This is a genomic window from Vibrio jasicida 090810c (assembly GCF_002887615.1).
GTDB lineage: Bacteria > Pseudomonadota > Gammaproteobacteria > Enterobacterales > Vibrionaceae > Vibrio > Vibrio jasicida.
Map to the genome: position 1 here is coordinate 1,153,430 of NZ_CP025793.1, position 57,671 is coordinate 1,211,100.

Genomic DNA, 57,671 nt, shown 5'->3' on the forward strand with positions numbered 1-57,671 from the left:
ATGGCTTGGTGCATACGCGCCCAATCGATGAAAACAACAACCGTTGGCGTTGGTGGTTGGGATTTAATTATCTCGCAGAAGACATTGATGCTCCGGCAAATGGCGTCTACGAAGAGGTCACAAACTATGAGTTTCGCGTTGTGCCTCAATATGCACTGAGCTCTTGGAGTATTTTTACCCCTTATATTGGTGCCGGCCTGTCTTTAGGGTATTCCCAATATTCAAATCGTTGGAAAGTCGATCAGGATGGTTTCCGTTATGAAGCCATCGAAGACATTGACCAATTTGAACTTGGCGCTGTCGTTACGTTAGGTACCGCAATCAAACTTGGTAGCAACCCTGACGCCCACATTCAAATCATTCCGCAAGCTTCCTACATTCTTCCTGTTGTAAATGATGGATTGGGTGGCGTTGAACTCTCTGTTTCACTGCTATTTTAAGGTTTAGCAATGCGCTTACATCAGCTAGTCCTATTCATTTCGAAATGCCCAGAGGAATACACGGGTGCGAAGCATATTGAAATGCCGGAAGGTGGCGGCTCAGTAGGGCGAGCATCCAGTTGTACCTTGCCTTTGGCGGATCACAATCGCTTTATTTCAGGAACGCACTGTCTGATCAGTGTTTACGGTGATACGTATTACATCAGCGATGTCAGTACAAATGGAACCATGGTCAATGGCAACAAGATACTGAAAAACCAGCCAGTCTCGATTGTCGACGGTGACATTGTTTCTCTGGGTCAATACGAAATTGGCGTGTCGCTAGAGCACGTTACTGCTTCACAAGACATTGCTGCCGATATTGCTCCTGAGCGTGTTTCTAACGACCCGCTTGTTAACTTAGGGGAGGCGGTAGTCGAAGAGGAAGAAAAAGTAGGCGCATTAGAAGACTTGTTCATGGAAACAAAACAAGACGATGTTGATAGCCACGACCCTATTGCGCACCTCAAGTTTTCCATGCAACGCGATGATGACCACTTAATCAGAAACGAAGAAAAAGATCAGGAACCTCAACCTAGTTCTATCGAAAATACGCGTCAAATCGTAGACGACAGTTTCAGTATTCATTCCGAATTGGATTTACCTAACCTGATCCCCGAAGATTGGTTAGGTGCAGGCACCAAAAGTAACGAATCAACGCCTGTTCAAACCAAGAGCGATTCACAGCCCCAAGCAAACACGCAGCGAGCTCCAGACGATTTTTACCGTAAAGAGACTTCGTCTAATGCTGAAGAGTCATTGATGAGTGACCGTTCGCCAAGTCATCAGGCGAACGGTGATGCTTCCTATCAACAGAGTGCGCCTAAAAGCGAACCGGTTGGACAAAAATGGGAAGAGGTCACGCAAGCATTTATCCCTTCTTCACAAATAACGGATAAAAGTCAGCAGCCAGCGTCAGAAACAAAAGTTGGCTTTGTATCGAATTCGTCTTTCGATGGGGCTGGAAGTGAAACCCATAATGATATTAGCCAAGCATTCTACGAAGGGTTAGGTATCACCAACCCCGACTTGATAAGTAATGAAGCCTTGTTGTTTAAGCAAATGGGTACGTGCTTACGCTTGTGTATCGATAACTTGCAAAAAGACCTTCACGAAGTGGAATCTTTGAAAGAAGAGGAAGGGCTGAGCCAAGCAGAGTCGAATCTTGCCGAGCTCATGTTGACGTTAAATAGCCAGAATTTACTCGCGCCAAACGAACTAGTCGAACAGATGCTTGATGAACTTAATGATCATCAAATTATTTTTAATAAAGCGCTCAATGAGTTGCTGATTGAGCAATCAGAAACGAATGACCCTGTCACGTTTGCAAATGATGTAGCAAGCAAATCGATGTTTGCAACTAAATCTAAGCTCTGGGGCGAGTATTTGGAGTTTTACGCGAAGAACCGTCGTCAGTTCAACGAAACATCGTTGAAAGGTCTTATTAAAAAGAACTACAACAAAGCGATTAAGGGAAGCCATGCGTAGTATCGCTGTATTACTCGGATTTGCATTGCTATCCGGATGTTCCATGTGGGATCAGTTAAAAGAATCAACAGGCATCACGCCAGAAACTTCTTCTATTGAGTTAGTGATAGAGGCGTCGTCGGTTTTAAACGTACGTGAGGGAGGCCAATCATCGCCAGTTATCCTTCGCGTTCATGAGCTAAGTTCACCAGTACTTTTCCGTAGCCTAGACTTTTTTGCATTGTTTGAGAACGATAAAGCGTCATTGGGTGACGAATACATCAAGCGTTACGAATACCAAATCCAGCCAGGCGACAAAATCCATGAGATGTTAACGCTTGATCCAGCTACACGCGCTGTCGGCTTCTCGGTCGCTTTCCGTGATATTGATGGCTCGTCATGGCGAAAAGTGGAAGTCATTGAAGAGAAGAGCGAGTACTACCTGAAGCTCAAGTTAGAAGGCAGTGAGTTGATTTCTGATAATACTCGCGGCATTGAACAAGTTTACTTTTAAGGAATAAAAGCATGTCTTTATACAATCCAGTTGTTTGGCAAGATGGAATGTTCATGAAGCCGCAGCACTTTCAACAGCTTGATCGTTCACAAAGTAAACTTTCTAGTATGTTGAGTTCAAACGCCTCGCCCCTGCATTGGGGCATTAAGCGTTTAGAAATTAACTCGCAGTTACTTGCGCTTGGTAAGATTGGCATCACTCGGGCAGAAGGTATTTTGCAAGACAGAACGCCTTTTGATTTGCCACTGTTGGCAGAATTGCCAGAAGTGAAAGACGTTGACCCTTCGATTGCCGACAAAGTGGTTTATCTCTGTTGTCCATTACCGTCAGAACGTTCTGAACTGTTCGGAACGAAGAAAGACGGCGCACGTTACACGATGGAATCTCAAGAAGCGGTTGACGCTTGTTATGATTCAGAAGATATGGCAAACATCGTAGTTGGTAAGCTTAACTTCTGTTTGATGTATGACCATGAAGACAAGAGCGCATACACATCGATTCCGATCCTAAAAATTTCAGAAGTAAAGCCAGATGGCAGTGTTATCTTAGATGAGAGCTTTATTCCGACTTGTATTGATATTCATGCTTCAACCGTACTGAACAAGTTCGCGACTGAATTTGCTTCTATGTTGAAACACCGCGCAGAGTCTATCGTTCAGCGTTTAGGTGTTGTCGACCAGCAAGGCGTATCCTCAGTTTCTGATTTTATGCTGCTCCAAGCGCTTAACCGATACGAGCCGTTATTTTGGCACTTTGCGAGTGCAGAAGGAGTACATCCAGAATCGCTGTATCGAATTCTCCTTCAAGCGGAAGGTGAGCTTTCAACGCTTTGTTCAGCAACGCGTCGACCAATTGAGTTTACTAAGTACAATCACGGTGACTTAACCAGTTGTCTATCACGTGCACTTGATAGTGCGAAGATGACGTTAAGTGTGATGTCTGAGCAACGAGCAATGCCACTGACACTAAAAGATCAGAATTACGGCATTCGAACAGCAGCAATCCCAGACAGCAAGATCATCGATACTACGACCTTTATTCTTGCCGTTAAAGCCGATGTTACGCTGGATATCTTACATACCCAGTTTGTTAGCCAAACGAAGATCGGTTCTATCGATAATATTCGTGATCTGATTAACCTGCAGTTACCAGGTATCGAGATCAAACCAATGCCAGTTGTACCTCGTGCGCTGCCTTACCATGCGGGTTACACCTATTTCGAACTCGATAAGACGGGCGAAGAGTGGTCAGCACTGAAAAACACAGCGGCGATTGCGATTCATGTCGCGGGTGATTTCGCTAACTTGTCATTGCAACTTTGGGCAGTACGTCTATGAGTTATGCAGAAACCGATGTAACCGTCGTTCTATTTCAACCAGAGCCTGGCAAACCGATGGAGGTGATGCCAGCGCCTGATTTGTCGCGCAATATCGCCGTTCAAGACCTCAACATCGAGAGTATGGGTATCAACCCGTTAGTCGACCAATTCTCTTGGTTGATCGCGAGTCTGTCTTGTATGTCGTCGATTCCATGGCTAGATGACCCAATGCCGTTTCGTGAACAGGTGGCTCGTGAGATCAGAAAGGGCGAACGTAAGCTCAACGAAATGGAATTGGATCGCGCATCCATTTTGGTTATCCGCTACTGCTTGTGCGCAGCAATAGATGAGTCTGTCTGTCGTCAGGAGTGGGGAGCAAACAGTCATTGGAGCCAGAACAGTTTGTTGTCAGAGTTTCATAATGAGACCTCTGGTGGTGACAAGTTCTTCGTGATTTTGGAGCGCTTAAAAGCAGACCCTCGCAAGTACCGACACGTCATCGAGTTCCTCTATTTACTGCTTCAACTTGGCTTCCAAGGTAAGTACGGACGCGAAGAGCGAGGCAACGAAAAACTCGCGGAAATCGGCAGCACTATCTATCGACTCGTGCGTGATGAACGTTTAGCCGAGCAAGAGAAAGTATCTTTAGTCAACCTTAAAGCCAAATACCTTAAGAAGCCGTTAAAAAGGGTGATTTCACCCAAGCTGATTTTAGGGGTGAGCGCGATCACCTTTGCGGTCATGTATGTCGCGACCTACATGGTGATCGACCTTAAGTTTCAAAAGTTGTTGGAAATGTATCAATAACCAGAAGATCTCAAATTGAGATCTTCTGCCAGCTTTAAACTTTATCGTGAATATCACTGGCGATTTAGTGGAATTCACTAGTCATTTAGAGAGATTGCATTGTGCGATCTCTTTTATTATTCAATCAACAAAATTCAAATGGATTGGTTATGGGCGTAACAGTTGGTGCAAATGGACTTTCGATAGTTCATAAAGGCTCAGGTGGTGAAGCGAATGCAACGCTCCCAGATGTTTGTTTAACGAAGGTCGGTAAGCCGATCGTTCCTATCCCTTATGGCAACAATGCTAAATCGGCAGACCTTGCAGGTGGTACAACGACTATCTCTATGGATGGCGGCAACAGTGTCGCAATCAAAGGCAGTACATTCTCAAAAAGTACCGGTGATGCGGGTGGCGATAAAAAAGGCGTCGCATCCGGCACGATAGAAGCCGAAGCAAAATTCATCTCAGCCTCACCAACGGTTAAGTTTGAAGGCAAGGGCGTATGTCGCTTGTCCGATCAAATGACCATGAACAAAGCCAACACCATGTGTATTAGTGGCGCACAAAACCCATCGGTTTCTGTGACGGAAGTGCAGGAAGGGACGTATACGCTGGATATAGAGTGCCGCTATCCTGATGGAGAACCTCTTGCTAATGCGAAGTTTAAGGTTTTTGACGGGAATAATGCTGAAATAGGAAGTGGAATACTTGATTCTAATGGGCGCAGTAGTGTGTCCTCTTTACCCCCAGGTGAGTGCTATGTCGTCTACGAGGAAGATTCAAGAAAATATGAAGCTAAAACATCTCGTGGCTTAAATGGACATAAATATGAGTGGAGCGATGACGAACTTTTTGCCCATTGTGCAAAAGAAAAACTCCCGTTTTGGGAGCCTAGAAGTGTCGACAGCGTCCGTAGTACTTGGGGTGTTTTTGACGAAAACTTAGGTTCAGATAAAGACTTTATCTCACTGTTAGCAACGGAAGTCAGAGCGCACTTTGAGTATGAGTTAACAGAGAAAGAAGCGAATGATATCTCGCAAAATATCGCGCTACTATTTGGCACAAACGATGATTATTCTGTAGTAGCAAACGAATTGATAGCTCAAGTCGCGCCAATCATTGATAAAAACGGTGTAACGCTTAACTTATTACATTCCATACATGAAGATGAATCGCACAACAATATACTGGCTCTTTTGAGGCAGCAAGGTTACGGTGATTCAGAGAAGTATTTAAAAGAATTAAACTGGGATGACTGGACAAAGTTAGTCTCTGGGCAGCTTGACACCATACTGAGCAAAGTCGTTCAACGATTTGATACTCTGTCAAAATACGCTTCGATGAAAGGGTATCAAGTTGCTTACGATACGTTGCAGGTTCAAGCAAAAAGTGCCAACGAAGTAAAAGCAAAACTACCAGATATCACCGCTTCAGGTATGGAGAAGCTGCAAGAGAAAAGTTCAAAACTGATTTCTAACGGTGCAAAGCCAAAAGTCGTGAATAACTTTTCTAATGGACAAACGACTCAATCCGAAAAAGTATCAGATGTCGTACACGCAGAAAGAACATTACCAGTACCTTTTGCATTGGAGTTGTGTTACGACGACAAAGAAAAAACACCAGTATCGAATGTACCTTATAAACTCACTTATAGTAGTGGTGAGGTCTTCGAAGGCCTACTTAATGGTAAAGGGGTCGCAAGTGTTTATGGGGTTCCTCAGCACGAAGTGCCGAAAATTGAGTTCGGTGACCGAGATAAAGCAGCCAAAGCCGAAGCGGATCGTCCGGCACAGTTAGACGTACTAAAAGAGGAAATCAAAAAGTATGCCGATTATCTTGTAAAAGAAACCATTGCTTACAATGCTACCCAACCAAGTCCTCAGAAAGAATTACTTGAAGAGCTGAAGGCGCAAACTGAAGAAGAATTAAACGAACTTCGAGCGAGAAAAGCCGAGTTAGACAGTGCGTCGACGACAGAATACGTTTGGGAAATGGCTAAGTCATCAATCGAAGGGGTGGGAGATGGTGTAACAAACTATGTGCCTGACTTTGGCGAGATTGGCGATTACCTAGATGCGCTCGATATTGACCTCAGCGTATTAATTTATGCCATTACGACCGGTGATATTGATGAGCTAGAAGAAGCGTTAAAGCGAGTTGATCGAGGGGCTCTGTACTTACAAGAAGCAACTGAAGCGATGGAGCGACTACTTCTTATCATTTCTGATCAGGAAATTAGAGAATATCTGCTAACTATTCCTCAGCTATATCTGGACGCATTACCTGCAGATGAAGCGGTGAAATATAGCCTATCCCTAGCGACCCAAAAGGGTATTGATGGAGCAATAGTAGTTGGCGGGACTGCTGCCGGTACTGCCGCTGGCGGTGTCGGTGGCCCCGCAATGGCTGTCTTATTGACAGGTGCAACGACAGCGAGATCGGCTGGTAAAGTAGCAGAGCCTTTATTAAAAGCTTTGAATAATGTGGTTGCAGGCAAAAAGCATTCGAAAAATAACCATAAAGAGAAGCCTGAAGACGATGAGACTAAACTGGAGCGTGGGAAATGTTCACTGTGTGGAAAGCCTATTCGCCCTAAAGACAAAAAGCGTGGTAAGAAGAAAAGCAAGAAGACGGCCGATGAGGGCGACGAGTACTGTAGTGCAGAGAAAGGCTATCAGGGAGAGCTCTATGAAAAAGGCCACCCAAACTATGGGTATACAAAAAGAGGTGGAAATTTTAAAAATGCCACAACTGAAGAACAAAAGCATAATCCGTGGAAATTCTTAGGGTATGGCAGTCAATATAACCACCCTTGGTACAGGTTGGTCTATGACAAACAGAATGGTTCCTACACTCGACCACGTCATATTAAAGGGACTAAGGCATATGGAAAGAGCGCACCAAGCGGTATTCTTGCTGCGCATCACATTATTACAGTTAATGAAATGAAGGGAAACCACTTCCTTTTTGAGTTCTTACCTCAAGTTGGATATGATCTTAATGAAAAGCATAATATTACTGTACTGCCTATGCTTCCAGAACTTGGCTGTGATTTAGGTGTCCAGATTCACAATAGTAACCACCCTGATCCATATACACAATCTGTGAAAACCCGTCTCAAGAAGCTTGAAACCAAAATTAAAGCAGGCAAAGCGTGTAAGGGGGATCGGAATACGCTGCATAAATTAGTTGAAGAAATATCTAAAAAAGTTCTTGAGAGGATGAACAAGAATGTTGGTGGTAAACGGCCTGAAGAAGGGGTTATTTCTAGACCGGAAAAATGGGGAGATGACTATCTTTCTGGTAACAAAGGATGCCGTAACCAACTTAAAGAATCAGAAAAGTTGATTACGCATGGGGCATGTATTCATAGGTTAAGTGAAACAAGCCATGATTTACGTGATATAAGCGGTAATGTAGCGCCTTTGCCAAGAGTGAATAAAACGAAGATAGGTAAATAGATGAACTATTATCGAATGATGTGGAAGTTTATAGAAGATGAGGCGTCATTTTCTACAGAAGAGGTTTGGTATCGTGTCCATGATATCTACAACCCTAATATTAAGGCTTACACTACTCCTATAAAGGTAAGTGTTGATGAAGTTTACGAGCAGCGTCAAATGTCTGATATGTTGAAAGCAATTGACTTTTTGCCTCATAAAAAAGTAGTTCAACAACTGTTATCGCAACAAATTACTGGCATTCAGTTACTTCCGGCAGAGGTGGACGTAGATGGTACTATTTACAATGATTACTGGTTTATGAATGTCTTTGCTCGTTATCCAGTTTTAAATATCAGCGAGTCCGAGGCGGAGGACTTCAATGAAGATTATGAAGCTTATGAAGACCTGATGTTTACAGTTTTGGATAAAGACAAGCTGAGTAAAGTTAATGTTATGCATGACATCTTTCGTTGTTCTGAGTGCCCTGACCATATCATTGCTAATGAAAGAGTAAAGCAATTGTTTGAATCCAATGGCTTTACCGGCGTTGCTTTTAATGAAGTGAAGGTGGTGTAAATGAACTGGATAAAACAAACATACTTAGGGTCAGAGCTTTTCTCACATAATGTAAAAGTAGATAGCTTACTTAAAACTCCAGACCTTCTTTTCGACTTTACAATATACCCAGGGCTATATGTAAGTGATGATTTGGACCTAGATGAAGTATTTGAGTCACACCACGCAATGGTGAGTGTCTCATCAAAAGAAAATTATGGGTATGAATTCATTCATGCTGTTCCGAAAGGGCAGTCATCAGATAGCATTTCTCACATAACATATGATGAAAGTGGGTTGTATTTATCTGAAGCTTTAGTTGATGCTTTAATTAGCTGTAAACCAGTAACGGTGATGCATAGACAGTTAAGCTTGTGAGCTATTTCCCAGCTTAGTCAAATACAATAAGCGCCGAAAGGCGCTTTTTCATTGGCATAAGATTTAATCGAAAAATTATGTAGATGCACATTTCTCAAAAAGTATTGGTGAAGCGGGCGGCGATAAAAAAGGCGTCGCATCCGGCACCATAGAAGCCGAAGCAAAATTCATCTCAGCCTCACCAACCGTTAAGTTTGAAGGCGAGGGCGTATGTTGCCTGTCCGATCAAATGACATGAACAAAGCCAACACTTTCTAAAGATGCTTAGAATAGGAAAATACATGAAATACGATAACCAGTATTATTTACTGTGTGAGTCTGGCCATGCCGGTTTTCATATGCTTGGGCAGACTGAAGAATCTGATAAAGGATTAAGACATTTAATGGCTACACGTTCGCTAAGACGTGAAGTAACAGGCGTAGGGAAGGTTAGAGTATTTGAAGGAAACAAGAAGAATTTCTCCCCTTGTGATTACCATGAAATTTCAGAACAAATGGTATCAGAAAAATTTAGACAGGCTTTATTACCATTTGACCTTCAGGGGGTCGATTTTTATCCAACAGAAGTGACTAACGGTGACAAAGTCTGGCCTAATTATTTTATGATGCATATTTGGAATAACTATAGAGCTATACATCAAGGCCGTTCAGTCATTGATGGGATATATGTAAAAAATGACTTTTTTTTAAAAGCATTGTCGTTAGATGAAACGGTTTTAGACAAAATCCCCGTTGAAGAGCGTTTGGTATTTACCTTAGATGAAGATCCTAAGTTTTTGTTCCATGAAACAGTTGTCGATGCTCTTAAAGCGGCAAATCTTACCGGTGTTGGTTTTATAAGGGTTGACCAGTGGGGACCCGCTGCAATGTTTAGTGATGATGACTTCGGTGATTTATAGGTTTGTTGCTTCTCTGAATCTTCGCTTATATGACAAAGTAGGTGTACTTCTGTAGCAAAAAGCAATACTGGTTCTTCTCATCTTCGAGAGAAACAAAACGCAGATAGGTAATTAACATGAAATATTATCGAATGATGAAAGTGGGTTGTATTTATCTGAATCTCTAGTCAAAACGTTAATTGACTGTAAACCAGTAACGGTAATGCATAGACAGTTAAGCTTGTGATCTATTTCCAGCTAAGTCAAATACAATAAGCGCCGAAAGGCGCTTGTTCATTTAATACTAGATTTAATCTATAAATCATGTAAACACACCTTCTTAAGTGTTTTTTCCGAAGGACGGCAAGCCGATCGTTCCTATCCCTTCCAGCAACATAGATAAATAAAAAGATCTTGCCGGTGGCACAACCTTTACTTCTATGTACTAAAGCCTTTGCATCATAATCCATTGGCAGTGAGGGGGAATAAAAAAACAATCAAATTCAGAGGTACAAGATGGATTCCAGAGGTAGGAAAATGAACCATTACAACGAAAAGTACTATATTGTTTTCGAGAAGTATGATGAAAACACCTTATATCTAAAGCCTCAAAAGCACTCTTCAATGAGGGACTATGAATTTACTAAATTAAGTGGTAGCGAACCGATGTTTTTTGAAAACGGTTATCGTGAAGAAGATACAGCTCGTGGCGTATCAAGACCGTTAAAAAAAGTTCATTTAGATTCTACTTACCCGGTCATAACGGACGAAATTAAAAAGTCACTAGGCAAAGTTGAAAACGAATATTTCCAGTTGTTCCCAGCAGTTATTGTTGATGATTCGGGGAAATATCACGAAGAGTACTGGGTGTTTAACGTGTTTGAGAAAATGGATGTGTTGAACTTAGAAGAATGCGATATTGATGATTTTGATCCTGAAGAGACAAGACACACTATTGACAAGTACAGTTTAGATACTGATAAGCTGGATGCTTTAGCCGAGAAAGAGCGATTGGTTTTTATGCCTAAGTATAGCGATTACTCTCATATAATGGTCAACGAAAGTGTGGTTAAGGCATTTAAAAAACACAATGTAGATACGCTTAATTTTGTTAAAGTCTCTGATTGGGAGATGGGACTACAGTTTGTTAGTTAGTCCTGCCGTGAATAGAATGTCTAGCATTAGATTGTGAACTTAAAGCGCCATTCGGCGCTTTTTACTCTCTACATCCAACACCCATTATACTCACTATCTGGCACATCAATTAATCGTCTCGACAAAAATAACTCAGCGTAATTGGCGTTGGTTTAAAATGAACCACACTAGGGCAAATGGTACACTGTACTCATATAGATATACTGTAAATTAGCGTTTGAACCTCTTCCCCATAACATTGATATTTAGCGTTCAAACGTTGAGAAAACCCATATGCGTTTGTCGTTAAACCTCGTGATTGCATCCACTTTTGTAGCTGTTGCTCCAGCTGATGCTAACTATGATCTTGATTCCCTGCTAGAGATGCCACTGTGCTCGTTAGCAGACACAAAAGTTGTTTCGGCAACTCGTACCTCTCAATCCCTTGCGGACACGCCAGCTTCGGTTTATGTGATTACAGCCAAAGAGATCCAACGCTCTGGTGCTCGTTCTGTGGCTGACGCATTATCTTTGGCACCTGGTCTTCATGTCGCCAAGTTCTCCAATTACGATTGGGGGGTCAGTGTGCGTGGCAATAATGAAACACTTAACAACAAGATGTTGGTCATGGTAGATGGCCGCAGTGTGTTCAATCCAATGTCATCCGGTGTTAATTGGGATTTAATTCCCGTTAGCATGGACAACATTGCCCAAATAGAAATCGTTCTGGGCCCGGTTGGGACAGTGTGGGGTGGTAATGCCGTGACAGGAGTCATCAACGTCATCACTAAAGAAGCAGAAGGCTCGGCAAAAGGGAAGGTGTCAGCAAGCTTTGGTAATTATGGCTACAGTGAATATCAATTGCATCATGCAGGATCAATTGGTGAGTACACCAACTACAGTGTTTATGGTGAGTTTGTTGATCACAAGCCTTGGACAAGTGATGAGGCTCGCGTGGCTCCGCTGCAACATTTTAACGTATACACTGAACGCTTTGGTGGCCGATTAGATTATCAAAAGCATGAACACACGTTGAGTGTACAAGCTGGTGGTATTCGCTCTCGCGAAGACTACAACTGGGGTAATTATCAGCCTCACTTTGTCATGCCCGGAGCAGAACCGGTCAACTTTTATGAAACCGAAATGACCATGCAAGAGTACTTTGTTGGGGGCCATCATATTTTTGATCGTCCTAGCGGAGACCGATGGGAAAATGAAGTTTGGTTAACCTATAGCTCTAACGACATTTCACACGATAATGCGCGATTTTTCCGAACAGATCTAGACTCCCATTATACCTTTTCAAATCTATGGGGAACCGAGTTTACTGTTGGTGCCAATATTCGGCTTATTGATGAACAGTTTGGAACTTTCGATAAACACGATGAAATGACGATGCCTTATTTGCGCTTATCGGACAGTCCAGATTTTCTCAACCAATCGTATGGTCTGTATGCCAACTGGAGTATTCCGTTGGACGAGAGAACCAAACTGACATTAGGTAATCGCTGGCAATACAACAACCTTACTCATCATGTCGATCCACAACCACAGGTGCGTTTGAGTTATGAGCTCGCGAATAACCAACGATTGTGGGCGGGTTGGGGTAAAGCAATAGTGACGCCGTCACGATTGGAACTGAACACGTATATGCGTGAAAACCATTATATGGAAAACGTACAGTTCAGCGACGGTAATTACTATGACTACTATTACAGTTACCTATTAAAAGGGAATGAAGACCTAGATGTAGAATCAGTCTCGACCTACGAGCTTGGATACCGTTTGTGGGATGAGAACAAACTGCAATTCAATATTGGTGGCTTTTATACTCGTCATGAAAATATTCGTGTTTATAAAACGGATTCTGCGACACAAGCGATTGTTACTGGTGGCTCATCACCGGGCACGGTTGGTACTGTTGTAGAGCAATACACATCCAGCTTAGTTGATCCGATCTGGAGTGAAAGTTTTGGTGGAGAGGTTTCTGTGAAGTGGCAACCTCGTCAAGACATTCAAATAAACGCCAATTACAGTTACAAGCGTATTGTTGGCCATTGTGAGGGCGCTATTTGCTCTAACAACAAGGCCGTGAAACGTATGATTGAAAATGAACCGAATCATTTTGTTAACGCACAGGTAATGTGGGACATCACGCCACAATGGTGGGTCAGTGTGACTGGTCAGTATGTTTCTGAATCTAAGTTACACGATGATTACGAGTCGGCTTTGAATCCGGTTAACGTAGCGAATAAAGACTACAATTGGCCGGAAGTGGTTTCCTTTGATGCATCGGTAAGTTGGCAATACAACGATTGTTTGCCACAAATTACAGCGTCGGTAGAAAATCTAGGTGCAGACCAAAGCAAAGAGTTTCCCAACAACTACAACCCTTTCGCTAATGGAACGCAATACTGGCTAACGCTCGATTGGAACTACGCTCAATGGTAAAACGGTTTGAGCGAAGCTCAGCAGTGAAATGGGTAATAGCGATTTGGGCACTGCTCAGCGCGACGTTTGCCTTTGCTCAATACGATGATGCGGATCTGAAAGCCGTTTATTTATATCGTTTTGCTTTGCTCGCCGATTGGATAGCGACGGGAGAATCCATCGCCCCAGTTGAGTATTGTGTGTCTGAAAGTGACTCTGTTGGCGAGCACCTTAAAAACATCGTTGCTCGTAAGCCGCAGTTATCTCGTTACTATGATTTATCAAATCCGGTGACGCCGAACACCTGCCATATCTTGTACATACCGCAAGCAAAGAAGTCCCAAATCTTACTGTTGCGCGATCAATACCCTCATTCGTTGTTGATCAGTAATGGCGAAGAGTTCGTGAAAATAGGGGGCATGGTCGCCTTTGTTAAGGTAAACAATCGTATTCGTCCTATGGTATCTCGTAGTCACGTCGCGCCAACACAGATACAACTGCGTGCCCAACTATTGAGTATCTCCTTATTGGTTGAAGATGAGGTCGCGCCATGATCCGTTCTCGTCTCGCTCGTTTGCCTTTAAGGCATAAGATGATGTTGCCTACATGGCTAATGATTACTCTTATTGTCATTGGTCTTGGTACGCTCGCGATTCAATACGTGGTACTTGCACAAGAAAAGGCGTTGGAGCGTCGTGTTGATATTCTTGGCCAAGGGGTGGCGAACACGCTACAAGCGGCATTGATGTTTGATGATGCATACACGGCAAAAGAGCAACTGACCAACCTGAGTTTCGACCCTGACATTATTTCCGCGGTCGTGATCAATCAGCATGACAAAACAATTGCGTCGATAGAAGATCTGCCAGCAGGTTGCCACTGGCAAGAGCGTCAGGTGATTTGTTCACATCTCAACGTTGTGATGCGTCATAACGATGTCTTATTAGGTGATGAGAAGTTGGGCGCACTCGAAATATGGGTTTCTTTAGAGAACCTATTAATAAACGAACGGAAAATGTGGTTATCGCTTGGCGTTATCGTTTTCTTACTTTCGTTGTGTGCGTGGGCGCTGGCAAAGTTACTACACTCATTAATTTCATTGCCATTGCTGTCGTTGCATCGTTCTGTTGAGCATATGAGTCGTGTCGGGGTCCTCCGAAAAACATTGCCAGTTTATCATCAAGATGAAGTTGGTAAGCTAACAGAATGCTTTAATGAAATGACCATGAGTCTGGCTGAACGTGAATCACAAGTGGCGCAAGTGTTAAAGCGTGTTGAAGATAAAAACCGTTATATCCATAGTGCACTCGACGCAATGCAACGTTGCGTACTCGTAGTTTCGTCAAATCACCAGGTGACGTACTTCAACCCTATAGCGGCAAAAGAGCTAAAAGGGATGGAATCAAATTCGGATGCGAGAAGCCTCTTGATGAGTCACTTCGAGCCTATGTTGAAAGTAGAGCGTATCCTGTTTGCAATCGATACGCATACTACAGTGAAAGGGTTAGAAGTTCGTAGTGTTGACAAGACTAAGCGCTATTTGATCTCTTGTAACCCGATGGACACAGAAAAGAGTAGCTTGATTCAGCTTCAAGACATTACGGAGCAAACGCTATCGGAGCAAAGACGTAAGTTACTCGATCTAATGTTTGATCAAAACCAAGACGCCATATTGGTATTGAATCGAGCTTTAAGCGTTCAAACTCAAAATCAATCTGCGACACAGTGGTTTGGTGAGGTTAATGCATTAAAAGGTCTAGAATTGTTTTCACCTTTTGAAGTGACGAAAGCGATTAAATTAAGGTTATTGAAAACGGGTCACTACAAAACGCACGTTGATGTAAAAAACCAACAAGGGCGTGTGATGCCGTGTGAGCTGAAGGTTCGCGCTTTGAAGAGTGAAAATGGACGTGCAGAAGCGTTTGTGGTCTCATTTACGGACTTGACGATTGACATCGAGTTAAAACGTTTAAATTATCAAGCAAACCATGACCCATTAACCGGCTTAGCCAACCGCTCAAAAGCGTTACGTCGACTCCAGGAAAAGCATGATGTGGGTGCCTCACAGCATATTTTATTCTTAGACCTAGATGGATTTAAAGCGGTTAATGACCAATACGGTCATGCGGTTGGCGATCAATTATTGAAAGCCGTTGCTCAACGTTTGGTCAACTGTGTGGCGAGAAGGGATCTTGTGTCTCGTCTTGCTGGCGATGAATTTTTGATTGCGGTTCGTGAGGCTTCGAGTTGTGAGCCGATCGCGAATCGCATCATAGAAAGCCTAGCGAAGCCCTTTTACTTTGGCGATATCACTTGCTATATCTCTGCAAGTATCGGTATGAGTTATTGGGCGCGAGAAGATAACTCGACGTTGGATGACCAAATTAACGCTGCGGATATGGCTATGTATCTTGCGAAAAAGGGCGGTAAGAATCAGTACCAAGCCTGTTTAGAGCCTGCTTGTATTTTGGATTAACTTAATAGCCACACACTATGCGATCGAGCTTCAAGTACGAGCAAATAGAGGTGTGGCTTTTAAATGTACGTCATTGTCCATTTTATCTTTTCAGAATATAGCGCATGTTATTCTGTTTGATTTTTGAGCGAAAGGCGTTCTGTTGATGATGAGATGGTGAACGCAATTTCGTTGTAGTCCAAGGTGGATAATGTTGTAAGAATGTCCTTACTAATTATTAAAAATTATCATATTATCAATAGGATAAAATTAATTCGCTAAGTTTCGAAATTTGACATTTAAGCTGTGCAAATTAGTCTGAGCTCCCAAGTCGTGGAAGCCAGTTATGCTTAGCATTTTTAGAAAAAACATCGTATTCATTTTCGCATTCATTGCTATTGCGTCTTCAAAAGTTTCGTTTGCCGCGGATGAGCCAAAAGAAACGGTTGTTATTGGCGTTATTGCTCAGCATTCAGAAAATCCCCAAATAGGGGATGAAATCGGTGCTTTCTACGGGATCAACCTTGAGTATCTGACTAACATCGCCAAGGTCCTCGAACTGAAATTGGAGCTTCGTTCCTATAGCACGATTCCTGCCCTGTTAACTGACATCGAAAATGGTACGGTTGATGGCGCGGTAGGTTTTAGCAAAACACCAGAAAGAATTAGCCACTTCTTATTTTCAGAACCTTTCTTCTCCAGCACGATTGCGGTCTGGTACCGCGATAGCAACTATAATCAACGTGATCCTCGAGAGCTTCAGTGGGTTTGTGTCGAGGGAAGTGTCTATTGTGACTACATTAGAGAGGCGGGTGCAACCAAAGTACGCGAAGTAAAAACGCGCCTAAAAGCATTTGAAGCTGTACGCAGTGGTCGTGCAAATGCACTTATCTCAACGTATGTCGCCATTAATCAATATTTAGACCAAAACGATATTGTAAAAGGGGCAGTAGACATTCCGAGTTGGCTCAACGAGGAAGAAGTCAGTTTTATCACTTCAAAATCAAACCAAGATTTGGTTGACCGAATCAATAAGATCTTGAGCTGGGAACGTCGCGGAAAGAATATTCGCTCGGTCGCGTCGAAGAACCCATATCATGTTAACGACAAACTATTAGTCGAGTACCGTCGTGATCTCGATAGTAATAAAGCTATTACCTACAGCAGCAGCGAAGAAGCGTTCCCGTTTCTTTATCGCAATCCACACACGGCTCGCCTAGATGGTTTCCTGCCTGATTTCATCGACCTAATTCGTTCAAGAACGGGCCTAAAATTTGAATACATAGAGCCCACGAACAGCTTAGATAGTGGATTGACTGCGTTTTCCTCTGACCTTGTTCCTGTCGCTTATGTTGATCATGTTCGGTCGTCTGATTGGCTCATTACTAAGCCTTTTATGCACAACAACTTTGTCGCGATTGAAGCGCTAGATGTGGAGAATCATCCTCCTCACGATGCGAAGTCAGGCATTTTGATGAGTTTAAAAAAACAGGGACTGGTTAACTTAGATTCATGGAAGGAAGAGCGCTTTACTCGTTATGACGACTTGAAGCTACTTCTTAGTGATCTCAAGAACGGCGAAATTGATGTGGCTTACGTGCCTGACGATATTGTTCACAGCATGATTGCGCAAGATAACATTGATGGACTGTTGATCAGCGAAAAGGATGTCCTGACGTTGTCGATTGCCTTTGCCGTTGCCAACCATAATACCAAGTTGAAGAAAATCTTGGATAGCATCATAGATACGATTGATGCCAAAGAGATCGACAAGTTGAACCGGACTTACCGCAATTTCAACCTTGTCTATGGCTATGATGAAGAAGAGATTACCACCATTGTACTGTTTGTCGCGGTCATTTTTGCGGTGCTTCTCGCCGTCGTTTACTTCGTATTGGCGCACCTCAAACTAAAAGTGAACCTTGCTGAGCTCAATGCCACTAATGAAGAGAAAGAAAAGCAGTGGTTGATGGGGATCATTCAAGAGATAAACAGCATTGTATTCATCCATGGTGAAGACAACCAGATTCAAATGAGTAACTGCTCTTTGTTCCTCAATCGGCGATGCAATGGTTGCACTATTCTCGATCGAAAAACCGCAAAACCGTTGGTCGATAATGCCCTTGAACTGCGAGAAGTCATCGAAGGTAAACGCATTACCGATACTAGCGCATCTACCGGTTGCAAAGTTGGTATTCAGCACGTGTACCGCGAGCGAAAAACCATCCTTTCACCAAGCAGCAAGAAAAAATTTGTCCTAACGGTTCTTCAAGATATTACCGAACAAAAAGAACGTGAGTTTGCCTTGATCGATGCTCAAGAGAAAGCTCAAACGGCAGTGCGTGCACGTGAAAACTTCTTAGCGACCATGAGCCACGAACTAAGAACGCCACTGTCTGCGGCGCATGGGTTACTCGACTTATTAGAGCGTCAAACTCGAAGCGACACCAACAAAGAACTCATCACGCAAGCCATGCGTTCTCTTAATCACCTCAACGTGCTGGTGGACGAGGTCCTGGATTATTCAAAGCTTGAAGCAGGACAATTAAAAGTGACACCAGTAAAAACCAACGTCATTACAACCTTATGCGATGTTGTGCGTAGTTTTGAACCCAAAGCGCAGAGTAAGGGGTTGGATTACCGAGTGACGGTTAAACCCTTTACCAACCCTTGGTTAAAAGTAGACGCGGTTCGACTCGTACAAATTACGACGAACATCTTATCAAATGCGGTCAAGTTTACTTCTGATGGTGAGATACGGATTAGCATTGCGCTCAATCAAGAACAACTGATTCTAAAAATCGCCGACACCGGCATCGGTATGACGGAAGCGCAGTTGGATGGGATTCTTCAACCATTTGTTCAAGCGGACGATACGATCACTCGTAAATTTGGGGGTACAGGCCTAGGGCTAAGCATTGTTGATGGCCTTGTGGAATGCATGGGCGGAGACCTTCAGATTAACTCTGAATCGGGACTGGGGACGACCATCGTGGTTAAACTGCCTGTTAAGCTGTGCAAACCCAAAGCGCAACCTTCTATTGTATATAGCTACTCGCCGACATTGCCTGCCAATATTCGCGATTGGTGTGAAGTATGGGGAATGGAAGCAACCGATATTTCCCCAAGCCTTGCTGGAACATTTTCTGAGGAAGGGAAGTACCAAGGGCTTAATTTGAACTGCGGTTGTGACGCCATATGTTCACTAACCGCAGTAGAAGCAAAATATCCAGATACGTTGTTAAGTCTGTTGAGCCAAGGTTGTACACCGACAGTTGAGCCGATTAAGCCAGTAGATAAGGTCTCTTGGAAGCACGGTACGGTCTTGGTCGCAGAGGACAACCCAATAAACCAAAGTGTCATAACCATGCAGCTACGAGAACTCGGCATAGAACCCGTAATTGTGAGCAATGGTTTAGAAGCATGGCAATACGTAAATCAGGACGAATTCGTTACCTTGGTATTAACCGATTTCCATATGCCGGAGATGGATGGTTTTGAATTGGTGAACAAGCTCAAAGCAAATGAGGAGCTTTCTAAAATCCCAGTTATTGGTGTGACCGCAGAGGATTCCCGTCTGGCAAACGAACGAGCGAAAACCATAGGGATCGACGACATTCTCTTTAAGCCATACGACCTTGAGCAGCTTAAGGTGAAATTGCTGCCTTACTTGAGTGAACAAAAAAACAATCTTTGGCCTGAATGGCTAGAGAAGTTTAGAGCACAGGATGCAAAAGAGATCGCTAATGTCTTTAAAAGCTCGATGACGCAAGACGTAACTAATTTAAAAGCGGCAGAAAGTAAACAAGAGAAGAAACGAATTATTCACGGTATTAAAGGGGCGTTAGGGGCGATAGGCGTCACTATCTTAGCTGAGTTATGTGTTGAAGCCGAACAGGCAAGTGACGTGGATTTCGATTCGCACGTCACAGGACTTATTGACCGGATAGAACACGAAGTTAACCTCGCAGGACACTGGATTAAAGCTCATGAATAAACCACTGAACACGATGGTGATCGATGACCATCCTCTACAGATTACGTTGTTAAGGCAGATGTTATTACGTAACGGTGTTGATGTTGCTGCTTATGATAAGGTCGACGATGCGATAGCACATGCGAAACATAACAATTTAGATGTCATCTTTTGTGATTTACAGATGCCAGAGAAAGATGGCATCGACATGATGGAGATGCTCAATCAAATTGGCTACAAAGGCAAAGTTGTTCTAGTCAGTGCGATGGAGCTGACGATAGTGACAGCCGTGCGTGCGATGTGTGAAAGCTTTAGTTTTGAAGTGCTTGGAAAGCTATTGAAACCATACGAAGAGCAGCAAGTCATCGATATGCTGACTCAAGTGAACCTAGAACCAGTCAAAAGCACCAAATTTAACCAATGCGTAGACGTTCAAGACCAAGAGTTTTTGTTTGCGCTTGGCGAGGGACGCATCAAAAACTACTACCAACCGCTGGCGGACGCGAACAGTGGTGACATTATCGGATTTGAAGCTCTGGCTCGTTGGTTTCATCCCATCTATGGTGTTTTACCACCACATTGTTTTTTGCCGATTGTTGAACGTTGTCATTTGTCCGCCGAGTTGTTTGATGCCGTGTTTAGTAACGCGTTATACGACATTAAGCATCGTGGACTCACTCAAAAAGTCTCAATCAACGTTGACCACGATAATCTTGAAGATTGCGAGTTCGCAAGCCAGTTTATTCAGCGATGTTACGAAAACGGCATCAGCCCAGACCAATTTACAATAGAAATTACCGAGCGTGATACTTTTCAGACCAGCGCCGCACTCTACAAAAACTTACTCAAATTCAGAATGAATGGCGTGACGGTGAGTATCGATGATTTTGGTACTGGCTCGTCATCGCTAGAAAAACTCGCTCAATTGCCTTTTAACGAACTGAAAATAGACCGCTCGTTTATACAGGGGTTAGTGAATGACCCGAAAAAGAAAAACATCGTGCTCGCAATATGTGCACTAGCAAAAAGTCTCAACATTAGCGTCGTCGCAGAGGGGGTGGAAGACGAGATTACGCTGCAAGCCATGCGCCAATACACGATCGATGTTTGCCAAGGTTATTACATCGATAAACCAATGCCTTTAGAAGCCATAACAATACTGAATTAAAAGAATGATGAACAAAATAAACTGCCTGATCTTTGATGATCACCCACTTGTCTGTATCGCCATTAAATCGCTTGTTGAAAGCCTAGGTATCGCCAATGAAGTGATGACGGCAACAAGCTCAAAAGACGCTTTAAAAATGCTTAAAGAAGGCGATATCGGGCTGCTTATCTTAGACGTGAACCTTGCTGATTGTGATGGTTACGACTTTTATAAACGTATTAAATCCCATGGTTTTAGCGGAAAAGTGATTTTCTTTTCTGCTGAGACTAGCCATATGTATAGTCAAATGGCATTCCGTTCAGGGGCCGATGGTTATGTCTGTAAATCCGAAAATCACGAGATCTTAAAAGACGCTATAGAGGCGGTTGCGAAAGGGTATTCATTCTTCAAGTTCAAACAAACAGTGGAAGAGCATCGAAATGTCCCAACGTTATCAAGCCGAGAAAGCGCGGTGATGAAGTTACTTCTACAAGGAAAAAGTAACCGAGATATTGCCGATGTTCTGTCGATCAGTGACAAAACCGTTAGTACATACAAGCGCAGAGTCATGGATAAGTTCAACGTGAAGAACATCGTGGAGCTTTCAAAAGTCGTTGATACTTAAAGGGTAAGGGATGAACCTGAAAAATATTTATTTGTCTTTTTTCTTTAGTGCGCTTTTGTTTACCACTTCAATGACCATGATCGGTGCGATGTTGATCTCCCATGAAGTGAAGCAGTTTAAGATTTACACTCAAGGGATATCCAAGACCAAGCAAAAAGTCACCTTACTTGGTCTATTGATGGAATCTGAATTGGCACGTTATGAAGGTTCCACAGCTCATGAGATTAATGAACTGACGGAATTCAGTTTTCAAGATGCGATCTACGCGTTAGAGCCGGGCAGCGAACTGGACTATGTCGAAACGATTGCGCGGAAAGTACTGCACGAGGCTGAAGGGTATTTAGCAAACGTTTATGAACGAATTGATGTCGTGCTTTACTTTCGTTCATATACCGCGAGCAAATTGATTCTCGAGAATCCGATTAAAGAGCTTGAGAACTTGTCTGAACCTTTTGATATTGATTGGTGTAAACAAACGTACTCTTGCGTACTCGCGGCATGGAAGGATCAGCTAACCGATCGCATTCTCATTTCTAAACCTTTTAAAACGACGTATTCGGAGAGTAGGGCATTTAGTGTGATTAGCCCTGTTTACTACCAAGGCGAGATTGTTGGTGAATTTGGAGAGCAAATTTTTCTCGATTCACTCAAGGTCGAAGGGAAAGCCCTAAAAGTGGATATCAACAACGGCAACAAACACATCGTTGTTTACTACCCACATTACCCGTGGTCAGACTTCGCATATACACAAAGCTACGTTGCGGATAACAACAACTTAATCGTTTATCAATTTCCTTTCAGTAAAATACTGATCGATTTCGGATTCCTGTTCCTAATCATGTTTGTATCTATTTATGGATACTATTCAAAGGCGCAAGAGTCCAAAGAAAGCAAAATTCAATTAGCCAATGCAATCAGTGATGCAACCAAAGATGAATTGACTGGTTTGTTCAATCGTAAGGTGTTCAAGGAACAAGCGTTCAAGAATAAGATAAAAATGACTCCGTTTACTGTGGTTGCTATTGATGGCGATAGAGTGAAACGCATCAATGATAAATATGGTCATCATGTTGGTGACGAGGTGATCGTGATTATTGCGGATGCGATGAAGAAAGTGTTTAGAGTGTCTGACTACTTGATTCGAACTGGAGGGGATGAGTTTATTGCGATTCTACCAGGATGCAGCGAGAGTAAATCTTTGATGTTGGCCAAAAAGCTGCAAAATGCCGTGACAGAGAACCGTTTAAAAAGCTTAGATATTAATGTAAGCGTCAGTACCGGACTTGCCATGAGCAACGAACACGAGACGTTAAATGATGTGATCATGCGCGCGGATGAGGACCTTTATGAAACAAAACGGCATCGTAGTTACTCTGAAACTGTGTCTTAAACGGGAAAATCAGTGTAAATGACTATATTGTTATTAATTGAAAAGATAAGAGTTTGATAAACTTGACCAAAACGTGACTTTGGTCTTCTATAGTAAAGCAGCTAATTCAAAGGCTGCTTTCTTTGTATTTGGCCGAAACTAATTATAAAAAACACAACTTTAATCTTTGATTCTACTTGGTAACCACACTGTGAATAAAGATCTCGACCTAAATCTCCTCAAAATACTGGTGCTGTTAGAGCGTCATCGTCAACTTAAACCTGTTGCTAAGGCATTGGGTAAAAGTGAAGCCTCGATCAGTAAATACCTCACTCGTTTGCGAACACAATTAGAGGATGAGTTGTTTATCCGTCATGCACATCATTTTGAACCGACGGATTATTTAAAGCGTAAACTTCCTGAAATTACAGGGGCGCTTGATCAACTTGAATCGTGCTTAGTTCGACGTGAGTTTGACCCGCTTTCATACGAAAAGAGCATTACGATTTGTTTGCCTCAATCCGCTCAGTACTCATTTGGACACCTTTTGCTTGGGGATTTGATGTCTTTGTTCCCTAATGCTTACATCACTGTATCAAGCAGTACCGACCACACGATTGAAGATATCTTGGAAGATAAAGTAGACATGCAATTGCACTACTTCAACGAAGAGTATCCTAAGTCAATCCATCAGCAATTTATTGGTTATGCGCCAGCTGTTGTTGTTGTTCCGGAAGAGCTCGGTATTAGCGATTTAGAGAAAGCGTGTGATCTTCCTTTCATTTTATTAGAAATGAATGGTTGGAAGGATCGAGAACAAGTGACGAAGCGCGCGTTGGAGAAAAGCGGAATAAACATTAACCGTGTGGCAACGATGGGAAATATCACAAGCTTATTGCAGGCGATTAAACACCAAGGTGCAGCGACAATTTTGCTTGAATACCAAAGACCCATTAACGGTTTCAATTTTATCTCTGTACCAGAGAGCTTTTACCCAGATGGTCGCCCTAAAGTGGTGGTACAGATGAAACAAACTCATCGCTACAATTCAATGCATCAGCTACTGACGGATGCCATCTCGAAGTATGTCAATGTCTAACAGCATAAGCTGCCGCACTCTTCTTGAGGAAGGGTGTTGAGCAGTTCAACAACGGATTCTGCGTGGTACTTTTTCAGAATGCGTGTTTTGTAAGTACTGATGGTTTTCGCACTTAATGACAGTTGCTCAGAAATCTTTTTATTTGAGTAACCTTGCGCTAAATAATGGAAAACCATCGCTTCTCGATTCGATAAAGTGACGTTACCTGAGGACTGGTTGTGCGTCGCTTTAAACATCGAATATCCGCGTGTTACGCTGAGAACCGCATCCATGATGGTTGCTTTCGCCTCATTCTTATTCAAAAAACCGTGTGCACCCATCTCAAAGGCCGCTTTAGATAAACTTGAATAATCACGGGATGAAATAAACAGGATCTTTCCTTGATAGCCAGTTGCAAGAATATTCTTAGCTAAACGCATACCATCTCTATCACCTAGCACAACATCCAGAATAACCAAATCAATTGGTTGGTTACGAATCAACTCCATTACCTCTGCGCTGTCTGTTGATTCAACGACATTCACGGATTTAAATGCGCTTTGAACGAGAGAAGCCAGAGCCTCACTATATAACGGTTGGTCGTCGATAATAAGAACGCTATTCATATTTATGCCTCACCTTATATTTCAATTTACTGGCCGCATCCCTTCAGCAGTCATTTAATGTGGAAGAATTGTAGGAAAAATCTGTGGCGAGCGGGTGAAAATGACAATTTCACTATTTGAAACTTGTCGTCTCAATTGTGAGATGGTGTCGCAGTAAAAATAATGAAATCAATTAGATGCAGGATGAAAGATTCGCAGTGTTGCATTGACGTCCGTCTCTTTCTTTGGGGTCGGAAAAAGCTTACAAAAACTTAAAACCCTATAAAATACAATGAGATGCCACCTTTTCATGAAAGGCATTAATTTGCGGTAAAGGAACGTGTTTTTTACTATTTCTTCCTTGCTGTTCTTATGGAGTAGGCGGAATGCTAAATAGGATTAAAAAAATAAAACACAAATTTTACCTGATTTTAAGTACCGTTATTTTGGTGCTTTTTGCGATAACCGCAGTCGGTGTACTTACTACCAACCAAATCAATACAAACTTTATTCACTTTCAATCGATTAATAGCAGTGCATTTGAAGCAACTGAAATCGAAGCGAATCTTCTAACTGCAAGAGTTAATGCATTAACCTATCGAACAAACCGAGATCGCCTATTTTTCAATCAAGCAATGGAGGCGTTAAATCTGGCTAAAGACGAGGCGCAAAAGCAAGCATTAAGTTCGGAGGATGATGAACGTAAGTTGCGCTTTGAAAAGGTTTCGTCTCAGCTTGAACAGTATATGGTGCACTTGGGAGAAGTTTCTCAATTAATGGCGAAAAGAAATACCGATGTGAATGCTTTAGTTTCTTATCAAAAAGAGATAGAAAACAAACTCATGCGCCGTTTGAACAAACACACAACTGAGCGAGGTTTGATAGCAGATGCGACTTTGGTGTTTAAGGCGCTTACTCAAGAAGCAACGGAATACTTGTTAACCAACAGCGAGCAAGACTATGAGCAATTTGAAGCGAAGCTGGATCACTGGAAGAGATTCATGATACAGCTTCATTTTGTTGATCAAGACAAACTCAACGAATTAACTGGACACCTTTCAACTGCGTTATCCAGTGTTGCAGAAACCATTCGAGCAAGGAATAAACGTTGGGATGCACTTAAAGATATTGGTTTTGAAATTGCCGACCAAATCAACGCAATAAAATTGGATGCAGTTAATGACCAGAATGTTTTAAAGGAAGAAATTCAACAAACGACAGAACAAGCGACGATGAATGTAGCCTTGGCATTGTTGATTGGTTTACCTGCAGTGACGTTTTTGTGTCTATTTATCTCTAAAGACATCACGAACAATGTCATCTTTGCAAAGCAAGTAGCGGAGAAATTGAGCCGAGGTGAAATTAGTGTAGAGCAGCAGCATGCAAAAGGCAGTGATGAGGTTTCTGAAATGCTTGTTGCGTTACATAACATGGAAGAGCAGCTGTATAAAACCGTTTCTGAAGTTATCTCTTGTAGCGATCTTCTTGCTTCGGCATCAGAGCAACTTTCTGCAGTAAATTCCGAAATCTTGAGCAATGCGCAGTCCCAGCAATTGGAAACTGACCAAGTAGCGACAGCGGTGAATGAAATGACGGTGGCGATTGCAGAGGTAGCACAAAGCGCAAACGGAGCGTCACGGGAAGCAGAAATTGCATCGGAGGTCTCCGACAGAGGGCAGAGTGTTATGAACAGTGCGATGCAACAAGTTGGTGGACTTGCTGAACAGATGGGAAGCATGAGTCAAGAAGTTGGGACGCTTTCTAATGGTACTGCGGAAGTGGCAGACATTACCGAAGTTATCCAAACCATAGCTGAACAAACGAACTTGTTGGCGTTAAACGCTGCGATTGAAGCTGCACGAGCGGGCGATCAAGGTCGGGGCTTTGCCGTTGTTGCTGATGAGGTTCGTCAATTAGCGCAGGAAACACAAAAAGCGGTCGAAAAGATTGGGAATCGTATTACTACGCTGCAACAAAATACCTCTCAAGTGGTTGAATCTATCGATGCAGGCCAGCACATGTTGGAACAAACTGTGCAGCAATCGGCTTCTGCCAATGATGCGTTTTTAAGTATTTCATCAAATATTGATCAAACGAATGCATTGAACACACAGATTGCAGCCGCGACAGAAGAGCAATCTGCGACCGCAGAAATGATCAACCAAAGTGTTGTCTCTGTTCGCGATCAAGTTGACCAGACGGTAAATATGATTCAAGACAGCAACCAAGCCGCCGATGAATTGGCGAAGATGTCGATAAACCTCTCTGATCAGATTCGCTTTTTTAAACTGCAATGAAATAAGAAGGGCAGACGCGATTTTGTGTTTGCCTTTGTATTTGCGCTTGCAGGAGGAAGACGATTACGTAAAGATCCCTTTTTTGTTCTATTTTGAGTCTGTTATGAGCCAACCTTCTTTTGAATCCATTGTTCACTCCCGTCGTTCTGTACGTAAGTACGATGCCAGTGCTGAATTTAACCACAGTGATGTCGCGGATGCCCTTGAGCTGACAACATTAAGCCCAAACAGCAGCAACATGCAGATGTGGGAATTTCATCGTGTTATTTCATCTGAAAAACGCGAACAACTTGCAGAATTTTGTATGGGGCAAAATGCAGCGAAAACGGCAAATGAACTGGTTGTGTTTGTTGCTACGACTCATAACTGGCAAGAGCGCGCCAAGCGCAACGCAGAGACTGTGCGTCAAGCTTTTGAAAACCGTGACGACGCTGCGGCTAAGCGCGCTCTTAAGTATTACGAAAAACTGATTCCAATGGTTTACAACAATGATGCATTTGGCCTTCGTGGCGTTGTGCGCAAGTTATACAGTTGGTGGTTGGGGCGCAATAAGCCAATGGTTCGCGAAGTCAGTAAGTCGGATATTCGTGTTTGTTTGCACAAGAGTGTTTCTTTAGCCGCGATGACGTTTATGTATGCGATGCGTGAAAAGGGGTACGACACGTGCCCAATGGAAGGCTTTGATTCAAAACGAGTAAAGCAGCTTCTTGGGTTACGTGGTAGTGACCAGATCACCATGATCATCAGCTGCGGTGTAAGAAGTGAAGAAGGCGTGTATGGAGAACGTCATCGCGTTGCCAACGACAGCGTGATTAAATCACATTAATTAACACTAAACTTTTCTGTCGCTATGCCGTTAACAGTAGTGAGTAAACTGCGATATTGAGTCGTTGAATGTGTTTTGTTCAAAAATGAGACAAAATTTCAGCATTTGATAGAGAAGTGTGCAGTTCGCATCCTTTTGATTATTTACAAATTCTGTCTCAACGACTACAAAAGGACTCTTGGATTTTTCGCCTGTGAAGTGATTCTCTGTGGCATTGCATCAAGCCTCTTTTTCTTGATGCGTATTTTGGATAATTGGGTTTATGAGTAACGTAACCAGCACCATTTTGACTGAAAGTGGCACCAATGAACTTGAAATCATTGAGTTCCATCTAGAAAAACAAATGCCAGATGGCAGCACAAAAACATGTTTTTACGGCATTAACGTCGCTAAGGTTCGCGAAGTGATTCGCGTCCCAGAGACGACTGATTATCCGAACGCCCAACCGCACATGATTGGTGTCTTTTCTTCTCGTGAAGTGCTTACGCCTCTTGTTGATCTTGCTGGTTGGTTAGGTGTCCCGACACGCCGTGATTTAGAACGTAAGTTTGTTATCGTTACTGACTTTAACAAGATGACTAATGGCTTCTTGATCGACAGTATTTCTCGTATTCATCGTATTTCTTGGAATGATGTTGAATCTCCAAGCCAGTTTCTAGAAGCTGGGGAGCAAGATTGTGTCGTTGCCGTTGTGCGTAAAGATGGCAACTTAATCATGATTCTCGATTTCGAAAAAATCATTGCTGACATCAACCCAGAACTGAGCATGGAAAAATACGATGTGACGGGCGATAAATCGGTTGATTTGAACCAGCGAATGGTTGGCAAACGTAATGCTAAAACTATTATGGTTGTGGATGACTCTGCATTTATTCGTTCTCTGATTCAAGATACCTTGGCTTCTGCGGGTTATAACGTGATCACTTGTAAAGATGGTGGTGAAGCGTATGAAAAGCTAATGAGCTTGATTGAAGTGGCGAAAGAAGAAAACTTACCAGTGCGTGAGTTGCTTGATGCTGTCGTCACTGACGTTGAGATGCCTCGTATGGATGGCATGCACTTAGTGAAACGACTGCGTGATACAGAAGCGTACAACCAAACTCCAATTGTGATGTTCTCTTCTTTGATGAGTGAAGACAACCGCGCGAAGGCATTATCTCTTGGTGCGAATGACACCATCACCAAGCCTGAGATAGGTCGTATGGTGAATATGATGGATAAACACGTGTTTAATTTTGCGTAGTCTATCCGACAGTGAACAAAAAGGCTGCCAATTTGGCAGCCTTTTTGTTATTTAGAGCAAGGTAAAATCTCTAACGTATATTCCCCACTTTGGTTGACTGGCGGCGTATATTTAATTGCGCATTGTGTCGCATCTGATTTACCGTCGTCTCGAGCGTAGATATAGGCAGTGATCTCATCTTCGTCAGATTCGACACGCCAATCACTTTCACCGTGTCTATCGTCTAACTCTGCTACGAGAATACTTAGACTAGATTCATCGGCGTCGGCATAACCATAACGAAAAGTACAACTGTTGCTTCCATTGACCTCACAGCCAGGAAACGGAAGATCCATTGCTGGTGTGTTTGGTGTAATTCCGGTGTCAGGACCAATATTTGAGACGTAACGATAGTGCTCTAAACCCGCTACAGCCATTTTCCCAAAACCGATCCCTAGGCCAGAAGCTATCGCACCTTTCATCCCTTCCAAGCGAGCTTCACGAGCATCGTCTTGAATGTTTAAAAAGCGCGGAGCAGCGGTGACAGCCAAAATACCAAGGATAACGATAACAACAACAAGCTCAATTAAAGTAAAACCTGATTTTCTTTTCATAAATCATCTTTTAATTAGGTTGATACGATAGTCTAATGTTTTTAATTTATATGGTGCTATAGACTATTAATTTCCATAAATGGTGAATTTATATGGTACATCCACTCTAAAATGGAGTGTGATTATAGTTCCGTTTATTTGTGCTGGATAGTGTGGAAATCGTAAATCTAGCGTTGCAAATCTGTATGAATTGTAAAGTCGTAGAAACTGAGACTAAGAAGTTCAAATGTTGACACATTTTGATTGTGTTTTAGTGCGCTTTGATGAATCCTACGCAGGGCGAGAGTGGGGGAATTATTACTATCTGATATTCATTCTGCTTTCTAATCATGAAATCAAATATAAGAATGACATCGATGGAATTCGATTCTACAAACTTGCTTGCTATGGGGCTGATCTTCTTAGGCTCTTACGTTCAAACCGCGATTGGATTTGGCCTTGCTATTGTCGCCGCGCCACTACTCATTCTCTGGGCTCCAGAGTATGTGCCTGCACCTATCTGTTTGGTTGCATTGTTTATCTCGTTAATGAATGCGATGAAGCACAGAAGCAGCGTCGAAATTGGCGGTTTAAAGATGGCACTGATTGGACGTGTTCCCGGATCAATTGCTGGTGGCGTCTTACTGTTTTTCGTTTCGACAGAAGCATTAACTTTATGGATTGGCTTTTTGGTTCTGTTTGCCGTTTCCGTCAGCGTGTTGCCATTTCGTATTGAACCTACGCCAGGTCGTATGACTTTTGCTGGATTCTTTTCTGGTTTATTTGGTACGAGTTCTGCTATTGGTGGACCACCAATGGCGCTTTTATTGCAACATCAAGAAGCAAATCAGTTACGTGGTAACCTGTCAGCGTTTTTTGTGTTCAGTTCTATTATCTCTTTGATTGTTCAGATCCCTGTGGGTTTCTTTAACTTACATCACCTGGTGATTACTTTGCCCTTGCTACCAGCGGCCGCACTTGGTTACTGGTTAGCGGTAAAAACAACGCAGTCTTTACCAAAAGAAAAGATTCGTTTTGGCGCTCTCACACTGTGCTTTGTTAGTGGTATTACTGCGGTGATCCAAGGTCTCTCTTTGTAGTTATCCGAGAAGGTCAAATTCGCTTTACAAAACGCGTTCTCACTATAGAATCGCGTCACTTTTCTTTGTCGAGTTAGTTATGAACAACAGTCGTTACGGCAATTTCATGGCAGCGTTGTCCTTTGTAATCTGGGGATTACTGCCTATTTACTATCGTTTTTTACCTAATGCTTCAATGGATGAACTATTGGCACTGCGCATTATTGGTTCAGTTCCGGTTGGTTTTATTATGGTTTTGGCGATCACCCGCCATTGGCCTAAATGGACGGCAATTTGGCAAGATAAAAAATCACTATGGTACACGTTTGTTGCCAGTAGTTTGATGTGTATATCCTGGGTGGCGTTTACGTGGGCGTTAACGAATAACCGTGTTATTGATGCTAGCTTAGGCTTTTTTATAGGCCCGCTTGTCTCAGTGGCCCTTGGGGTGTTTGTCTTAGGAGATAAGCTTTCAAAAGGGCAGTTTATTGCGATATTACTGGCATCAATTGGTGTTATCTACCAGGTGATTCAATATGGTCAGTTACCTTTAGTTGCGTTGACGATGGGGTTGTTCTTTTCACTCTATGGCTTATTCAAGAAAAAGATCAATTATGATTGGAGTACAACGCTTTTTGTCGAAGCCATTGTGTTAACACCGTTTGCCTTAACGTATTTATTTATTAAACAGTGGAACTTTGGTCAGCTAGCATCAACGGTTGATGTAACAACATTTATGCTCTATTTGGGGAGTGCTCCGGTTACGCTATTACCGTTAATTTTCTACTCCATTGCTATTCGTATTACTAACTTATCAACGGTTGGTTTAATGCAATACATCGAGCCGAGTTTACAGTTTGTTTTAGCCGTTGTATTTTTTGGAGAAGTATTCGATAGCGTAAAAGCCGTGACATTTGCATTTATTTGGGTAGGGCTGCTATTTACTATCTTTGAAGGGATCGCCAAACTTGCCAAGCGCAAAAAGCTTGCCGACCACTCACTTTAATTGATTCCTTCTTTAGATTCATAGGGCTAGCTTATATTTAATATATAGTTAACCCATAATGAACTCTAAAGAAGGAATTGTCATGATTACCGCTCTCTACGCTTCTGTCCTCACGCTATTGCTCATCTGGCTTGCTTTTCAAGTCATCAAACAAAGACGAAGTAACAAAATTGCTTATGCTGACGGGGGCGTTGAAGCGCTTCAAATTGCTCGCAGTGCGCAAAGTAATGCAAGCGAATATATTCCCATCACCCTCATTCTCATGGCATTACTTGAATACAATGGCGCACCAGTCTGGTGGATACACCTTGCTGGTATCACGTTCGTCATTGGCCGCGTCATTCATGCAAAAGGGATACTTGGAGAAGAGCTGAAAGGTCGTGTTACCGGGATGAAGTTAACCTTCTTGACTATGATTGGTTTAGTCGCACTTAACTTAATCTACTTGCCCTACGATCACTTATGGTAAAAAAATCAACGTATTTACCCCCAGCTTGGCTGCTTGTTCTGGTTGGCTTAGTACTGAACATAGCAGCAATTATCTTAACCAGTGTGGTGTTGGATAAACTTGGAAAAGAGACAAGCCTTCTTGCTGATCAAAAAGCTGATAATCTTTATTCGATTCAACTTGCTTGGAACAGGGTTGAAACGCTAGAGCGAAAACGGGAAGTGCTGTTATTGCATTTACATTTAGCTCAAAGCCAGAGCGTCTCCGAAGAAATGAACAAGGTACTCAGAGCGCATTTGTCTGCTTGGACTGGTGAAAAGGTCAGCCCAATCGAAATCACTCAACTTCCAACTCTGATGGCAGAAATTAATCACGCTCAAGGTAACGATCGAAATAGAATTGATGGCTATTACCTTGAAAACTTGGAGATCAGTGAAGTGATGTCAGAGTTGGAGGAAAACATGGCTTGGTATAAAAGTATTGGCTTGTTTCTTCAAGTGTTTGGTTTGGCGTTAATTTTAGCGAGAGATTTGGCTCGTAAACCCTGAATTTTTCCTTATTGGTTGCTATTTGCGAAAATACGTTCGCATATTGCATTCTCAGTAATGCTCAATGGATCATTATTCATGGTGATTAATTGATATTAGTTGAATATCAATTGGTTAAGTTGTAACTGAAAATTGACACATCTAATGCTTGAGTTAGAGTGACCCTTTAAGCCGAGGGTCACCTAGCCAACTGACGTTGTTAGTGAACTAGATTGTTCACACGTATATACAGCCAATCACATCTCTTATGGTTGGCTTTTTTTTCACAATCAATTCACGGATGAATTGTTACAGTTTCGGGTCGAAGAGTCGCGATAGCTGTGATAGTTTTCGCCCGAGTTGAATCATAATTGGTTGTATTAATGAAGAAAATTGTACGTTTGGTTGGTGTGGCCTCCATAATGGGGTCTCAGTCTGTGTATGCAATGAGTGAAAAAGATTGGGATATTCTGACTGACATTGGTGCGTATGGCCTAGTTGCTACCGCAGCGGCCGTCCCTGCTTACAAAGGGGATTGGGAAGGCTTTTGGCAAGCGGGGTTCAGCATTGGTGCTGCTTCAGGCATCGGTTTGATCGGTAAAGCCACTATAGATGCAGAACGTCCGGATAAAAGTGGTAACGACAGTTTCCCATCCAACCATACGGCTAACGCTTTTGCTTCGGCAACAAACCTTTATTTACGTTATGGTTGGGAAGCTGGTTTACCTGCATATGGTGTTGCAGCACTGGTGGGTGTAGGGCGTGTGGAGGCCAAAAAACATTATTGGCGTGATGTTCTTGCTGGTGCAGCTTTAGGTACGTTGAGCGCGTATGTCTTCACTGATGCTTATGATGAAAATGTGCAGCTTGTCCCATGGGTGACGAGTGAAGACGTTGGTGTATCGCTGACTTATCATTGGTAATTTTGTACGAGCACGATCAAAAGAGCCTCGGCATACCCGAGGCTCCTGTATTATGACTTTTCGTTTCTAAGTGCAGTTTTTAGAACTGGGCCTTAATCCAAATCATACGGTGGTCTGAAGAGACATCTTTGCCATTGCCGTACTTACCGATACGGTCGTCGTTAAACAGCTTGCGACCTTCTTCATATGATGCTGCCCAGTAAACACCAGAATCAGCCACATTTAGGTTCGCTGATGGCATCGCATAGTCAACACCAAGACCGAATGTAGACGTAATGCGGTTTGGAATTGGGTGTGTTGAGTTTTTGTCTACCGCGTGCTCGGCTGCACCATAGCTTGTTGGGTAAAGCTCGCCATTCATCACATCTTGGTTTACCAACGGATCATTGTGGAAGTCTTGCATGATTTCACTAAAGCCATCGCCATCCAATGGGTCAAGGTTTTGGTCACCCATCATCACAAACTTCGCACCTTCAGCTAAGCCACCTTTGTTGCCTGCATCATCGTAGAAGTATTCTTTACCTTGTACATAGTGATGCCAGAACTCAACTTCTGCACCGTTTTGAACTTTGTTTTTACCTGGATCGAATACCGGTGGAGTAGGGTGAGACATCAAAAGATGTACAACTTCGTCGCCTTTTTCTGTTGGGATAATAATCGGAGCATCTACGTGGTTTTTAGAGGACAGACGAACAACATCCCACTCTTCTGCTGTGTACCAATCGTCACCACAGGCCATGCCATCAGGGATCGTTTGTGAACCGTCACAGATAGTGATGGTTGGGATTTCTGCCCCTTCCATGTCTTTCCACTTGAACTCTTGGAAAGTTCGTGTGTTTTCTGTGTCAATTTTGTATTTAGACATCAGTGCAAATGCGTATTGACCATGATAGAAACCAAAGCCCCATGCATCGCCAGGAAGTTGGCCCGCAGTGCCATTGTTATCTAGGTCAAGGTCACTGTTTAAGCCTGTGTTGGTTGAGTAAGATTCCGCATAAGGATACTCAATAGGTTCAAGGTTAGCTTCGCCACCGGCGCCTTCAAGGCTTTGTGCGATAGATAGGTAGTTTTTCTGGAAACCTTCCAGTGCGACTTTATCTTCTCCAGTTCCATCATTATTGAATTCCGCCATCATCAGAACATCAGGTCGGTTTTTTTTGAATGATGGCTGCGACGTTACGAATTTGAATGACTTTCTCAGCCATTGTTTTATCTTCGTCGGCGATTGTGCCGTCAAGGTAAGCCGTTACCAGCTCAGTTTGCTTTGCTGGTTCAACTTGCATTTCTGCAACGAGGTCTTCAAAAGTACTACGATCAAAAGAGAGGTTATAAGTGGCGATCTTTACTTCTTTAGGTTGAACATCTACGTATTCAGTGTCGTCGTTGCAGCCAGTAAGTAACGCAGCGCCGATTAGGAGAGCTAAAGGGGTTTTGATGTATTTCATTAGTATGCAATACCTTATAATTGGGTTCGCGCAAATACTAAAGTTATCAGTAGCTTTTGTAAGCGATCTTCGTCACACAAACGATTGCGTAGTTGCACTAATGATCAGGTTTTGTGTGATTAATGCAATAAGTGCATCATTTTCAACAGTAGAAGGTTATATACAATCTGTTAAATAACGATGTCTATTTTATTTAATTGGAATGGATTTATAGCGTTAATTAATTGAATGAAGTGGATTTTGTGCGCATACAAACTGAGTTTAGGTGAGAGACGTTTTTCTTTATACTGTGCACGTACCAGAAGTGAGGACGACCTCACCGCTCTCATCACTATCGGGGACGGCCCCATTTGTTAGGGATCTCTCAATGGCTTGGGCAATTCTTTTTCTTGCGGGTCTATGCGAAGTCGCATGGGCTGTTGGGCTTAAATATTCTGAAGGCTTCAGCAAACTTGGCGCATCAGTATTCACCATCGGTTTTATGGCGTTAAGCTTTTGGTTGCTTGGTATTGCGCTTAGAACGTTACCACTTGGTGTTGCTTATGGTGTTTGGGTGGGCATTGGTGCGATAGGAACGGCGATTGCCAGTATCTATTTATTTAATGAGCCAGCGACATTGGTCAAGCTCATAAGCTTACTGTTGATTGTTGCTGGTATTGCAGGCTTAAAGTTTGCGGCTTAAGTTCTCAATCATTGATAAGTAAAAGCCAGAGTCAGACTCTGGCTTTTCGCATTTTAAAGCAGGTTCTTGCCTTGTTAGCGTTTCATAAATGGCAACTTTAAGTGTTGTCCAAATACGTTGATAAGCGCGCCCGTAACAATCAGTGCTCCTCCTAAGTAAGTCCAAGCGGACGGTAACTCACCAAAGAACACGATCCCCAGCAGTACTGAGAATATGATTTGGACATAAGAGTAGGCGGAGGCTTTACCGGCTTCCTGAGTTTGCATGGCTTTGGTTAAACCAAGTTGGCCAATTTGGGTAAATACACCAACGAGAACGAGCATCAAGGTCAAGTACAAATCCGGCATCACGAACTGATCTCCGATGAGCAGGATAGATGCTGGAAGCGCAACCAATGGAAAATAGAAGATAATAACGGAGCTGTCTTCTGTCTGACTGAGTTTCCGAACAATCACGTACGCAATCGAACTACCAAATGCACCTAATATCGCGATCATAACACTAAACATCGGAAGGGCATGTTCAGCATTAGGGCCCGTTTCCGAACTGACCATGACATAGACACCCAATAAACACAGCACAATACAAATTAGAGTCGAAAACTGAATGCGCTCCTTAAGGAAGAAGACCGCGAGCAGTGCAGTAAATACAGGATGAATGTACTGAAAAATGGTCGCTTCTGCTAAGGGTAGCGTAGTAACGGAATAGTACACACACATGAGCGCCATCGTGCCAACCGCGCCTCGCGCAAACAACAAGGGTTTGTTATTGCCCCAAACTGATATGCCTTTGCGTTTTACATCTAGGTAACTGATCACGAGTGAAACTAAAGCCCTCGCTGCGACAATTTCAAATACAGGTATGCCATGTAAGCTGACATGCTTAACAGTGGCTGACATGAGAGCGAAACCAAAGGCAGAGAGCACCATAAAGCGCACACCAATGGGAATAATCGAATTGATTGAATTAGGCATCTTACGGCTCGTTTATTGAGGGAGATCGCACTTTAGCATACTAGACTGACAAAAAGATCAGCACCTTGTGATTAAGGCTCCGGATCTTATTGAAGCAAGGTAGACTGTCTCGTTCAGATATAGAAACAATAAATACATAAGGAGAAAGGGATGATTCCTATTCAAGCAACGCATGTATCTGGTGTTGTGATTTCCGAATTCGACGGCATCAAGAAAATGTTGTTATTAGAGCGAGTCAAAGGTGGTTATTGGTGTCATGTAGCTGGTGGGATCGAAGAAGAGGAAACTGGTTGGCAAACGATCGTTCGAGAGCTCAAGGAAGAAACACAAATTGACGACGTCGAGCTTCACAGTGCGGATTTTCTTGAGCAGTTTTATGAAGCCCATAAGAACCGAATCATGGTCATCCCTTGCTTTGTTATGTTTTGTAAACCCAACCAAGAAGTGGTATTGAACCACGAACATACCGATTATCGTTGGTGTTCGTTAGAAGAGGCAAAGCAACTTGCTCCTTTTGCGAATCAGCATCAACTCTATGATCATGTGTGGCAAAATTATGTAGATAAAGCACCAACACCATTTACTCTTATTAAACAGAGCTAGATTCAAACAGGAAAAACGATGTACGAAGGGTATGAAACGAGCCAACCGCTGCAAATTTCTGAACGTATTACGATAGAGCCATTAATGACCAAGCACGCCAATACGTTACTTGAAGTTGTCAATAAAAGCCGCGACAGCCTGTCTCGTTATCTGCCATGGACAGAGTTCGTAAAGAATCGACGCGAAGCCGTGCGTTACATTTCTCAACGTATCAACAGTCGTGTAAGCGAAGCACACTGGTTTGCGCTTTTACTGGATAATCAATTTGTCGGCGTTCTCGGTATTAAAGGTGTGAACGAAGAGACACGCGTAACCGAGGTGGGGTATTGGCTTGCAGAAAGTGGGCGTGGTCATCGTGTCGTCAATCAAGTGCTCTCTGTCATCATTCCGTTAGTGAAGGGAAGAGGGCGCGCGAGCTTGATTCAGTTTCACTGTATGGAAGATAACATCGCGAGCATTAAAGTAGCGGAACGAGCGGGAGCCTCTTTAAAAGAATACGTTGATCATGATTTTGAAACGTTGGATCCGTCTCAACGATTAGGCATTTATGAACTGAAACTAGCTGAAATTAATGCTTGATAAACATAGCCTAAAAGTAAATGTGGCGATATAAAAGAAAGAACAAATAGCAAAGGAATAGAGCGATGGAAATAAGCATTCGTCCCATTACTTGGCAAGAAGCAATGCCTATTCGCCATAAGGTATTGTGGCCCCAGAAAGCTATCGAGCATTGCATAGTAGAGGGTGATGAAGACGCTGAACACTTTGGGGCGTTTGTGAATGATGTTTTGGTTGGGATTGCCTCAATCTATCTTGATGACAACAAAGCAAGACTGCGCAAATTTGCGGTGTTACCGGAGTTTCAAAGATTAAGCATTGGCTCTTCCCTGATTCGATATATTTTAGCGAATTTACAGTTGTCACCCGTTGAATATTTTTGGTGTGATGCGAGGGAATCTGCTCTGGTTTTCTATGGAAAGTTTGGGATGCAAGTTGAGGGTGAACGCTTCTACAAATCTGAAATTCCTTACTACAAAATGAAGCTTGCGCTTTAAGCAAAATAATCTGAGTTTGAACTCTAACTTCCTTATTGCGTTAATAGTCAGAATGTTGCCCTTGTGTTAACGTTGAACTGTACATAAGTGCGACATTGCCCGTTATCGGGTGCACAAGGAGATAAACATGAACGCGATCGTCGACGTCGAAGTGGGTCAATTACTACAGCAGAAGTTGGATAAAGTCAGAGCGGCGTATAACGCAGAACCATTCCCGGGCTTAGACGCCAGAAAGCAAAAGCTTAATCTTCTCAAGCAGACTATCTTGGATAACCAACAAGATTTAGTTGAAGCGTTGAGTGAAGATTTTGGCTACCGCTCTGAGTTTGATACGGCAATGACAGATGTACTACCGACCGTTGCTCAAATCAACTACACCCTAAAGCGCCTCAACAAATGGTGTAAACCAAGCCGTCGTCATGCTGGTTTATTGCTTGCTCCCTCAAAAGTTACGGTGGAGTACCAACCTGTTGGTGTTGTTGGCATTATTTCTCCTTGGAATTTCCCGGTCATTCTTAGCTTGTCCCCTTTGGTAACGGCTCTTGCAGCCGGAAACCGAGTCATGATTAAGCTGAGTGAATTTACGCCACTGACAAATAAAGTGATCACTGAGATATGTCGAGCATTGCCCGATGATGTCATTGTTGTCGAAGGGGAAGCAGAGGTTGCTCAAGCATTCAGCAAGTTACCGTTTGATCACTTGCTGTTTACTGGATCAACTAATGTTGGTCGTGCAGTGGCTCGTGCCGCCGCAGAGAACTTAACACCAATTACATTGGAGCTTGGCGGAAAGTCTCCGGTTATCGTGGCGGAAGACGCGAACTTAAATAAAGCGGTCGATGCTATTTTGTTCGGTAAGTGCATTAATGCGGGGCAAATTTGTGTTGCTCCAGATTATGCTTTTGTACCGGAGGGAAGAGTCAATGAGTTTGTTGCGCTCTTCTTGCAACGTTTTGATGCGCTTTACTTAAAAGGTCAAAACGAGCAAGGCTTTACTCATATCATCAACCAACGCCAGTACGACCGTTTAAAGGCTGTGTTGGAAGATGCTAAAGCCAAGGGTGCAGAAGTACATACCGTGCCCGAGACGAGTTCAGAAGGCCGACGATTATACCCGCATCTGGTCACCAATGTTTCAGAAGAGATGACTATTATGCAGGCGGAGATTTTTGGTCCCCTTATGCCAATTAAGCCTTACCGTGATATGCAAGATGTCATCAGCTATATCAACCAGAATCAACGCCCACTTGCGCTCTATATCATGTCGGATGACAAACGCACGATTGAACATATTACCCGTTATACCCACAGTGGTGGTGTCGGGGTGAATGACACCATCTTGCACGTTGGCGCAGAAGACGCGCCATTTGGTGGTATTGGTGAATCTGGTATCGGTCACTACCACGGTGAGGAAGGCTTTAGAACCTTTAGCCATGCTAAAACGATCTTAACTACGCCAACTTGGCTTCCTCGTGTTGCTATGCTGATGGAGCGACGTGCTACGGCAATCAAAGCACTACAAAAGTTCTTTATGCGTTAACGTTGTTGATGTTTGAACGCTTAGGAATAAGAAAACCGCCTCGTGAGGCGGTTTTTGTTTGGGGTTAGAATATACAGTCTTGCAGCTTAAACTATGTAACTTAATGGCTACCTAAACATTCGGTAGCCATTGATAGTTCTACTCTACACAGCTCCAGCCTGTTGTATCAATCGAGTTAATCCAATCGGCAATCAACTGAACTCCTTCATCATGGACAACGTGTCTACCTAGCTCTGGCATCATGTTTCCGTTGTCGACATTGATACGGTAGTGCAATACGGAGTTTTCTGGATCGCCCGGCACAATTACATATGGCGATGGGCCTTTATGGAAGGTGATACCGCGAGCACAAATGCCCATCTCACCAATACCTTCACGCCAGTATTCAAACTTGAATGGGTTGCTTGCAGCTTTACCTTCGGTACGGTGGCAGTGCGCACAGTTCACATCTAAGTATGCTTTGGCATAATCCAGTAGTTCTGTATTCGTCAGGTTACTTGCACCAGTCTCCGTATTAAAAACAGGGGTCTTAGGTAAGTTCTCAGGTGTATCTGGCAAGGCTTCTGTGAATAGTCCTAATGTCTCCCAATGTACTAACTGGTTAACTGGGGAACTATCAGAAACGTCCTGTACGCTGTTGAGGTTACGAGCCTTCGGACCAATTGGAGAGAACCCCTTAGGTTGCGTATTGCCAGTGGGGTCGGACACGTCGGCTTCAACCTTGTGACACAGGGTACACTCGTTTCGGCTTGGCACTTCATAAGTGAAATTAAGCGTTTCACCGTTATGCTCCACACTTCGTTCAAACGGAACAGAGACTGCAGTCAGGTAAGCATCTGTTTTGTCTTCATTCCATACGTAAGGTAGGGCAATCCAACCACTGTCACGACGAATCAACAGGCGAGTCTCGATCATCTCCTCGTTTTCACCACGCGCATTATCGGTGCTTGAAGGAAGAGCAAAGGTTTTGATCAATACTGTGCCAACTGGGAAGTCGAATACCTCTCGCTCACGGTAGCTTGCGGAGACTTCGTTTGGCATCACAACAAAACGGTATTTGCGTGCATAGTCGGTAAAGAGCTCAACGTTCATCTCATACAGCGTACCTTTGGCTGATGCAGCCAAGTTCAGGTTTTGCGTTGGATCTTTGGCATCTTCAAACAGATTGTATTGAGAAAGACTCACACAGTTTTCACCGTAGGTCGCGCTTTCTCGCCTAATGGCATCCCAGTTTATGCCAGACACATTTTCTACAGTACAACTCGCGTTGCCTACAATACCGTTTGGTGTATCTGGATTATCAGGGTCAGTAGCCCCGTCTTCTGTTTGATTGTAACCATAAATAACACCATTAATCGTGACGGTATTGATGTCTAATGGCGTTTTAGAATCACAGCCAGCGGTTAGTAGCGTCGATTGCTCATTCTCGTATAAGAAATCGGCATTGGCTGGATCTTCGGCGTAGCGAGCAATGGCAGTAGGGTCCATATTATCAACCAATACACCTACACTCGCTCCATTGTTGACTAAGCAATTACTTTCTGCGTCATTAAACTCCGTGAGGTAGTTCCAGTCTGTTGTTCCTGTCATGCTGTTTAAAGCATCGCGTAAAGGCGCAAACATTTGGGAGCGAATTAGTGATTCACCCGCGCCATCGTAGAACAACGCAGGGAAGGCTTGATGATTTAAGGTATAAGCTAAAATCATATCTTCAATGAGCGAGCCGTTAGGTTTTGCGCCTGTATTAGTAATGGTGTTGTCGTGGAAATACATATTGGTCGGAACCGGATTCCAACCCTGCATTACCGCATTACCCTCGGATGTGCCATTCAGCGGACTGTAGGCATTAGGGTCACCATTGACCAATAGATAGCTGGTCATGGCCAGCGCCATCGAATCATGGTTGGAGATGGTATTATTATAAAACTCACTGTTACGGCCAGATAGGATCACAACGCCAGTACCTGGCGGGACAATACCAACTACGCCACATCCACCAAGTCCGCTTTGACAAGTGGTATCAACGTAGTTCTCTAGATTGTTGTCACGAATCACGTTATCGAAGATACGAACATCATCAATTAAACGACCGATCGTAGTTGCTCCCGGTAAGTCAAACAGCAAGACACCGCCCGTATTGCCTAAAGCGAGGTTGTCATAGACATCAACGTTCGAACTATTTTCAATTTCGATACCCGCGATGTTCTTTTCCGCTACGTTGTCACGTATTACTGCGCCAATGGTTTGACCCACATAGATACCAGCATCGGCACTACCGTAACTCCAAGTGTCTTCAATCAATACGTTTTGGGATTTTACTGGGTAGATACCATAAGTACCACGTAGGTTACCATCTTCATCACGGGCACGTGGCACTTCGAGCCAGACCGCGGCAACATCGCGAATAATGATACCTTCAACACCATCGGCTTTTATGCCATTTTTTGACGCTTCTGATACTTGCAAATCAGAGACAGTGATATTAGAACCACCACTGATTGCGATGCCGTCTTTACCATCAACATTACTAAAGTCGAGGTAAGTTTGATCAAGACCTGCACCGCGTAAAATGAGGTTGTTTTTTGAATCGACCGTTAACTGGTTATTCATTTTAAAACAGCCAGCAGGTAAGGTCACAACACTGTTGTCCTCGGCCAGTTCAACAAGGTTTTCAATCGCAGTGACTTCTGCTGCGCTTGCCCATTCTTGTCCATTTCCACACAACTCAGGTGTGCCGTATTCAGACAGTTCATACCCGCTTGAGGATTGCGGTTCGTCATAATCATCACTGTTACAACCAATTAAAAGCGTGGAGCTTATTAGCGTAGCGACAACCGTTTTGTTTATTCCATGCATGATTTGCTTCCCTGTAATTAGTTTTATTGACTCAGTCAGGAATAATTAGAAAGAGTGGTTGTATTGGATGCCGTAGATGTAGGCATCGCCCTCTGAACGATAGGCAATATCAACACCCGGCAGAGCGTGTGGTTCAAGTGGCTCGGTAAACGTGACTTCTTCAGCATCGATAAAGGTAAAGCCAAAATCGATTCGGCTGTTTCGATTGAAAGCGTAGGTTGCACCAAAGCTATAATTGATTCGGTCGGAATCTGGTAAGCTGATGCTCTTATCGTTCACGTTAGGTGTCTCGTCGTAGGCAATACCTGCGCGAAGAGTGAAAGAAGGGTTGAGCTGATAAGTTGCCCCTAACGCATACTTGAAGGCGTTTTCAAAGTTCTCATCTTTTTGCAGAACTTCTTGTCCATCGACGGTTGCGCGAATTTCCTCAAATACACTCCAACCCGTCATCATCACACTGTAGTGAATAGCAAGTGGCGCTGTAATCTGATGGAAACCAGAGAACTCAGTGATGCTTGGTAAATTTAAGGTTAAGTCACCAGTCACTGTTTGACGTGGCATCGAAATCGAGCTTGGAATATCTGAGTAATAATCACCTTCAAAATCTACATCAACTTTGGAGCGGTAACTTAAGCCAAAGCGATGTTTTTCGTTTATCTCCCACAGCGCGCCTAAATTAAAACCATAACCCCAACCATCACCATCAAGTGATTTCGCGACGTCGCTGCGAGTAAAATTAGCGCCGGTATCGGCATTGATGGCATCAGCAAGGATTCCAAGGGTGCGAGTAAGCTTGGCTTTACCATAGACAAGGCTTGCTCCAGCACCAACACTGAATTCATCGTTGATGCGGTAGGCGATAGTTGGATTAAAATTGACGGTTTCTAAACTGGTTTCTCCGCCAATTGGGCCCGCTAGATAATCATCAGGATATTCAGTGGCAAGGCCAAAGTCGGTAAATATACCAAGTCCCCAAGACCATGAATCGTTGATAGGGGCGGCAATATAAAACGATGGAACGATCACATTATCAACAACGTCATTGTTGGTTAGCTGATTATTAAAAGCGTCTGACGCACCATTACCGGTGACTCGAACCTCTGGCATGATGTAAGCGGCGCCGATAGAAAGCTCGTATGAGTCAAACATCGTAATCGCAGCAGGGTTGTGGGCGACAACTGATGCGCCATCGGCAATGGCTGCCTCTCCTGCATTGGCTCGTCCTAGACCCGCAGCAGAATGCTCAGATAACTGAAACCCCGCAGCGTATAACTTAGGGGAGCTGAGCGCTATCGCTATAGCAAGCGCGAGTTTTGCATTCCTTGTATTCATATCACTCTGAAACTCCATGTGTTATTAGGATGCGTTTTAAATAAAAGTGCTTATGTACCCATAAAGAGGGTGAGTAGGTTATTCACGAAACACTCATCTCAAGCATAAAAATAATTAACATACTTGTAACATTGAATTTCAAGATCTGTTATTTCCATCTCATATAACCAACGGGGTATGAATGTGCTTATAACTACCTGTAAATGTTATAGTTAAGTTCAATTTGTATCGTAGAGAAGCTTCACGAAAGCACTTGGTTGCGTTTGATGTCCACGTTAAAAATGTGGCTTAAGTATTAGCAAATAGCGGGTTGTAACAAATTATTTTTTAGTACGATTGTTTTAAACGGTTGTTTAATTGATATTTAAGGCTTAAAAGTCGAATTTGCGGAAATGATGCAATTTATCACTGAATCGGATGCTAAACTTTATGAACGATTAGAGCTTTTACTTAAGGAATAGAAAGCAATATGGTGCTGAATTGTTAGGAGCGTCTTAGGGTGTACCTACTAAATCACACTTTGTTTCTGCGATCTCTTTGCCGAAGAGAGGGAAAAAGGGTGGTTGCTTGTCGATGTATCAATCGAGCAAAGGGCGCACGATCTTACCCACTGCAGAGTTGAACGGGATGGAAAAGTGATCGAGATACAGCGTAATTCAAATCTATACGAGTAAGCCTACTTTGAACGCATTTTATACGATTGCTAAGTTGGCTCATTTGGACCATAATAATAAGACCATTTGGTCTTTAGGAGTTCAAGATGGCAACAGCAACATTAAAAAGCTTTAAACCTAAGCTGCCATCTAAGGCAAATTTTTGGTTTATGCTGGGCATTGAAGATGCCGAAACCGGTCGTACAGATGCGGTTCATAAAGGTTTTGAGCCAAAGGTTTATCGGAATATCGTTGAGCGCGTAAAGCTCTCTCAAAGCGAATTTCAGCACGTGACGCTTATCCCTGTCAGCACAATCAAACGACGTTTAAAAAATGAAGAACGTTTTAATACGCAAGAGAGCGACGCAATCTACCGTTTAGCAATGCTGCTCAAACTTGCAACGGAGTTGTTTGATGATGAAGAGCGCGCTTTGGGCTGGATGCGAGAAAACGTCTATGGTTTAGGAGGAAAACGCCCACTCGACATGGTCTCTACCACGGTCGATTTCGAGATAGTTAAAGACTTGATAGGGCGATTAGAGCACGGGGTATTCTCGTAGTATGAAGCTCTATCGACTGACGCAAAAGAAGTTTTCCGAATCTCCATTTAGTCCGATTGGCGCAAAGCTTTACGGAGGGCGATGGAACTCAAAAGGAACCGAGGCCCTTTATTTTTCGGAGTCTGAGTCACTTTGTTCTTTAGAAGTATTTGTCCATGTTAATAACGATCCTGCTATTACGAGACTTTATGACTTGTATCGTATCGAGATGCCCGAATATCTGATTGCTGCTTTGGATGAAGAAGACTTGCCGGTAGCTTGGCGATCTATACCCGCCAGTGAATCCACTCAGTACATTGGTGACCAATTTCTAAATGATCCGCATCCAGAGTTCGCGGCATTACAAGTACCCTCGACCATTTCTCCCCGCGATAACAACTATGTTGTGAATCCAAACCATCCCAAGATGAAAGAGATCATCAGGAAAGCAGAAAAGCTCGAATTTGCTTTTGATCCACGAATATTTAAATAAGATGCTCAACGCTTAATAGGGTAAACGTTGAGCTTTCGTTTTTTATTGGTCTTTACCCCGAATTTGAGTGAGCGGCGTATGCGTTAGTTTTTGGCGGCCAGCTGTTGACTATCGCTCGTGTCGTTTTGGTAGCTGCTTAATACCACTTCAGCTCCTTTATAGGACAAATGACTTGCGTCGGTATACATCGCGTTATTCGCGTCGATCTTCATGACACAATTGCCTCTCTGGCATATGTAATCAGTTAGGTCGACAAACTCAACGTGTTCGAACTGCTCAAAGTACTGAGCAAGAATCGCAATATTCTTCGGATGGGTTTGTTTTGGGGCAAAGTCGCACTCTGTGCCTTTTTCACCGCCGAATAAGCGGATTTTCCATAAGCACTCGCCAATAGCAAAAGGCGCAGAAGGTGTTGGCCCAAATACCACTATCTCTTTGTCTTCTAATCCCTTCAATAATTGCGTCAGCGAAGCTTGATAGTTTTTACTGGAAAGCTCTTTTCCGAAGTTAGAGGAAATGACGACCTGTCGAATAGAAGGCGTGTTTTGAATGGTTTTGACTGCGTTGGTGAAGAAATCGTGACAAGATTGCCCGCTAACGCCAGGAATCACGTCGATATAGCCAATCGCACAAGAATCTTGAGTAAGTTGGACCACTCCTGCAGGCGTTTCACGTGCTAGTTGTTGAACAAATACCATACTATGACTATTTCCTAAAACCGCGACTGTCGGCTGCGATGAAGAAGAGCAGGCGTCGTTTACATTTGTATTACCGTTGCACGCTAATCCGTAGCCATTATTGACACGCATGGCCTCAAAAAATGCATTTCGGTCAGGGAAACCACCGCTTGTATGCCCAATAAAGCCAAATGTAAGCAGGGGTACCGTCACCAATACTAGTGAAGCGGTGAGTGTTTTCATGCCGATTTTTCTTCGGCTGCGAAATGGTTTCTCGACAAATCGCCAAGTCATGTACGACATTATTGATAGCATGCCGATATAAAGAAGGAAGCTGAATTCTTGTCCGGCCGTTAGTACATAACGATAAAATACCAACAGTGGGATATGCCATAGATATAGGCTGTAACTGATTAAACCGATAAAGACGATCCATTTTAAGCTAAGTACCTTACCGCACGTATTTTGGTTAGCTGAAAACAGAATGATCAGCGATGTACCAATGACAGGAATTATTAACATAAGGCCCGCACCATCTTTGGACTTATCGAATAACAAGGCTGAAGCCATGACTAAAACCACACCGATGACTGCGAGCGTATTGTTTGGTGTTACGTTGGTTTTTCTCATGATGAGGGCAATCATTGATCCTGCGGCCAGTTCCCATGCTCGCGAAAAAATCATATAGAACGCGAAATCGGGATCGCCACTCGCATACCAAATCGTCATTAAACTCAATAAAAAGACACCAATAAAGAAGGCAAGGTACGATATGATTTTATTTCGGGCGAGCAACATCAGTAGTAATGGAATGACGATGTAATATTGCTCTTCAACGCCTAGACTCCAAGTGTGGAAGAGTGGGTTGGCCTGCTCCTCTAAACCAAAGTAATTGTGACCCTTCAAATAAAGTAAAACATTAGAAGCGGACAAAATGGATGAAACAGAAAATTCACTGACTTCTTTGTGCGCTTGAGGGAGAAATAACCACCAAGACAATACATAACTCACTGCGATAACCAGTAACAACAGCGGTAAGATACGGCGGATACGTCGCTCATAAAAATCGGCAAGGCTGAATTTATTTTTGTCTAAATCATTGATGACTATGGTAGTAATGAGATAACCACTGATCACGAAAAAAACATCAACACCAACAAAACCACCAGCAAAAGCTTCGATGTCTGCGTGGAATAAGATAACGAGTATGACCGCTAGTGCTCTCAATCCATCTATTTCTGCTCGGTAAGTCATGATCTTCTCCATTTATGTAGCCAACGTTTGTTGTTCATCCTTGGGTGGGATGACTTGATCTTAATTAGGTTGTTCTATCCATTGGGATAGCCTTTGAGCTTGTCGATAAGCATTAAAGTATTTGAGGACTCGTTGTCGTCCGCGTTTGCCCATTTCTTTACGCTTCTCCAGAGATAGCTCCGCAAACTCATTAATGCACTGAGTGATGTCGTCAACATTGTGTTGTTTTACAAAAAATCCAGTTTCATCGGTGACGATTTCTTTGCATCCCATGACGTTTGAGGTGATCACTGGTGTGCCAACTGCCATTGCCTCTTTGAGGACAAGAGGCCCGGTATCGACGCAGCCAGTACGCGAGTAGCAAAACGGAGCCACGAGACAATCGTATTTTGGTAAATTGTCCTTTACCCAGCTGTGTGGTTTTGCGCCCAAAAAGGAGACGCAATGAGTCAAACCAAGTTCACTAGTCATCGAAACGAACTCTTTTTTCATAGGGCCCGTGCCGATGACATCAAGATGGACATTGAGCTTATTGGCGATAGGGACCAGCGCCTCAAGTAAATATTGCAGACCTTTTTGCTCAACGAATCGCCCTAAAAAAACCAATCGTAATTGTTCTGAGTCTGTCTTTTTTTCGGGGGTGAATTGCTCAGGTTTTACACCACAGTGGAGCAATTTTACGTTTCCGTTGGTCATATTTTGAAAGTCGTTATACATGTCATCGCAAACAGCGACTGCGAAGTCGCTGGCGTTGATCTTCTCTTTTACATCAAACGGAGACTCATAAACGTCATGCCCGTGAGCAACAAAAGAACAAGAAATATTGAGCAGTTTAGCGGCGACAATGGCATGTGCTGCTGTGTGCTGACAAAAGTGAGCATGAACGTGACCAATGCCTTGCTCAGCGAGTTGGAATGCTAATTTAAGCCCTGTACCCATTAACGACTTCTTCGGAATACCAGATTGTTTGAATGCAAAGTGACATGCTTTGAACAGCCCCTGAACGCGAAGGTGCTGTAGGCCTTCTGTCTTAATATTCTTACCAATTTCGATAACATCGTAAGTAAAAAAAGATTCGCAAGGTTCGATTTCAAACGTAAAAACTGTCACGTCGTGGCCACATGCCTGAATGGCGTCCACTTCAGTTTGAATGAAGGTTTCACTCAAAACTGGGTAGCTAGGTGTAATAAACGCGATTTTTTTCATTTTATGGCTCGCTTCTTTTCGTTCACGGTCGAGAAGGGAATTGCAAAAAACAAACCAAACAATCATCGACATAAAATCAATAAATTAGGGATAAATTTCTATTTTGAGAATAAAAATGACGGTGAAGTTTAAGGCGTTCTCAATTTGAAGTCTTTAATTGAGAAAAACCGTCCATGCTTGGGTATAACCGTTCTTTTATGAGGATTTAATCCGAAATTAGAATGGTCTAGATATTGCTACTTTTAATCGGTCAGAATTGTTCTGACAGGTGAAGAGGCATAATGGCATGGATAAAGTCAGTGTGATTATTCCAACCTATCAATGTTTGGAATATCTCCCCAAAGCGCTTGGAAGCGTGTTCAATCAAACGCACCGTAATTTTGAGGTTATCGTGATTAATGACGGCGGTGACCTTCGAACTCAGCGTTACCTTGAGTCGCTGCTTGATCACAGGCTTAGGTTCCTTAACACCGATGGAGTTGGCGTGGCTGAGGCGAGAAACTTGGGAGTAAAAGAAGCATCGGGTGAGTACATTGCCTTTCTCGACGCTGATGATTTTTGGCTACCTAACAAGTTAAAAATGCAGGTCGCCTTACATCAAAGCAATCCTGAGTTAGCTCTGAGTTTTAGTAACTATGTTCATGTCTCGGAGCGTTATGAACCCTTTAGTGATTGTTTTGGGTTTTGGAACCAACTCCAAGACGAGACTGATGACGTTCTACTGCTTAGCAAACCATTGGATATGATCATTGCCAATAATATTATCGGTACGTCCACCGTTATGCTGGATGCAAAGATGGTGGAGGCATTTCCTCTGTTCAAAGCAGAATTGCCTTACGCCGAGGACTGGGAGTTGTGGCTAAGAATTTGTGAAAAATACCAAGTGGGAGTGGTGAATTCAATTCAAGCTGGCTATCTGGTTCGCCAAGGTTCCATCACGAATACCAAAAATCGTAAATTACAGCAACTGGCTTGTGTGAATGGCATTCTAGAAACGTATCGAGAAAGTGCGTCATTCTATGACATTTCTCCTTTAGCCTTTAAAAAAGCGAATGCTAGAATCTTAGAAGGATATGCCGATTATTATCGAGAAGCTAAGTCTTACTCTAAGGCGATAGCACTTAATGTGCGCTCCTTGATTCAAGACCCTCAGTCTCGACGTTTGCGACGCATAATGGCGGATGGGCGAGAATTGGTACTATCAAATGTAAAGTCTACCTCGCAGCAATAATACAGCCTATTAAGCAGCAGAGATAAGGGTAGACACTGTATGAAATCAAAGATTGAAATTGAAAAGCGCACTACACTCAGTGTTCAGTTATTAGCAAAAGATTTAGAATTAATAAGTCAATGAGTGAAAGCGATATTCAGACAAAAATTGCTAGCTTTACCTGTATAGAAGAAGCGCTAGAGTACTTTGATATTGGTTTTGATAGTCGCTTCATAGACAAACACCGTATCGAACTTGTAAAGCGGTCTAATGGTTATTTAATTATGAGCAAGCCGGACGATTGGTTTTCTGCCCGTCGTGCGTTTAAAAATGCTTACTGCAAAGTACAGCGCAGTTTATTAGATAAAACGACACGCTCAGCATGTCGTGGTTGTACGACATGCCAAAGAAGATAAACAATGTGGCAGTCTTAGCTTCTTTTTCGACGTCACGCTGATCCGACTTACAAAAGAACCCCGTCTAAAGAGCGGGGTTCTTTTATTTTTATGAACGGAAACGCTAACTTACTTGATATTCTGGGTAGTCAAGTAAGCCTTTCTCGGCACCACCAAACAAGGTTGCAGGATCGTGTGCAGCTAACGGGTAGTCGTATTTAATTCGGTTCGGTAAGTCAGGGTTTGCGATGAATGGACGGCCGAACCCCACCATATCTGCAAGACCACTTTTTAGTGCTGCTGCCGCTTTTTCAGTGTTGTAACGACCAGCGTAAATAATGGTGCCTTTGTAAGCTTCACGAACTGCAGTTTTAAATTCAGCTGGTGTATCTGGCGCGTCGTCCCAGTCTACTTCTGCAATGTGGATGTACACAACGTTAAGCGTATTAAGTAAGGCAGCGGCGGCAGTGTACGTTTGTACAGGGGTTTTATCTACCGTACCGTTGAGTGAAGTAAATGGAGCAAGTCGAACGCCCACACGTTCAGCGCCGATAGCTTGTATCATCGCTTCGACAACGTCACCAAGGAAACGAAGACGATTTTCAATGGAACCACCATATTCGTCTGTGCGGTTATTAGCTTCTGAATCGATGAACTGGTTAACAAGGTAACCATTAGCAGCGTGTAGTTCTATGCCATCAAAACCTGCTTCAATCGCATTAAGCGCAGCTTGACGATATTCTTCTACAACGGCTTTGATATCTGCTTTGGTCATTTCACGTGGCTCGACAACATCTACAAAACCTGGTTCGTCGCCACCATTGTCGATGAATACTTTCACATTTTCTGCTTTCAATGCGGAAGAAGAAATTGGTTGTTCACCCCCGATGTTGTCAGGGTGGGTTACGCGACCAACGTGCCAAAGTTGGGCAAAGATAGCGCCGCCTATTGCGTGAACGGCATTCGTTACTTTTTTCCAACCAGCAATTTGTTCTTGGCTATAAATACCAGGAGTCCAAGCGTAACCTTGACCCATTGGTGAGATTTGAGTGCCCTCCGCGACAATCAAACCAGCAGATGCGCGCTGAGCGTAATACTCTGCCATGATCTCATTTGCAGCATTACCCGGTTGACTAGCACGTGAACGCGTCATTGGCGGCATAACGATGCGGTTTTGAAGTGTTAGAGCACCAAGTTGAACAGGTTGGAACAGTACATCTTTCATAATAAGCCTCGTTATTTGCTCGTTTGAATCAATTCGATTTGGTAACCATCTGGATCTTTGATGAAAGCGATATGCGTTTCGCCGCCTTTCATCGGACCTGGCTCACGTGTGATATTGCCGCCAAGTGCTTTGATTTTGTCGCATGCCGAATAGATATCTTCACAACCTAAAGCCATATGACCAAACGCGTTTCCGAGTTCATAGCTGTCTGTATCCCAGTTATAAGTCAGTTCGATCGTTGCACCGTCTGGTTGGTTTGCGTTACCAACAAAAACTAATGTGTAACGGTATTCAGTGTTCTCGAAGCGGTTCAGTTCAGCCATACCAAGCACTTTGGTATAGAACTCAATGGATTTATCAAGATCAGCAACACGGATCATAGTGTGAAGAAATTTCATATATAGCCTTCTTTTGTTTTCGCTTGGCGCTTAACTTTTCTGTTATTGCTAAGTACCTAATGGCGACGTTATGAGCCTAAATATATAAGGTTGCCTTTGAAACATAAAATTATCATTGATTATTGTTTTTATAATTTATTGTTATTGAACTGCTTTTTAACGTAAATGATTTATTGATTGCATTTTATCTATGTATTTAACTGATAAGTTTGGCTTTTCTTTTCAAATCAGATTATTTAGAGTGCTAATAGCTTCATACAGACGTATTGGGAATAGATTTTAGGAGGGAAAATGAATCAATCCGTGTTAAAGGCCATGACGTGGCTAAAAGGGATATTAGATTCTAACCAGATTACTTATCAAATCGTCGGCGGTTTTGCTGCCCATTTGCACGGTGGATCACGACCTATTGCGGATATCGATCTGTACATCCAGAAACAAGATTCTGAAAAATTGCTTCCCCATATTGCGCCTTATATCAGTAAGCCACTTAAGCACTATCAGGAAGAAGGCTGGGATCTTGAGTACTTACAGCTTATTTATGGCCAACAAAAAATTGAAATCGGCCTTAGCCCAGGAACGCGAATATTTAGCTCAAAAAACAAAGAGTGGGCGACGCTGGAAATTGACTACGCAGCAAATGTTATTTGTGATTTTAATGGAATGAAGCTTTCAGTGATCGATATTACAAGGTTAATCGATTACAAGCGTGTTCTCTCAAGAGAAGTGGATCTCATCGACATTCGAGAGCTTGAACGAATTCAACAGCAAGCTCAATAGCGGAGAGATAATGGACAAGTTTACCGCCTTGTTTGAGATTGCTCAGCGTAAGTCAAACTACGATGAAAACAATACTTGGTATCAGGGCTCCGTCACTTACTTCGAAGGGATATACTCGGAGTTGGAAGAAGTGAGAGATGAGGAAGTCAAAGGGAGAACATGCTTTTTAGAGGACGAACTGGGAGACGTGTTGTGGAATTATCTTAATCTTCTGATGGCCTTAGAAAAAGAACAGGGCATTGACGCTCGGTCTGTGATTGAACGCGCCGTTGAAAAATACCAAGCACGTGTGACTGCCATTGAAAATGGGAAGAGTTGGGCAGAAGTAAAGGCTGAACAAAAGTCAAAATTGAAGAATGAATTCGACTCGAAACGAGGCAACAACAATGAAACTGACTAAATACTTATTTTACTGCTAAAAGCGCTTAGTCAAGAATTCAAAAGTACAAAAAACTATGGTGTCCCTTTTGAACAACTGGATGATCTTTACATCAAATCATAAAAGGTGAACCGCCGGGAATGGGTTATTTGGATTGGTTAGGCTACATGTAAGAAATATCCAAGTTGCTCAAATGTCACACTAGTAAAGGACCAGGGAAGGTGTTTGATGGAGGTATCTCTACGCGAGATAACAAAGGAAAACTATGAGTCCGTCAGTGAACTCGATGTTACTAAAGAGCAAGAGTCTTATGTCGCTTGTAACATGTGGTCGCTGGTGGAATCATTCTATAACGATACGCACGTAACTCGTGCCATTTACCAAGATGAACAAGTTGTCGGCTTTTTTATGTGGGTTCGGGAAACAAAAGAAAAAATCTCTATTTGGCGTTTTATGATTGATGCCAAATATCAAGCGAAAGGCATAGGGCGTATAGCTCTTCATAAGGCGCTAGAGGAAATCAAACAGACTGAAAGCCTCCGTCAGATTGAAATTTGTTACAACCCAAACAACCCCATAGCAAAAACGTTTTACTCTCAGTTTGGTTTTATGGAAGTTGGTATGGACGAAGATGGCGAAGATATGCTCGCTATTATCAGCCTTGAACCAATATGACAAGGCATGTGAAAAGAGCAAGCATCGTAGTTGGTGCTTGCCCTTTAGCGTTTTACTCTGTCGATAGTTTAGCGATGAAAATCAGACTCTCATTCATTGGTCTGTTGATGTGCAAATCTTACTATCTCACTAACTTAATCGCATTTATTTAGTATTTGTCGTTGGCATAGGAGCAAGTAGCGCTTCCAGTTCCTCAGGAGTGAGTAGATCTTTCTTTTGTAAAATATCACTCTGTTCCAAAGATAACCGTGTCTTACTTATCAAGTATTTTTTTTGAGTTGGTGTGAGATCCTTTAAGGAGTCAATCAAATCTTTGAAGTGGTTTGTGTTCATAGCCTAGCTTTTCCCCGTTGACGTTTTATAATTTTCTAATGGTCTTAGTCCATATTGACTAAATAATCGTTAATTTGTTTATTAATGGTGACAAGCTCTTTATTAATTATAGCGATATCTGCGTTATCGGGAGCGATATTGTCACGTGTGTGTTCTTCAACTTTACCAAGAGCGGAGACTGCCGCTTCTTCTCCAAAGCTTGAAAGTATGCCTTTCAAACTATGAGAAAGAAGGAATAGTTCCGACCAGTTTTGTTCTGCATTGAGTTTATTAATTCTGTCTAAACCATCTTCGTAGTCTTCCATGTAGGTTGAGAAAACAGCAAAGATAATATCGACATCGTTATCCATGTAGGTGTTAAGTACTTCGAAGTTAATCATCTCTCATCTCCACTGTGGTATGTGTAAGTTAAAAGGCAAAGGTAATTGAGTTGAGTAGGAGCCGGAAAGGTAATCCTTCAACCAGTTCGACCAGTTTGGGGGGAGTGGTCGTTGCGATAGAAATTCGATACTTTCATCCAAGATGATATTAGGTGCTGATATGTTGTTGTCGGAAAGGTCTTTTAGTCTCAGCTCAGTTGAAAAGGGATACTTTTGTCGAAACTTTGGTTCTTTCGAATTGTGCTGGGGGTGGCCTTTTAAAGGAATGCCAGACTTAGCCGCCACTAAGGTAAGTAAGCTCTGCTTTATTGCAAATTCACCAAAAAAGTCCATCAATGGTATCGCTTGCTTTAACAGCAATAAGGGGGTTTTACTTGGCACAGAGTAGTAATAGCTCAGAGATTGCATCAATTTTTTGTGCGCGTGTTCTGGTCGTGATTCCAGCAAAAGTAACTTACATTGCATCATTTGTTTGAATGCGGCGAGATCAATCTGCTGGTTTCGATTCAATTGCTTTTCGGCCAGCAAGCAAAAATCATTAAGTTTCAAAAGAACACGTTTCTTCTCATTCGACGAGCGGAGTGTTTTAAAGTGCTCGCTGATGATGTCGACATAGGCGTTCATCGCTGATAGCCATTGTGAATCTGTAGAAGAAACATTTGAAGCGTACATATAACCTACATCGTACAGCCGATCAATTTGGCCTAGTTTGGCAAGGATTCTTGATACGGTTACTAATCTGATACTACTACTTGGTGTGAGCTCAAAAGCGCGATTAGCCAATATAGACGCATTATTTTGTTGGCCGAGACTTTCATAAAGGCCCACGAGGTTATCTATGGCACGCAAGCAAAGTGGGTTTCGTGTGACATAATCAGCAAGGATAGTGACTGCTTCACGAATATTTCCTTTCTTGTGCTGTACGAAAGCTTCTGCACAGATACGACTTGCGTGTTCCTTTTCTGTACAAAAAGGTAGAAAGTTTTCGAGTACATCAAATTGCTTCGTTTCTATGAGTGTATCGATAAGTAAAGATTCCACGCACACGCTTTGTGTATGCTTTTTATGCAGTTGAGCGATATCGGCGAGGGTAGGTCTTTCAATCTTACTTAGTTGATTTCCCACGTCTGCCAGTTGATGTTGTTCTTGCAGCGCTGCTAGCATTTTGTTCTTTAACGCTTTGGTTTGCAGTGGCTTGGTGAGTAAGTGACGAACTCGGCCAGACAAAGCCGTCAAAACAGTCTCTTGAGTAGCGTCGCCAGAGATCATCAATACCGCTGTCGTCTCTGAAATGAGTTTTGCGCGGCTCATTAAATTGATCAGATCTAAGCCAGTCAGTTTCGTCGATAGGTGGTAATCCATCACAATGAAAGAATAGAAGCGAGTTTTGACCGCGGCGAGTGCTTCTTGTGCGCTGTTTACACAAGTGATGTTGGCGATTTTTGCGCCAAGCGCAACAAGTTGATGCCTGATCAACGTCGATGAGGTTGAGCAGTCATCTATCACCAAAATACCAATGTTCTCGACTTCAATCTTCCCTGCGGTCAAACTTCTTCCAATTTTACAGATTAGTACACTCTAAAATAAAATTAGTCATCGGATTGCATAAAGGCAAGCTGTTTCTAAGATTAAAAAGGGGCAACATGCCCCCCATCAACATTTGCGTGAATTAACTCTGCACAGAGTCCGTTTCTATTCTTCTTAGCAGCTCGTTCGCTTTTTTCATCGCTCTTCTTGCACTTGTCGACTTCCGTTTGTTCAAGAGGATGTCTGAGAATTGCAGGTACTTATCCGCCGTTTGAAATCTTAAGTCGTTAATATCTTGAAATCCCGTCGGAAAGTTTTCAGAAAATAGGTCAATATCTTTAACCAATTTGTCGAGATTGACGGTTGTTCTCGCTTGCTTCAAACGGTAGTAGAGCCCTTCAAATTCTTCTTGATAGAGTAAGCGAGCAGCATCGGCCGGGAATGGCAATGGATTTTGACTGTCTTTTGCTGTCTCAAAGAGTTTCATTTCTAAAACTGCATCTTTCATCGCATTACTGATTGCGATGTTTTGGCGGTGCTCATCAGAATCGGCAAAAAAGGTATTTCCAACTTTGATTAAAGTGACAAGTGCGGCTGCATCTCTTAGCTGTAACGCTTCATTTAAGTGCTGGCCGAAGACCTCGCTTGCAAGTGAACTTGGCACAAACGGGTACTCTTGATGAATTTGATGTAATTCTTGTTTTAGGTCATAAATTGACTTGGAGCCTTCAATTTGGGTGTAGCTTGATTTCTCTAACTGGCTGTTAATTTGCCTCGCGATAGAAAGTAACGTTGAATGCTTACTCGATTGAATATCCAGTGCAAGCACTTCAATTTTATGGGAGTCAGGATAGTAGACTTTAGCTTGTTGAAGAATTTCCTCAATCTGGTCGTAATTGGGATAAGTACTAACATCAGAGTTAAGTACATCATCAATCTTTGATTCGTAAGCACCAAGTAGGTAGGGCTTATACAGCCTTAAAAAGCCCGCTTTGATCACCGGATGCAGATCATGTTGTGAATCGATAAGAGATTTCGTGTTTTCTGGCGCGGTATCGAGTAGTGCTTGTGCTGAACTAATATGCTTTGTTTGCTGGTTTAATGCAGCCTCAAGTTGAGTGAGCTGGTCTTGTTGATCTTGATATACCAACCCTAAAAGCGTTGCGACGACAAGCGATGCTGCGACACTTGTATAAACTGGCCATCTCGTTTTGTTTATGTGCTGTTTAAGGAGTTCTGCACTAAGGTCCGTTGGTGCGAGTCCTTTATTTAGCACTTTCGAGACTAAAGACCATTTCGTGAGCGGGAAATGAGCGGGCTTAGTGACGCGAACATTTTTCTTTAGTGCTTCGTCAACCGGTGTGCGTGCGTAAGGGTGTTTACAACTCAATAATTCATAGGTAATGCAACAAAGAGCAAAAATATCATCACTAAACTGAGGATCGTTTCCTGAGAGAATATCAAGTGAAGCGTAGTTTGGCGTAAACCCCAGAGTATCA

Annotated in this window: 51 protein-coding genes and 2 pseudogenes (2 of these 53 running past the window's edge); 39 read left to right on the top strand and 14 right to left on the bottom strand. The window is 42.9% G+C overall.

Features of this window, described 5'->3' with window-relative positions; all coding sequences use genetic code 11:
• The 19 genes and pseudogenes from C1S73_RS22660 to C1S73_RS22750 all read left to right on the top strand — a co-directional run.
• On the top strand, positions 1 to 440 hold the 3' portion of the coding sequence (locus tag C1S73_RS22660) for a hypothetical protein (RefSeq protein WP_038867814.1). 160 nt of this gene lie to the left of the window's left edge; 440 of the gene's 600 nt are visible here — the last part of the coding sequence; its start codon lies beyond the left edge, outside the window; it ends in the stop codon at positions 438 to 440.
• A 9-nt stretch (positions 441 to 449) separates the two neighbouring features.
• Positions 450 to 1,967: a type VI secretion system-associated FHA domain protein gene (locus C1S73_RS22665; protein ID WP_038867812.1), complete on the top strand. Its 1,518-nt coding sequence runs from the start codon at positions 450 to 452 to the stop codon at positions 1,965 to 1,967.
• Complete coding sequence (gene tssJ, locus C1S73_RS22670) at positions 1,960 to 2,460, top strand: type VI secretion system lipoprotein TssJ (RefSeq protein ID WP_081094945.1); 501 nt, start codon at positions 1,960 to 1,962, stop codon at positions 2,458 to 2,460. Before C1S73_RS22665 ends, tssJ begins: the two co-directional genes overlap by 8 nt.
• Positions 2,461 to 2,471: 11 nt before the next feature.
• A complete protein-coding gene (gene tssK / locus C1S73_RS22675) occupies positions 2,472 to 3,797 on the top strand; it encodes a type VI secretion system baseplate subunit TssK (protein ID WP_038867808.1) in 1,326 nt (441 codons plus the stop codon).
• Complete coding sequence (icmH, locus tag C1S73_RS22680) at positions 3,794 to 4,585, top strand: type IVB secretion system protein IcmH/DotU (RefSeq protein ID WP_038867806.1); 792 nt, start codon at positions 3,794 to 3,796, stop codon at positions 4,583 to 4,585. The genes tssK and icmH overlap by 4 nt, the downstream gene beginning before the upstream one ends.
• Positions 4,586 to 4,734: 149 nt before the next feature.
• Complete coding sequence (locus C1S73_RS22685; RefSeq protein ID WP_038867804.1) at positions 4,735 to 8,028, top strand: PAAR-like domain-containing protein; 3,294 nt, start codon at positions 4,735 to 4,737, stop codon at positions 8,026 to 8,028.
• On the top strand, positions 8,029 to 8,586 hold the full coding sequence (locus tag C1S73_RS22690; RefSeq protein ID WP_038867802.1) for an imm11 family protein: 558 nt from the start codon (positions 8,029 to 8,031) through the stop codon (positions 8,584 to 8,586).
• Entirely contained in the window at positions 8,587 to 8,943 is a 357-nt protein-coding gene (locus tag C1S73_RS22695) for a hypothetical protein (RefSeq protein ID WP_038867800.1), read from the top strand. It begins immediately after the preceding gene.
• Positions 8,944 to 9,034: 91 nt separating this feature from the next.
• Positions 9,035 to 9,195, top strand: a pseudogene (locus C1S73_RS22700) (PAAR-like domain-containing protein); the annotation flags it as partial.
• Between the two features lie 29 nt (positions 9,196 to 9,224).
• Positions 9,225 to 9,842, top strand: coding sequence for an imm11 family protein (locus tag C1S73_RS22705; RefSeq protein WP_038867798.1), 618 nt, complete (start codon positions 9,225 to 9,227; stop codon positions 9,840 to 9,842).
• A gap of 495 nt (positions 9,843 to 10,337) precedes the next feature.
• Complete coding sequence (locus tag C1S73_RS22710; protein WP_328586936.1) at positions 10,338 to 10,976, top strand: imm11 family protein; 639 nt, start codon at positions 10,338 to 10,340, stop codon at positions 10,974 to 10,976.
• Positions 10,977 to 11,249: 273 nt separating this feature from the next.
• Positions 11,250 to 13,406 carry a TonB-dependent receptor plug domain-containing protein gene (locus C1S73_RS22715; protein WP_038867793.1) on the top strand — a complete coding sequence of 719 codons (2,157 nt, stop codon included), beginning with the start codon at positions 11,250 to 11,252 and terminating at the stop codon, positions 13,404 to 13,406.
• Positions 13,400 to 13,939 carry a YfiR family protein gene (locus C1S73_RS22720; protein WP_038867791.1) on the top strand — a complete coding sequence of 180 codons (540 nt, stop codon included), beginning with the start codon at positions 13,400 to 13,402 and terminating at the stop codon, positions 13,937 to 13,939. Before C1S73_RS22715 ends, C1S73_RS22720 begins: the two co-directional genes overlap by 7 nt.
• Entirely contained in the window at positions 13,936 to 15,861 is a 1,926-nt protein-coding gene (locus C1S73_RS22725) for a diguanylate cyclase domain-containing protein (RefSeq protein WP_038867789.1), read from the top strand. Before C1S73_RS22720 ends, C1S73_RS22725 begins: the two co-directional genes overlap by 4 nt.
• 325 nt (positions 15,862 to 16,186) lie before the next feature.
• Positions 16,187 to 19,837 carry an ATP-binding protein gene (locus tag C1S73_RS22730; protein ID WP_038867786.1) on the top strand — a complete coding sequence of 1,217 codons (3,651 nt, stop codon included), beginning with the start codon at positions 16,187 to 16,189 and terminating at the stop codon, positions 19,835 to 19,837.
• A complete protein-coding gene (locus C1S73_RS22735; RefSeq protein ID WP_038867784.1) occupies positions 19,830 to 20,984 on the top strand; it encodes an EAL domain-containing response regulator in 1,155 nt (384 codons plus the stop codon). The genes C1S73_RS22730 and C1S73_RS22735 overlap by 8 nt, the downstream gene beginning before the upstream one ends.
• Before the next feature lie 4 nt (positions 20,985 to 20,988).
• Positions 20,989 to 21,588 (top strand): response regulator transcription factor, encoded by a 600-nt coding sequence (locus C1S73_RS22740; RefSeq protein WP_038867782.1) that lies wholly within the window; start codon positions 20,989 to 20,991, stop codon positions 21,586 to 21,588.
• Positions 21,589 to 21,598: 10 nt separating this feature from the next.
• Positions 21,599 to 22,978, top strand: a complete 1,380-nt coding sequence (locus C1S73_RS22745) for a diguanylate cyclase (RefSeq protein ID WP_038867781.1) — start codon at positions 21,599 to 21,601, stop codon at positions 22,976 to 22,978.
• A gap of 190 nt (positions 22,979 to 23,168) precedes the next feature.
• Positions 23,169 to 24,056 carry a LysR family transcriptional regulator gene (locus C1S73_RS22750; RefSeq protein WP_038867779.1) on the top strand — a complete coding sequence of 296 codons (888 nt, stop codon included), beginning with the start codon at positions 23,169 to 23,171 and terminating at the stop codon, positions 24,054 to 24,056.
• Here the strand turns inward: C1S73_RS22750 and C1S73_RS22755 are convergent.
• Positions 24,053 to 24,661: a response regulator transcription factor gene (locus tag C1S73_RS22755; protein WP_038867777.1), complete on the bottom strand. Its 609-nt coding sequence runs from the start codon at positions 24,659 to 24,661 to the stop codon at positions 24,053 to 24,055. The genes C1S73_RS22750 and C1S73_RS22755 overlap by 4 nt on opposite strands.
• Positions 24,662 to 25,026: 365 nt before the next feature.
• Between C1S73_RS22755 and C1S73_RS22760 the strand changes: the two genes are divergently transcribed.
• The 3 genes from C1S73_RS22760 (at position 25,027) to C1S73_RS22775 (ending at position 29,006) form a co-directional block, all read left to right on the top strand.
• The gene (locus tag C1S73_RS22760) at positions 25,027 to 26,937 is read left to right on the top strand and encodes a methyl-accepting chemotaxis protein (RefSeq protein ID WP_038867775.1); all 1,911 of its coding nucleotides are present in this window, start codon (positions 25,027 to 25,029) and stop codon (positions 26,935 to 26,937) included.
• Between the two features lie 103 nt (positions 26,938 to 27,040).
• Positions 27,041 to 27,763 carry a nitroreductase family protein gene (locus C1S73_RS22765; RefSeq protein ID WP_038867773.1) on the top strand — a complete coding sequence of 241 codons (723 nt, stop codon included), beginning with the start codon at positions 27,041 to 27,043 and terminating at the stop codon, positions 27,761 to 27,763.
• A 262-nt stretch (positions 27,764 to 28,025) separates the two neighbouring features.
• A complete protein-coding gene (locus C1S73_RS22775; protein WP_038867771.1) occupies positions 28,026 to 29,006 on the top strand; it encodes a chemotaxis protein in 981 nt (326 codons plus the stop codon).
• A 47-nt stretch (positions 29,007 to 29,053) separates the two neighbouring features.
• Here C1S73_RS22775 and C1S73_RS22780 read toward each other — a convergent pair whose 3' ends face one another.
• On the bottom strand, positions 29,054 to 29,599 hold the full coding sequence (locus C1S73_RS22780; protein WP_038867769.1) for a type II secretion system protein: 546 nt from the start codon (positions 29,597 to 29,599) through the stop codon (positions 29,054 to 29,056).
• 356 nt (positions 29,600 to 29,955) lie between these two features.
• Here C1S73_RS22780 and C1S73_RS22785 point away from each other — a divergent pair, with 356 nt between their 5' ends.
• The 5 genes from C1S73_RS22785 (at position 29,956) to C1S73_RS22805 (ending at position 33,561) form a co-directional block, all read left to right on the top strand.
• The gene (locus C1S73_RS22785; RefSeq protein ID WP_038867766.1) at positions 29,956 to 30,678 is read left to right on the top strand and encodes a sulfite exporter TauE/SafE family protein; all 723 of its coding nucleotides are present in this window, start codon (positions 29,956 to 29,958) and stop codon (positions 30,676 to 30,678) included.
• A 79-nt stretch (positions 30,679 to 30,757) separates the two neighbouring features.
• Positions 30,758 to 31,663 (top strand): EamA family transporter RarD, encoded by a 906-nt coding sequence (rarD, locus tag C1S73_RS22790; RefSeq protein WP_038867765.1) that lies wholly within the window; start codon positions 30,758 to 30,760, stop codon positions 31,661 to 31,663.
• A gap of 82 nt (positions 31,664 to 31,745) precedes the next feature.
• Positions 31,746 to 32,132, top strand: coding sequence for an MAPEG family protein (locus tag C1S73_RS22795; protein WP_038867763.1), 387 nt, complete (start codon positions 31,746 to 31,748; stop codon positions 32,130 to 32,132).
• Positions 32,126 to 32,659 carry a hypothetical protein gene (locus C1S73_RS22800; RefSeq protein ID WP_038867760.1) on the top strand — a complete coding sequence of 178 codons (534 nt, stop codon included), beginning with the start codon at positions 32,126 to 32,128 and terminating at the stop codon, positions 32,657 to 32,659. Before C1S73_RS22795 ends, C1S73_RS22800 begins: the two co-directional genes overlap by 7 nt.
• A 362-nt stretch (positions 32,660 to 33,021) precedes the next feature.
• Positions 33,022 to 33,561, top strand: coding sequence for a phosphatase PAP2 family protein (locus C1S73_RS22805; protein WP_038867758.1), 540 nt, complete (start codon positions 33,022 to 33,024; stop codon positions 33,559 to 33,561).
• A gap of 79 nt (positions 33,562 to 33,640) precedes the next feature.
• On the opposite strand, the pseudogene C1S73_RS22810 reads toward C1S73_RS22805, so the two are convergent.
• A pseudogene (locus C1S73_RS22810) lies at positions 33,641 to 35,006 on the bottom strand (endonuclease/exonuclease/phosphatase family protein).
• Positions 35,007 to 35,373: 367 nt separating this feature from the next.
• Here C1S73_RS22810 and C1S73_RS22825 point away from each other — a divergent pair.
• A complete protein-coding gene (locus C1S73_RS22825; RefSeq protein ID WP_038867756.1) occupies positions 35,374 to 35,688 on the top strand; it encodes a DMT family transporter in 315 nt (104 codons plus the stop codon).
• A 74-nt stretch (positions 35,689 to 35,762) separates the two neighbouring features.
• On the opposite strand, the gene C1S73_RS22830 is transcribed toward C1S73_RS22825, so the two are convergent.
• Complete coding sequence (locus C1S73_RS22830) at positions 35,763 to 36,662, bottom strand: DMT family transporter (RefSeq protein WP_038867754.1); 900 nt, start codon at positions 36,660 to 36,662, stop codon at positions 35,763 to 35,765.
• Positions 36,663 to 36,812: 150 nt separating this feature from the next.
• Between C1S73_RS22830 and C1S73_RS22835 the strand changes: the two genes are divergently transcribed.
• From C1S73_RS22835 to C1S73_RS22850, 4 genes are all read left to right on the top strand, one after another.
• The gene (locus C1S73_RS22835; RefSeq protein WP_038867753.1) at positions 36,813 to 37,265 is read left to right on the top strand and encodes an NUDIX hydrolase; all 453 of its coding nucleotides are present in this window, start codon (positions 36,813 to 36,815) and stop codon (positions 37,263 to 37,265) included.
• Positions 37,266 to 37,283: 18 nt separating this feature from the next.
• Complete coding sequence (locus C1S73_RS22840) at positions 37,284 to 37,844, top strand: GNAT family N-acetyltransferase (RefSeq protein ID WP_038867751.1); 561 nt, start codon at positions 37,284 to 37,286, stop codon at positions 37,842 to 37,844.
• Positions 37,845 to 37,909: 65 nt separating this feature from the next.
• The gene (locus C1S73_RS22845; RefSeq protein WP_038867749.1) at positions 37,910 to 38,320 is read left to right on the top strand and encodes a GNAT family N-acetyltransferase; all 411 of its coding nucleotides are present in this window, start codon (positions 37,910 to 37,912) and stop codon (positions 38,318 to 38,320) included.
• A 127-nt stretch (positions 38,321 to 38,447) separates the two neighbouring features.
• Positions 38,448 to 39,860, top strand: coding sequence for a coniferyl aldehyde dehydrogenase (locus C1S73_RS22850; RefSeq protein ID WP_038867747.1), 1,413 nt, complete (start codon positions 38,448 to 38,450; stop codon positions 39,858 to 39,860).
• A 138-nt stretch (positions 39,861 to 39,998) separates the two neighbouring features.
• Here C1S73_RS22850 and C1S73_RS22855 read toward each other — a convergent pair whose 3' ends face one another.
• The gene (locus C1S73_RS22855; protein WP_038867746.1) at positions 39,999 to 42,716 is read right to left on the bottom strand and encodes an SO2930 family diheme c-type cytochrome; all 2,718 of its coding nucleotides are present in this window, start codon (positions 42,714 to 42,716) and stop codon (positions 39,999 to 40,001) included.
• A gap of 45 nt (positions 42,717 to 42,761) precedes the next feature.
• On the bottom strand, positions 42,762 to 44,048 hold the full coding sequence (locus C1S73_RS22860; RefSeq protein WP_038867743.1) for an outer membrane protein transport protein: 1,287 nt from the start codon (positions 44,046 to 44,048) through the stop codon (positions 42,762 to 42,764).
• Between the two features lie 760 nt (positions 44,049 to 44,808).
• Between C1S73_RS22860 and parS the strand changes: the two genes are divergently transcribed.
• A complete protein-coding gene (gene parS / locus C1S73_RS22865) occupies positions 44,809 to 45,261 on the top strand; it encodes a type II RES/Xre toxin-antitoxin system antitoxin (RefSeq protein WP_038867740.1) in 453 nt (150 codons plus the stop codon).
• A 1-nt stretch (position 45,262) separates the two neighbouring features.
• Positions 45,263 to 45,733: an RES family NAD+ phosphorylase gene (locus C1S73_RS22870; RefSeq protein WP_038867737.1), complete on the top strand. Its 471-nt coding sequence runs from the start codon at positions 45,263 to 45,265 to the stop codon at positions 45,731 to 45,733.
• A gap of 83 nt (positions 45,734 to 45,816) precedes the next feature.
• Here the strand turns inward: C1S73_RS22870 and C1S73_RS22875 are convergent, their stop codons facing one another.
• Together C1S73_RS22875 and C1S73_RS22880 are read right to left on the bottom strand one after the other, a co-directional pair.
• Positions 45,817 to 47,664, bottom strand: a complete 1,848-nt coding sequence (locus C1S73_RS22875; RefSeq protein ID WP_038867735.1) for an acyltransferase family protein — start codon at positions 47,662 to 47,664, stop codon at positions 45,817 to 45,819.
• A gap of 60 nt (positions 47,665 to 47,724) precedes the next feature.
• A complete protein-coding gene (locus tag C1S73_RS22880) occupies positions 47,725 to 48,870 on the bottom strand; it encodes a glycosyltransferase family 4 protein (RefSeq protein ID WP_038868104.1) in 1,146 nt (381 codons plus the stop codon).
• 286 nt (positions 48,871 to 49,156) lie between these two features.
• Between C1S73_RS22880 and C1S73_RS22885 the strand changes: the two genes are divergently transcribed.
• Both C1S73_RS22885 and C1S73_RS22890 read left to right on the top strand, forming a co-directional pair.
• A complete protein-coding gene (locus C1S73_RS22885; RefSeq protein WP_038867733.1) occupies positions 49,157 to 50,101 on the top strand; it encodes a glycosyltransferase family 2 protein in 945 nt (314 codons plus the stop codon).
• A gap of 119 nt (positions 50,102 to 50,220) precedes the next feature.
• Complete coding sequence (locus C1S73_RS22890; RefSeq protein ID WP_038867732.1) at positions 50,221 to 50,496, top strand: hypothetical protein; 276 nt, start codon at positions 50,221 to 50,223, stop codon at positions 50,494 to 50,496.
• Positions 50,497 to 50,599: 103 nt separating this feature from the next.
• Here the strand turns inward: C1S73_RS22890 and C1S73_RS22895 are convergent, their stop codons facing one another.
• Together C1S73_RS22895 and gloA are read right to left on the bottom strand one after the other, a co-directional pair.
• A complete protein-coding gene (locus tag C1S73_RS22895) occupies positions 50,600 to 51,700 on the bottom strand; it encodes an alkene reductase (RefSeq protein ID WP_038867729.1) in 1,101 nt (366 codons plus the stop codon).
• Between the two features lie 11 nt (positions 51,701 to 51,711).
• Positions 51,712 to 52,098, bottom strand: a complete 387-nt coding sequence (gloA, locus tag C1S73_RS22900) for a lactoylglutathione lyase (RefSeq protein ID WP_038867726.1) — start codon at positions 52,096 to 52,098, stop codon at positions 51,712 to 51,714.
• 291 nt (positions 52,099 to 52,389) lie between these two features.
• Here gloA and C1S73_RS22905 point away from each other — a divergent pair, with 291 nt between their 5' ends.
• From C1S73_RS22905 to C1S73_RS22915, 3 genes are all read left to right on the top strand, one after another.
• Positions 52,390 to 52,878 carry a hypothetical protein gene (locus C1S73_RS22905; protein WP_038867725.1) on the top strand — a complete coding sequence of 163 codons (489 nt, stop codon included), beginning with the start codon at positions 52,390 to 52,392 and terminating at the stop codon, positions 52,876 to 52,878.
• A gap of 10 nt (positions 52,879 to 52,888) precedes the next feature.
• Positions 52,889 to 53,278, top strand: coding sequence for a MazG nucleotide pyrophosphohydrolase domain-containing protein (locus C1S73_RS22910; RefSeq protein WP_038867723.1), 390 nt, complete (start codon positions 52,889 to 52,891; stop codon positions 53,276 to 53,278).
• A gap of 207 nt (positions 53,279 to 53,485) precedes the next feature.
• Complete coding sequence (locus C1S73_RS22915; RefSeq protein ID WP_038867721.1) at positions 53,486 to 53,932, top strand: GNAT family N-acetyltransferase; 447 nt, start codon at positions 53,486 to 53,488, stop codon at positions 53,930 to 53,932.
• Positions 53,933 to 54,076: 144 nt separating this feature from the next.
• Here C1S73_RS22915 and C1S73_RS22920 read toward each other — a convergent pair whose 3' ends face one another.
• The 4 genes from C1S73_RS22920 to C1S73_RS22935 form a co-directional block, all read right to left on the bottom strand.
• A complete protein-coding gene (locus tag C1S73_RS22920; protein ID WP_038867720.1) occupies positions 54,077 to 54,265 on the bottom strand; it encodes a hypothetical protein in 189 nt (62 codons plus the stop codon).
• A 44-nt stretch (positions 54,266 to 54,309) separates the two neighbouring features.
• Positions 54,310 to 54,645 (bottom strand): Hpt domain-containing protein, encoded by a 336-nt coding sequence (locus C1S73_RS22925; RefSeq protein WP_038867718.1) that lies wholly within the window; start codon positions 54,643 to 54,645, stop codon positions 54,310 to 54,312.
• A 3-nt stretch (positions 54,646 to 54,648) separates the two neighbouring features.
• Complete coding sequence (locus C1S73_RS22930; RefSeq protein WP_038867715.1) at positions 54,649 to 56,193, bottom strand: response regulator; 1,545 nt, start codon at positions 56,191 to 56,193, stop codon at positions 54,649 to 54,651.
• A gap of 121 nt (positions 56,194 to 56,314) precedes the next feature.
• On the bottom strand, positions 56,315 to 57,671 hold the 3' portion of the coding sequence (locus C1S73_RS22935) for a serine/threonine-protein kinase (RefSeq protein ID WP_038867714.1). Its footprint extends 788 nt past the window's final position; the window shows 1,357 of its 2,145 coding nt (coding positions 789–2,145); its start codon lies off the right edge, out of view; it ends in the stop codon at positions 56,315 to 56,317.

Bases quoted from the DNA above. Each gene is read 5' to 3' on its own strand.
- C1S73_RS22665 (WP_038867812.1), top strand. From the start codon at position 450: ATGCGCTTACATCAGCTAGTCCTATTCATTTCGAAATGCCCAGAGGAA.
- tssJ (WP_081094945.1), top strand. From the start codon at position 1,960: ATGCGTAGTATCGCTGTATTACTCGGATTTGCATTGCTATCCGGATGT.
- tssK (WP_038867808.1), top strand. From the start codon at position 2,472: ATGTCTTTATACAATCCAGTTGTTTGGCAAGATGGAATGTTCATGAAG.
- icmH (WP_038867806.1), top strand. From the start codon at position 3,794: ATGAGTTATGCAGAAACCGATGTAACCGTCGTTCTATTTCAACCAGAG.
- C1S73_RS22685 (WP_038867804.1), top strand. From the start codon at position 4,735: ATGGGCGTAACAGTTGGTGCAAATGGACTTTCGATAGTTCATAAAGGC.
- C1S73_RS22690 (WP_038867802.1), top strand. From the start codon at position 8,029: ATGAACTATTATCGAATGATGTGGAAGTTTATAGAAGATGAGGCGTCA.
- C1S73_RS22695 (WP_038867800.1), top strand. From the start codon at position 8,587: ATGAACTGGATAAAACAAACATACTTAGGGTCAGAGCTTTTCTCACAT.
- C1S73_RS22705 (WP_038867798.1), top strand. From the start codon at position 9,225: ATGAAATACGATAACCAGTATTATTTACTGTGTGAGTCTGGCCATGCC.
- C1S73_RS22710 (WP_328586936.1), top strand. From the start codon at position 10,338: ATGGATTCCAGAGGTAGGAAAATGAACCATTACAACGAAAAGTACTAT.
- C1S73_RS22715 (WP_038867793.1), top strand. From the start codon at position 11,250: ATGCGTTTGTCGTTAAACCTCGTGATTGCATCCACTTTTGTAGCTGTT.
- C1S73_RS22720 (WP_038867791.1), top strand. From the start codon at position 13,400: ATGGTAAAACGGTTTGAGCGAAGCTCAGCAGTGAAATGGGTAATAGCG.
- C1S73_RS22725 (WP_038867789.1), top strand. From the start codon at position 13,936: ATGATCCGTTCTCGTCTCGCTCGTTTGCCTTTAAGGCATAAGATGATG.
- C1S73_RS22730 (WP_038867786.1), top strand. From the start codon at position 16,187: ATGCTTAGCATTTTTAGAAAAAACATCGTATTCATTTTCGCATTCATT.
- C1S73_RS22735 (WP_038867784.1), top strand. From the start codon at position 19,830: ATGAATAAACCACTGAACACGATGGTGATCGATGACCATCCTCTACAG.
- C1S73_RS22740 (WP_038867782.1), top strand. From the start codon at position 20,989: ATGATGAACAAAATAAACTGCCTGATCTTTGATGATCACCCACTTGTC.
- C1S73_RS22745 (WP_038867781.1), top strand. From the start codon at position 21,599: ATGAACCTGAAAAATATTTATTTGTCTTTTTTCTTTAGTGCGCTTTTG.
- C1S73_RS22755 (WP_038867777.1), bottom strand. From the start codon at position 24,661: ATGAATAGCGTTCTTATTATCGACGACCAACCGTTATATAGTGAGGCT.
- C1S73_RS22760 (WP_038867775.1), top strand. From the start codon at position 25,027: ATGCTAAATAGGATTAAAAAAATAAAACACAAATTTTACCTGATTTTA.
- C1S73_RS22765 (WP_038867773.1), top strand. From the start codon at position 27,041: ATGAGCCAACCTTCTTTTGAATCCATTGTTCACTCCCGTCGTTCTGTA.
- C1S73_RS22775 (WP_038867771.1), top strand. From the start codon at position 28,026: ATGAGTAACGTAACCAGCACCATTTTGACTGAAAGTGGCACCAATGAA.
- C1S73_RS22780 (WP_038867769.1), bottom strand. From the start codon at position 29,599: ATGAAAAGAAAATCAGGTTTTACTTTAATTGAGCTTGTTGTTGTTATC.
- C1S73_RS22785 (WP_038867766.1), top strand. From the start codon at position 29,956: ATGGAATTCGATTCTACAAACTTGCTTGCTATGGGGCTGATCTTCTTA.
- rarD (WP_038867765.1), top strand. From the start codon at position 30,758: ATGAACAACAGTCGTTACGGCAATTTCATGGCAGCGTTGTCCTTTGTA.
- C1S73_RS22795 (WP_038867763.1), top strand. From the start codon at position 31,746: ATGATTACCGCTCTCTACGCTTCTGTCCTCACGCTATTGCTCATCTGG.
- C1S73_RS22800 (WP_038867760.1), top strand. From the start codon at position 32,126: ATGGTAAAAAAATCAACGTATTTACCCCCAGCTTGGCTGCTTGTTCTG.
- C1S73_RS22805 (WP_038867758.1), top strand. From the start codon at position 33,022: ATGAAGAAAATTGTACGTTTGGTTGGTGTGGCCTCCATAATGGGGTCT.
- C1S73_RS22825 (WP_038867756.1), top strand. From the start codon at position 35,374: ATGGCTTGGGCAATTCTTTTTCTTGCGGGTCTATGCGAAGTCGCATGG.
- C1S73_RS22830 (WP_038867754.1), bottom strand. From the start codon at position 36,662: ATGCCTAATTCAATCAATTCGATTATTCCCATTGGTGTGCGCTTTATG.
- C1S73_RS22835 (WP_038867753.1), top strand. From the start codon at position 36,813: ATGATTCCTATTCAAGCAACGCATGTATCTGGTGTTGTGATTTCCGAA.
- C1S73_RS22840 (WP_038867751.1), top strand. From the start codon at position 37,284: ATGTACGAAGGGTATGAAACGAGCCAACCGCTGCAAATTTCTGAACGT.
- C1S73_RS22845 (WP_038867749.1), top strand. From the start codon at position 37,910: ATGGAAATAAGCATTCGTCCCATTACTTGGCAAGAAGCAATGCCTATT.
- C1S73_RS22850 (WP_038867747.1), top strand. From the start codon at position 38,448: ATGAACGCGATCGTCGACGTCGAAGTGGGTCAATTACTACAGCAGAAG.
- C1S73_RS22855 (WP_038867746.1), bottom strand. From the start codon at position 42,716: ATGCATGGAATAAACAAAACGGTTGTCGCTACGCTAATAAGCTCCACG.
- C1S73_RS22860 (WP_038867743.1), bottom strand. From the start codon at position 44,048: ATGAATACAAGGAATGCAAAACTCGCGCTTGCTATAGCGATAGCGCTC.
- parS (WP_038867740.1), top strand. From the start codon at position 44,809: ATGGCAACAGCAACATTAAAAAGCTTTAAACCTAAGCTGCCATCTAAG.
- C1S73_RS22870 (WP_038867737.1), top strand. From the start codon at position 45,263: ATGAAGCTCTATCGACTGACGCAAAAGAAGTTTTCCGAATCTCCATTT.
- C1S73_RS22875 (WP_038867735.1), bottom strand. From the start codon at position 47,664: ATGACTTACCGAGCAGAAATAGATGGATTGAGAGCACTAGCGGTCATA.
- C1S73_RS22880 (WP_038868104.1), bottom strand. From the start codon at position 48,870: ATGAAAAAAATCGCGTTTATTACACCTAGCTACCCAGTTTTGAGTGAA.
- C1S73_RS22885 (WP_038867733.1), top strand. From the start codon at position 49,157: ATGGATAAAGTCAGTGTGATTATTCCAACCTATCAATGTTTGGAATAT.
- C1S73_RS22890 (WP_038867732.1), top strand. From the start codon at position 50,221: ATGAGTGAAAGCGATATTCAGACAAAAATTGCTAGCTTTACCTGTATA.
- C1S73_RS22895 (WP_038867729.1), bottom strand. From the start codon at position 51,700: ATGAAAGATGTACTGTTCCAACCTGTTCAACTTGGTGCTCTAACACTT.
- gloA (WP_038867726.1), bottom strand. From the start codon at position 52,098: ATGAAATTTCTTCACACTATGATCCGTGTTGCTGATCTTGATAAATCC.
- C1S73_RS22905 (WP_038867725.1), top strand. From the start codon at position 52,390: ATGAATCAATCCGTGTTAAAGGCCATGACGTGGCTAAAAGGGATATTA.
- C1S73_RS22910 (WP_038867723.1), top strand. From the start codon at position 52,889: ATGGACAAGTTTACCGCCTTGTTTGAGATTGCTCAGCGTAAGTCAAAC.
- C1S73_RS22915 (WP_038867721.1), top strand. From the start codon at position 53,486: ATGGAGGTATCTCTACGCGAGATAACAAAGGAAAACTATGAGTCCGTC.
- C1S73_RS22920 (WP_038867720.1), bottom strand. From the start codon at position 54,265: ATGAACACAAACCACTTCAAAGATTTGATTGACTCCTTAAAGGATCTC.
- C1S73_RS22925 (WP_038867718.1), bottom strand. From the start codon at position 54,645: ATGATTAACTTCGAAGTACTTAACACCTACATGGATAACGATGTCGAT.